The organism is Sunxiuqinia dokdonensis (assembly GCF_001270965.1).
GTDB classification, from domain to species: domain Bacteria; phylum Bacteroidota; class Bacteroidia; order Bacteroidales; family Prolixibacteraceae; genus Sunxiuqinia; species Sunxiuqinia dokdonensis.
Map to the genome: position 1 here is coordinate 1 of NZ_LGIA01000150.1, position 57,671 is coordinate 57,671.

The window sequence follows — 57,671 nt, forward strand, 5'->3', positions numbered from 1 at the left end:
TGGTGAATCCGAAATAGATGATCCATAGGCTTTTTGCGGTTTGACTGATTCTCGGGCTGATCTTGTCGGGTGTCGGTCCCGGAACTTCGGCTGCAAAAAGCTGCATGCCCCCAATACCAAAGATTGGTAAAATGGCCAGCGACAACACAATGATTCCCATACCTCCCAGCCATTGGGTCATGCTACGCCAAAACAGGATGCCGTTTGGAAGTGATTCAATATCATTTAAAATAGACGAGCCCGTGGTTGTAAAACCAGACATGGTTTCGAAAAAGGCGTTGGTCAGCGATGGGATGGAGTGACTGAGCAGGTAGGGTAAACTTCCGAAGAAGGAAAAAACCACCCAAACCAAGCTGACGATAACAAAACCTTCGTGTTTCCCAATTTTTTTGTCGGCTCCCTTTGTTGCCAGCAAAGTTAAGGAACCAACCCCCAGGCATATGAGTGCCGAATTGAGCAGTGCCATGAGTCCGGCATCCTGATAAATGGCTGATACGCCCATAGCAATCAGCATGGAGACACCTTCGACAACCAACAAAAAACCCAGAACTCGAAAGATTATTTTGAAGTTGAGCATGGCCTGCAAGATTACTTAAAGTATTTATCCAGTTTTTTGATGGCCGAAGGTAGCGCAAAAACAACCACTTTGTCGTTTGCCTGAATATGTGTTTCTCCCTTGGCGACGAAGCCTTTCGCATTGCGGATAAATCCACCGATTTTAGCATCCTCAGGAAATTCAAGATCCTTAATGGGACATTCCGTGATTCGGGAACCTTCTTTGGCAATAAACTCAAAAACTTCAGCGTCAGAAGCTGTCAGACATTTGGCCTGAGCGACTTTGGCGCCCAACGTATATTTGTAGATGTAGCTGGCAGCAATCAGCTTTTTATTGACCAGGCTGCCAATATCCATGTTTTCTGCAATTCCCATGAAATCGATATTTTCCACTTCGGCAACCGTCCGTTTTACACCCAGGCTTTTGGCCAGGTGACAGGAGAGTATGTTGGTTTCTGAATTTCCGGTAACGGCGATGAAGGCATCCATCCGTTCGATGCGTTCTTCTTTCAGCAGTTCCAGGTTTCGACCATCGCCCTGAATCACCAGAATGTTTTCAAACCGGTCGGCCACTTGCTGGCTGCGAAGCTTATCGCTCTCAATCACTTTAATGTTGTAGCTGTCGCCAAGGCGTTCAACCGTTTTCTGGGCAATTCGGCTACCTCCGAGAATCATGACATTACGAACGGCGAAAATTTCCTTCCCCGCCAGTTCAAACACCCGGTTCTGATTGGCGCGCGTGGTAATGAAAAAGACAATGTCGCCATCGTGTATACAGTCTTTCCCATTGGGGATTATGGTTTCGCTTTCGCGATTGATAGCTACTGCCCGGATATCGGAATTGATGTATGTTAATTCTTCGAGCGATTTATTGAGAATGGGTGCATTTTCGCGGATTTTTACCCCCATCAGGGTTAGTTTGCCTTGCGAAAATTCGATCATTTGCCGGGTTCCCACTTGTTTGATTGACGATGCAATCTCCTTGGCGGCGAGGCTTTCCGGATAAATCAATTCATCAACGCCCAGGTTGCGAAGCTTTTCCTTGTATTTGTCGGTTAAATATTCGCTATTGTTTATTCGGGCAACGGTTCGCTGCACGCCCATATCTTTGGCTTGCACACAAGCAAAAATATTTCGCTCTTCATAGGGTGTTACAGCAATGAACAAATCGGCTTTGGATAGTCCGGTTTCCTTTAAATCGCGAAACGAATTGGCCATGCCAGTCACCGTCAGCAAATCAACCTGACTGGATATATGATACAGTTTGTCGGCATCTTCGTCCATCAGAACAATGTCGTGGTTCTCCTTGCTCAGCATCTTGGCAAGGTGTGTTCCAACTTCGCCGGCACCTACAATAACAACCTTCATAATTCGTCACTCCTTTTTCAAAAATTCAGCCCGGTAAAGTAAAGTATAAAAACAACAACTTCCATGTATTTGTAGTTGTTTTTCGGCTGTTTAGCCTCGGGCTTATCGTTGTGTTCCCGGATATCTGATTATAAATCAGCAATAATTGTTTGTTGCGGCCGCAGGTTTGCGAGGTTTAAAATTGTGCCTTTTCTCATCACTGAATCAATCTTTGTTTCGGAAGCCGGATCGAAGCCTTCTGGTTGACTTTTATCGCTTTCGATCATTTCATTGTGCTGGGTTTTAGGATGATTCTTAGTTTCGTTGTATTGAAAAGTTTGATCTAAGAACAGGATGAATTGCTTGTCGATAATTAAGTCGTTGCTGGCAAATTGCTTGCATGAGTCCAGGTAGATGATGGTTGGCGAATCGAGTTTCAACTCGCGCACAGCATGGTTGATTGAAGCGGGAAGGGCTTGGTTCACTTCCGGACAGATGAGGTAGTTTTTCCTGCCATTGATGAGGTGGATGCTTTGTTCCCGGGCATAAATAATGTACTTTTTTTGGTTTAGCAAACTCAATTTTTGCGAGAGCCCAAACAATAAAAATCCGAGTAGAAGGACGCTTGTTCCAAACAGGAGTCCTTTGTTTTTGAATTTGATGAAGAAAATAAAAGTGGCCCCCATCGATATCAAAAGGAATAATTCTACGGATGTAAGACTGATGTTTTCGACTAGCGAGTAGGGGAGTAGAGCTATTTTTTGTAGCAGAAAAGTGGTTGAAAAAGTAACACCAGCCAGGAGTTTGGCAATTGGGACAGCCAACCAACCCACAGGAGACAAAATGAGCAGCAGGAAGGTGCCGGCCAGAATGAGGTAAGCGGCTGGAAACACCAGGAAGTTGCTGAGCCAAAAGTAGGTTGGAAATTGATTGAAATAAAAAATAGTGAGCGCAAATGTTCCTATTTGGGCGGCCACCGACACACAAAATAGTTGCCACATTTTATCGAGAAGTTTGTTTTTCGGTTGAATCCATTTTTTTAGTCGTGGAAAGAAAAAGACAATGCTGATGACGGCAGCGTAGGAAAGTTGAAAGCCCACTTCGGTGAGCAGCCGCGGATTGATGAGCAAAAGAAAGAAAGCCGATGCAGCGATTGAATTGTAAATGGCTGCCGGACGCTTTAAGCTATTTCCAAACAAAATGAAGCTAAACATGAGCGTTGCCCGTTGCACAGACGGTGAAAATCCGGTTAGCAGCGCGTAGAACCACAACAAGCTGCCAATGGTAAGGAAAAAGCCAATCCGCCCCGCTGACGACCGTTTCAGAAAGCCCAAAAGGATTGTCAGAAATAAGTAAATCATGCCAACATGCAAACCCGAAACGGCCAGCACATGCATGGCTCCTGTTGATGCAAAGTATGAACGTGTTTCCGGCGATAGTTCTTTCCGGTAGCCCAAAGTCAGGGCTGATATCACTTGCAGCGATTCTTCATTTTTGATGTGTTGGCGCAGCACCCGAATCAACGCAGCCCGGAATCGTTCGGCCCGAAACCAAATTGAAAGATGATTTTGGGTTGAAATGAAATGGTAGTTGCGGCTGGCCAGGTAGATGCTGAAATAAACCTGGCGGTTGGCCATGAACCGCTGGTAGTCGAAGGCAAACGGATCGCCTTGGGTTTGGATGCGCTGCAAGTTGCTGACTGCTGCAAGCTGATCGCCGGGCTGCCACGTGGCAATTGAGTCTGACTTTTCGAAATAAGCCAGTATTTTTTGATTGTGAAACGATGCAGAGTCGGCCCAATTGATGTGAATAAGTGCCTGGTACGAATTTGGTTTTTCAGTAGGGTATTCCAAAAGGGTAGCAACAAAGCGTTGTTGGCTGTCTTCCCCTTCAATTTTTTGTCTCGGTACGGAAAGACAGGCCACTAATACAAAACCAAGGCACAAAAAAACAGAGAGATAGAGGTCGAATGGGTAGCTTTTGGTTTTAAGTTTGATAGCCACAAGTACGCCGAAAGCCAGGAGTAGAATGAGAAACACCAGTCCGGCCCAAGGCAAAAAGTTCCCGGCCAATATTCCAATCAACCAGAAAGACAAAATTTTTGTAAAGGGGTTATTCGCGAAAAATGCCACTATCAGTAATTTTTCTGACAGTTTACGAATAGCGTGCTTTTGAGTTTGCGATTTTCGATTCTATTTCATGAACGATACAAAATAGGGGGGTAAAACCCCGCGAAACTCAGACGAGCTTACTTTTCCCGGGTAGAACAATACGGTACGAAGTGTTCACTTTTCCTTTTGAAATGGCATTCAACTTGCTTTTTAAAATTCGTTTTCGCAGCGGGCTGAGGTAATCAATCAGCAGGACGCCGTCCAGGTGATCGTACTCATGCTGGATGACACGGGCTGCAAAACCGCCATATTCTTCAATGTGTTCTTCCAGGTTTTCGTCGAGGTATTTTATTTTCACATGTTCCGGGCGGCTAATGTCCTCGCGGATTTCCGGTAAACTCAGACACCCTTCGTTCATCACCCAATGATCGCCTGTGCGTTCCAGAATTTCGGGATTGATAAACGCCTTCTTAAACCCATCAAGTTCGGGTTCATCTTCATCAGCTGCTGAACTGGCGTCAACAACAAAAATTCGTAGCGATTTTCCAATTTGAGGTGCGGCCAATCCAACACCTTCTGAATGGTACATGGTTTCAAACATGTTGTCAATCAGTTCTTTTAAACCTTCAAAGTCATTGTCGATCGGCTGAGCCACTTTCCGTAAAAGTGGGTCGCCGTATACGGTTACAGGGTAAATCATGGTCTATATTTTTGTTGTTCCATATAGGACTGCAGGATAATTGTTGCGCTCACTGCATCAACCGTTCCTTTGTCTTGTCTGTCTTTTTTTTTCAGGCCCGCGTCAATCATGGTTTGAAAAGCCATTTTTGAGGTAAACCTTTCGTCAACTTGTTCAATGGGCATATCCGGATAGAGCTTTTGAAACCGCCTCAAAAACGGATTGATATACAAAACGGCTTCGGAGGCTTCATTGTTCATTTGGAGTGGATACCCAATGATCACTTTTTCCACCACTTCTTTTTGAAAATAGGCTTTCAAAAAATCAAAGATGTCGTGACTGCGCACGGTCGTTAATTTGGTGGCAATAATTTGAAGGGGGTCCGTAACTGCCAGTCCAACCCGCTTTTTTCCATAATCTATGGCCAATATTCGCCCCATCACGCTAAATTTTTGTGCAAAATTAGTAATCTATTGTCATTAAAAAAGTAGATTTTCAAAAATGTTCCTTTCATGTTTGATGTGTAAGTTGTTGTTAGCTAGGTTCGTGTGTGTTTGGCATGCGCTTTGTTTAGGAGCAAACAACTGATTACCGGTAAATACAGGCACCAGCACATTCAATGTTAAACTTTAAAACTGGAAGCCATGAAAACAAGAAAAATGAGACTGATTGCATTGATGATTACACTTGCAGCAGTGATGACGGGAGTGCATGCGGAAGCACAACGCAGGGAAACAGGTACACAGCGAAATACCTTAAAAAAAGAAGTTCGGCAGGCCAAAAAAACCAAGCGCTTCAACGACAATGCCTATCAGCAAGTTGACCGGAACAAGCAGCTTAAAAGCAGTAGCCGCGAGTACCGCAGTTCAAACAGCGCTTCTGGTTTAAATCGTAATCGCGGACAGGTTCGTTCGGATCGTGATTATCAACCCAAGGGAAAAGCGCATTGGAGCAAATCGGCTAAATCAAGCAAATACAGCAAGAAGCAGTGGAACAGCTATTACAAGCATAACAGGAAATACGCCTATCATCATCCCCAATATGGACATGTTTACAAGCGATTTCATATCAACCCGGTAAGAATTCACCACCATGCGCACGGCGACTATTATTTCTACGGAGGTCACTATTATCGCCATCATCATGGGATTGGCTATGTTCGAATTGAGATTCCCCGGCACATGGTTTTCAGTCATTTGCCATTTCAATGCGAACTCGTTAGGGTGGGGCCACAGGTATATTATCGCTATGGCGACATGTATTTTGAGCGTTACGCCCACGGATATCGTTTAGCTCCGACGGTCAGCATTCAGTTTTCGGCTCATTTCTAAGCTTTAAATAATCAATCAATTTGGGAGTCCTTCGTCTTTGGCGGAGGACTTTTTTTAGGTGCAGGTATGCGGATGGAAATTACGCGTTTTTCCTAATTTCTTCAGAATAGACAATAGAAGCTCCCGCTGACTGCATTTCCTGCCAGGCTTTTTCTTCGTCGCCTGCTTTAGCCTTCACAGCTTCCACTGCATCGCGAAAAACGTACGTTTTGTAATTGGCATCTAATGCGTCCAATACGGTGTTTTTCACACAGTACTCGGTGGTTAGCCCGCAAATATAAAGTTCGTCCACTTTATTTTCCGCCAGATAGTTGTTGAGTTGCAAATTGGTCGCTTCGAAGGCCGAGTAGCCGTCATCGCTGTTTCGTGTTCCCTTCAATACCACAGTATTAATTTTCGATTGCTCCAGCCCTGCCGGGAATGCGGCTCCTTCGGAGTTGGCCAGGCAATGCAAAGGCCATTTTTCGAAATGAATGGAGTCTTCCGGGTGCCAGTCTTTGGAAGCAATCACCAGTTCAAACCGATCCAGGAGTTTGTTGACAACCGGAATGATTTGTTTTCCATCTGGTGCCGGAAGTGCACCGCCAGGTAAAAAGTCGTTTTGAAGATCAACGATTAGTAGTGCTTTCATAGTCTCGTGTCTTTTTATTTAGAAGGAATCTTTTTTCAGGTATTGCTTAGCCAAATCATTTCGTGTTTCCAACAATTCCTTGCTGATTCCTACCTTATAAACATGCGGGTTTAAAAATCGTTTATGTTCTTCGGGGAGTTGCTGAAGTCGTGATTTGGTAAAAGCTGCAATATCCCCTGGCGCTTGCTCTTTCTCGATGCAATTTCCGTCTCGCATCACCTGATGAATCAGGTTTTCTTTGTGGCAGCTGGTTACGTTTTTACGTTTTCCTGCTTCGGTTGGGTGAAAAATTTCGTTGTACCCAGTTTCATGACCCAACGAAATTCCATCAGCACAAAACCGATTCTCTCCGTCCACGAACCGATCGATTGTTTTGATTCCGGGCAAGGTCATTTTACTCAGGTTTTCGGATACTTTGATGGAGGGTTTGCCATCATAAAACGAGAGTTTATAAACACCGTCCAGTGCCGCGTCATCTTGGCCCGTGGCAATCGAGGTTCCAACGCCAAACACATCAATCGGTGCACCTTCCGACCGCAAACTCTGGATGATGGTTTCATCGAGCTGGTTCGAAGCCACAATTTTTACTTCCTGAAAACCAGCTTCGTCCAGCATGGCGCGGGCTTTTTTACTGAGGTAGGTGAGGTCGCCACTGTCAAGCCGGATGCCAACCAGTTGATGCCCTTTTTCCCGAAGTTCGCGGGCAATGGTTATGGCATTGGGAACTCCGCTTTTCAAGGTGTTGTAGGTGTCAACCAGCAAGGTGCACGAATCGGGGAAATGGTTGGCGTAGGCGCGAAATGCTTCCAGCTCATCGCTAAAACTCTGAATCCAGGAGTGGGCCATGGTTCCGCTGCTTTCAAGGCCAAAGTGACGAGCGCTAAAAACATTCGATGTTTTATCGAAACCTCCAATGATTGCGGCTCGGCTGGCATTGATTCCGCCCAGTCCTTGCGCCCTTCTCAAACCGAATTCCAGCAGGACTTCGTTGCCTGCAGCCTGACGAATGCGACAGGCTTTGGTTGCAATCAGCGACTCGAAATTCAGCATGTTTAGCACCAAAGTTTCCACAAGCTGGGTTTCCAATATGCTTCCTTCAACCCGCAAGGCTGGCTCGTTCGGAAAAATTAGTTCACCTTCTTTCACCGAATGAATGTTTCCCCGGAAGGAAAAGCTTTGCAAATACTCGACAAATCGGCTGTCGAAACCGACCGATTCTAAATAGTTGCAGTCATTTTTTGTATAGCTGAAATTTTCGATCATCTGAAGGACCGATGATAAACCGGCAAAAACGACAAAGCTACCTCCAAACGGGGCTTTTCGAAAGAAATAGTCGAAGCAGGCTTTTTTTTCGTGGCGCCCGCTTAAAAAATAGCCTTGGGCCATGGTCAATTCATAATGGTCGGTATAAAGTCCGGTGTTATTCACAAAAGGAAGCATACGCTATCGATTAGGTTTCTGTATGAGTGCAAGCAAGCCGTGTGCAAATTACAGCTAAATTTGCCTACAGCCAATGTTATCGCTTATAATTTTTGATTTTTGAGAAAATGCAGGGCGATCGCTTTTCGTGATCAAGTGTGGATGTTTTGCCTGGGCTGGGGCAACTTTTCAACCCTATTTGAACAGAAACTTTTTCAGCTTGTTCTTCTTAAAGTCGAACCTAAAAGGGGTATCTTAAGCACCCGGAAGGTTTGGTGCTGCCGGCTTCTATTTTTTTTCTAGTCCGGCATTTGTATTGTAATAATTAGATCGAGTATAAATCAATAAATTTTTATTAACGATGAAGATAAACAAAGCAAAAGCTTTTTGGCAAGGAAATTTGAAAGATGGAAATGGTCGGATGCAATTCGTCAACAGCGACACAGAATTTCCATTTAGTTTTAAATCCAGATTTGAAGATGGCGTAGGTGCGAATCCTGAAATGTTGATTGGGTCGGCTCATGCTGGCTGTTTTTCAATGGCTTTTTCAAATATTTTGGATGGTGAAGGCTATGAGCCTAAAGCAGTCAATACAGTGGCCCACATTAAATTGGATCAGGTTGACGGTGGTTTTAAAATCACGGAAAGTCACTTGGAAGTAGAAGCCGATGTGCCTGGGATTGATGAAGATTCGTTTCAGAAGTTGGCTGTGAAAGCCAAAGAAGGATGTCCGGTTTCGCAGGCGCTTGGAGCCATCAAAATTACGATGGATGCCAAACTAAAAAAATAAGTAGCTTCGGAAGCAGATCGCTTGTTCTGTTTCCTGTGCTTTTAATAGCAGACCTTTTTAACAAAAGAAGCCGTTTCAGGATTTCCTGAAACGGCTTTTATGTGTGTTGTCAGTCAATGAATTGACTATTTGCTGTGCTTGATATTGGCCAAAGCGGCAGCCACCCGTGCAATTGGCACGCGGTAAGGCGAACAACTCACGTAGTCTAAGTTTACACCGTCGCAGAATTCAACAGAGCTTGGTTCTCCACCATGCTCACCACAAATTCCAACTTTCAGTTTTTCTTTTACTGAACGGCCTTTTTCAACACCCATTTGCACCAATATGCCAACACCATTTTGGTCAAGTACCTGGAATGGATCTTGTTTCAGAATACCTTTCTCCAAATAATCTGGCAGGAATTTTCCAGCATCATCGCGAGAATATCCCAAGGTCATTTGGGTCAGGTCATTGGTTCCGAATGAGAAGAAGTCAGCTTCTGCCGCAATGTGGTCAGCGGTCAACGCTGCACGCGGAATTTCGATCATGGTACCGACCAGGTAATCAATGCGGTCGCCTTTTTCTTCAAATACCTTTTCGGCGGTTGAGCGGATGATGTCGGCCTGGTTTTTAAACTCGGCAACCGTTCCCACCAGCGGAACCATAATTTCAGGTCGGGCGTCCACGCCTTTTGCTTTCAGGTTCAGTGCAGCTTCAATGATGGCACGGGCCTGCATAGCAGTAATTTCAGGATAAGTAATTCCCAGACGGCATCCACGGTGTCCGAGCATCGGGTTGAATTCTTCCAAATCCGAAATTTTTGATTTGACGGCATCCAGAGAGATTCCCATTTCTTCGGCCAGTTCTTTCTGAGTGGCTTGCTGGTGAGGAACAAATTCGTGCAATGGCGGATCAAGTAGACGAACTGTTACGCCATAACCTTCCATGGCCTCGAAGATCCCTTCGAAATCTTCACGCTGGTAGGGCAGTAACTTGGCCAGTGCTTTTTCGCGTCCTTCTACAGTTGAGGAAAGAATCATTTCGCGCATGGCTTTAATTCTTGCTCCTTCAAAGAACATGTGCTCAGTGCGGCAAAGACCAATCCCTTGCGCTCCGAAATCGCGGGCTACTTTTGCATCGTTTGGAGTGTCGGCATTGGTACGTACGGTCATCCGGGCAAATTTGTCCGAAAGGTTCATGACTTTACCAAAATCGCCGCCCAAATCAGGGTTCATGGTTTTTACTTTACCATCGAAAACTTGTCCGGTGGTTCCGTTCAATGAAATCCAGTCACCTTCCTGGTAGTCTTTGCCGTCGATGGTCATCACGCGGGTTTTGTAGTTGATCTTAACCGCGCCAGCTCCTGATACACAGCACTTACCCATTCCGCGGGCAACAACAGCAGCGTGTGAAGTCATACCACCACGGGCAGTTAAAATACCACGGGCAATGTTCATTCCTTCCAAATCTTCTGGCGAAGTTTCGATCCGCACGAGAATGGAATTCTCATATTTTGAAGCTTCATCGGCAAAAAACACGATTTGTCCGGTGGCAGCTCCCGGTGATGCAGGAAGACCTTTGGCCAAAATTTTAGCGCTTTCAAGAGCGGTAGTGTCAAATACCGGGTGGAGCAATTCGTCCAGTTTGTTTGGCTCAATACGCATCAAGGCCGTTTTTTCATCAATCATGCCTTGTTCGAGCATATCGACAGCGATTTTTACCATGGCAGCACCGGTCCGTTTTCCACTACGGGTTTGCAACAACCAAAGTTTGCCATCCTGGATGGTAAATTCCAGGTCTTGCATGTCTTTGTAGTGGTTTTCCAGTTTTTCCTGAATCTCCATCAGTTCCTGATACAAACGTGGCATGGTTTCTTCCAGCGAAGGGAATTCTGCTTTCCGAACTTCTTCGCTAACCTCAGCCAATTCTGCCCAACGCTTACTTCCTTCCAAAGTGATTTGTTGTGGTGTACGTGTTCCTGCAACCACGTCTTCCCCTTGGGCATTGATCAGGTATTCGCCGTTGAAAATGTCCTCGCCAGTTGCCGCATCACGGGTGAAAGCGACACCAGTTGCTGATGTTTCTCCCATGTTTCCGTAAACCATGGCCTGAACGTTAACTGCTGTTCCCCATTCAGCCGGGAAGTTATTGAGTTTCCGGTAGTAAATGGCACGCTCGTTCATCCAGCTGTCGAATACGGCTGAAACAGCTCCCCAAAGTTGTTCCCATGGATCATCGGGGAAACTTCTTCCGGTTACTTTTAGCACTGCTTCTTTGAAACGGATAACTAATAATTTGAGGTCTTCTGTGGTGAATTGCGTATCCAGTTCAATGCCTTTTTCTTCTTTCAGGTCTTCCATGATGGCCTCAAACGGATCAATGTCTTCCTTACTTTCGGGTTTCATTCCCAGAACAACGTCGCCGTACATTTGTACAAATCGACGGTAAGAGTCCCAGGCAAATCGTTCGTTACCTGATTTTTTTGCGATTCCTTGAACGGCTAAATCATTTAACCCCAGGTTTAGCACCGTGTCCATCATTCCCGGCATTGAAACGCGGGCTCCGGAGCGAACAGAAACAAGACAAGGGTTGTCTTTGTCTCCAAACTTGGTATTGGTTAAATCTTCAATAAGGGCTACAGCTTCTTCTACCTCTTTTTTGATAGCTGATACTGCTGCATCGTGGCCCTGCTGCGTATAAATCGTACAAACTTCTGTCGTAATTGTGAATCCCGGTGGGACCGGAACTCCAATAAGATTCATTTCTGCCAGGTTAGCTCCTTTTCCTCCAATGAGGTTTTTCATACTGACGTTACCTTCGGCTTTGCCATTACCAAATGTATAAACATACTTTGCCATAAGCGATTTTTGTGGATTAATAAAAATTATAATATTTATTCAAAATTTATTCAATATTTTTCGTCAAGCGAAGTCGACATTTTTTAGTTCAGCAGCTCGCTCATTACGCTGATTTGCAGCTGATTTTGATCAATTTTCCAGATTTGACGACTTATGTCCGAACCGGGTGGTTGCAAATATATTAAAAACAAGAAGAATAAGGATGAGATTGACGTGTAATTAAGCGTTTTTTTCGAATCAAAATCTTAACATTTCTTAACGTTGCTTGAAAGTTCTTAACTATAATTCGCCGTACATTTGTATTGTAAGATTTAGCAAAAAGACAAGTAATTTTTTTCATAGAGATAGGTTTGGTTAAGTTAGAAAAAAGGATGGTCCCAGCCATCCTTTTTTATTGAAATAAACTGTCAAAATGAACTTGTATTTTTTCACCTTCCTGTAAAATCTTCCTTCCCAGTTGTTTTGATGCGACAAAATGTCTGTTTTTTCTTCGTCTATTTTAATTGGTTAGTTTCTTGTTCGCAGCCGTTTTAATTGTGATTAAAAGGAGGAACCTATGAATTTTAACAATTTTACGATTAAAGCACAGGAGGCCGTTCAGCATGCTTTTGAGCTTGCCCAGGCCAATAATCAGCAGGCTATTGAAACCGCACATGTGTTGAAAGGTTTGCTACATGCTGCAGAAAACGTCACGGGTTTTTTGCTGAAGAAACTCGGGGTGAATACCGGTATTTTTCAACAAGCACTTAGTAAAATCATCGAATCCTATCCGAAGGTGAGCGGCGGCGAGCCCTACTTAGCCGGAAATACAAACAAAGCCTTGCAGAAGTCACTTGATATTTCTCGAAAGATGGGGGATGATTTTGTGTCGGTTGAGCACATTTTGATGGCGCTGCTTGAAACCGGCGATACGGTTTCCACCCTGTTGAAAGACAATGGTGTTGGACGTAAGGAGCTAAGTGCTGCAGTGGCCGACTTGCGTAAGGGAGCTAAGGTTGACAGTCAGACCGCCGAAGACCAGTTCAATTCATTGAATCGGTTTGCAATCAATTTGAATGAAAAAGCACGAAGCGGAAAGCTCGATCCGGTGATTGGACGCGATGATGAGATTCGGCGGATTTTGCAAATTTTAACCCGACGCACAAAAAATAACCCGGTGCTGATTGGAGAGCCGGGAACCGGTAAAACAGCGATTGCAGAAGGCTTGGCGCACCGTATCGTGCGAGGCGATGTCCCCGAAAACTTAAAGTCGAAGCAGCTATTCTCGCTCGATATGGGGGCGCTGATTGCCGGTGCCAAATACAAGGGCGAGTTTGAAGAACGTTTGAAAGCAGTTGTCAATGAGGTGGTCAAGTCGGATGGTGAGGTGATTCTCTTTATCGACGAGATTCACACCTTGGTTGGCGCTGGTAAAAGTGAAGGTGCCATGGATGCCGCCAATATTTTGAAACCGGCGCTGGCTCGCGGCGAGTTACGGGCGATTGGAGCAACAACACTTGCTGAGTACCAAAAATATTTCGAGAAAGATAAGGCCCTGGAGCGCCGTTTCCAGATTGTGATGGTGAACGAGCCGGACACCTTGAGCGCGATTTCCATTCTTCGCGGATTGAAAGAACGCTACGAGGGACACCACAAAGTGCGCATAAAGGACAATGCCATTATTGCGGCGGTAGAGCTGTCGCAGCGCTATATTTCCGATCGCTTTTTGCCAGACAAGGCCATTGACCTGATGGACGAAGCCGCGGCGAAGTTGCGACTTGAGATGGACTCGGTTCCGGAAGAATTGGATGAAATTGAACGCCGGATTAAACAGTTGGAGATTGAGCGCGAGGCCATTAAGCGCGAGAAAGACGAAAGCAAGTTGGCCTTGCTGAAAGAAGAAATTGCCAATCTGAAGGAGGAGCAGTCGCGATACCGAGCCCAGTGGGAAATGGAAAAGTCGTTGATCGACAAAATTCAGCAGAACAAAACAAATATTGAAAATTTCAAATTTGAAGCAGAGCAGGCCGAGCGCTCGGGCGATTATGGCAAGGTGGCCGAAATTCGCTATGGGAAGATCAAAGAAGCCGAAGAAGCGATTGTCCACCTTCAGGATGAATTGCAAAAAATACAAGGCGATTCGCTGATTAAAGAAGAAGTGGATGCCGAAGATATTGCTGATGTGGTGGCTCGCTGGACGGGCATTCCGGTGTCGAAAATGCTGCAAAGCGAACGCGACAAGTTGCTGCACCTGGAAGAAGATTTGCACAAGCGCGTGGTTGGACAGCAGGAAGCGATTCATGCAGTGGCTGATGCCGTACGACGAAGTCGGGCTGGTTTGCAGGATGAAAAACGTCCGATTGGTTCGTTCATTTTTTTGGGAACCACCGGAGTTGGCAAAACGGAGCTGGCGAAAGCTTTGGCTGAGTACTTGTTTGACAATGAAAACATGATCACACGCATCGACATGTCGGAGTATCAGGAAAAGTTTTCCGTCACTCGTCTCATTGGCTCGCCTCCGGGATATGTGGGTTACGATGAAGGTGGCCAGCTGAGCGAGGCCGTCCGGCGCAAACCCTATTCGGTGGTCCTGTTTGACGAAATTGAAAAAGCACACCCCGATGTGTTTAACGTCTTACTGCAAGTGTTGGACGATGGTCGCCTGACCGACAACAAAGGCCGGGTGGTGAACTTCAAAAACACGATCATCATCATGACTTCAAACCTGGGATCGCAAATTATCCAGGAAGGTTTTGAGCGGATGAATGAGAAGAACAAAGCCGAGGTGTACGAAGAAACCCGGCAAGCCATTTTCAATTTGCTGCGAAAAACCATTCGTCCCGAGTTTTTGAACCGGATTGATGAAACCATCATGTTTACGCCTTTGTCCCGCGAAGATGTCAGGGAGATTGTCAAGATTCAATTCAACCGGATTGTGCGGCGCTTGGGTAACCAGGATTTGAAAATCGAAATTTCGGACGAAGCAGTGGCCTGGCTGGCGGCAGTTGGCTACGACCCGCAATACGGCGCCCGGCCGGTTAACCGCTTGCTGCAAAAGCATGTCTTGAATGAATTGTCGAAAAAGATACTGGCAGGCGAGGTGAGAATCGATCAGACCATTGCTATTGAATTGGAGGACGAGGAATTGAAATTCAGAAGCAGATAACAAATAGAAGAGGCTGTCCTGCAAGGGACGCCTCTTTTAAATTTACTTTAGCTTGTCCATTTCTTCTTGAAGTTCTCTTTCAGCATGGCTAATCACCAAATCAAATTCACTGACATAGTCTGGGTAGGAATCAATGTCTTCCAGTTTTTGCGTTTTCAGTTGCAGTTCTTTCAACTTCCAGCCCAAATCTTCCATGCCAAAAGTCATGACTGATGATTTGGCCTTGTGGGCCAGTTCACCCAACTCTTTGTATCGCTTGGCATTTAAATGCTCATGAAGCCCGTCTTTAAACTCCGGAAGCTGTTCGAAAAACATGGTGATAAATTCCTTCAGAATTTCATCTTCGCCTCCCGTTATTTCTTTTAAATAGGTCAGGCTTGTGTATTTTTTTTCCGACATGATTCTTGCATCAATTTTTAAGCATACAATAATAGCAAAAATTGATTTATAATGCGAACCTCAGGCAGGAGCCAAACGCAGATGCGTAGGTTTCATTAGCCCAAATCAACAAAATTACTCAAGCTGTGAGTCGTTTAATGACGCCGGCTTCTGCAAAATGTAGCTCTTAAGGCCGATAGCGTGAGCTATTTTGACTGTAGATGAATATGGGTGTTCGATAATTTGTGTAAAGCCTCTTTCAATTCAAGATCGGCAGCATATGTTACCGTTTCAAATTCTTCGACGTATTTCACGTACGAATCGTATCCACACTCTTTGTAGGTTTTAAAATGAAGGGTGCTGAGGTTTTTCGACAGGTTAAACATTCCAAAGGTGAGAACTGAAGATTTTGCCATTCGCGCAATGTTTCCCAACTCGCGCCATTGTTTGTTTTCTAAATATGTTCTGAGTTTTTGGCGAAAATCCGGAATCTGTTCGAAGTACATTTCAATGAATTCTTTCATAATTTCAACTTCTCCGCCAGTCGCTTTTTCCAGGTACCTTAAGTTGGTTAGTTTTTTGGTATTCATAATCGAAATTTTCGGTTTGATGTGAAATATACGATATATTGTATGAATTTCATATAATCATTGCTATACAGCAGATTTTTTCTGATATTCCTCATGAAAAAGCGAATACTTAAGGTCTATTTTTACAAATTCAAATAAAAACCGATGAAAAAAACAGCTTTTAATCAACTCCACAAAGAAGCCGCGGGCAAAATGGTTGAATTTGCCGGTTACGAAATGCCTGTCGAGTTTAGCGGAATCAAAGATGAACACCTGACTGTTCGAAATGGGGTTGGCGTGTTTGATGTGTCGCATATGGGCGAGTTTTGGGTGAAAGGACCGAATGCTGCCGCTTTGGTGCAGAAGCTGACATCAAACGATATTTCCAGGCTCCGGATGGGACAGGCACAATATACTTGCTTTCCGAATGGGAAAGGAGGCATTGTTGATGATTTGCTGGTTTATTATTACGAACCCAATAAATACATGCTGGTGGTCAATGCCTCGAACATTGACAAGGACTGGAATTGGATTGTGGCGAATAATAAGGAAGGTGCAGTCTTGGAAAATGCATCCGATTCAATGAGCCAGTTGGCTGTTCAAGGGCCAAAAGCCATTGAGGTGCTGCAGAAACTCACCAAGGTTAATCTTTCAGATATTCCATATTACACCTTCGTAACCGACGAATTTGCCGGTGTTGACGATGTGATTATTTCGGCAACTGGCTACACCGGTTCGGGCGGTTTCGAATTGTATTTTGCCAACCAGCATGCGGAGCAAATTTACAAGGCGTTATTTGAGACCGGTGAAGAATTTGGCATTAAACCCATTGGGCTGGGTGCCCGCGACACTTTGCGGCTCGAGATGGGATTTTGCCTGTATGGCAACGATATCGACGATACCACTTCGCCCATCGAAGCCGGATTGGGTTGGGTCACCAAGTTCAACGATGAAAATTCATTTATCGACAAGGAATTACTTTCGGTTCAGAAAACGGAAGGCGTTAGCCGGAAGTTGAGAGGCTTTGAAATGATTGATCGCGGCATTCCCCGGCATGGCTATGAACTGACGGACAATGACGGGCAGGTCATTGGCTATGTGACTTCGGGAACGCAGTCTCCCATGTTAAATAAGGGGATTGGCATGGGCTACGTGGCAAAAGAATATTCGGCTTTCGGAACAGAGATTTATGTGAAAGTGCGCAATAAACTATTAAAGGCAAAGGTAGTAAAAGTACCTTTTGTGAGTCTTCAATAAGGGGGTTGACTTACACGTTTACTAATCTTAAAACCCGCTGGTGCCAGCGGGTTTTTTTCGTTCCGCTCTCAGGTTTGAATACAGCGAGTTTCTGCTTTTGTGCAGACTTCCAGGTAGTCATTGCGACTAAAAACCCATCCATCCGATTTTGTATGCAGACCAGTTTTTTGCACCTTTTTTATTTGAGAGGATTGCTATGCATGCTTCAAATCCCAATCGATTTTTCGCTTAACAGGGCTGCCATTCCTGCTCAAATATCTAAACTTTGAAATCATATATCTAAAATTGATATCAGTGACTTTGTTGATGGTTTAATTTTACGATTGTTAAAGTTTTGAAATAACCTTAAACCTGACTTAAATTCATTATGAAAACCTATCCGGTAAAAAAAGTTCCTCCTATTTATCATGTTATTCCTGACGGTCACCACGATTTCAACGTTTGGAAAGATAGCCAGTGCAAATTTGTACACTTGCTTTTTAAGCTAGTTGTCACTCCGGAGTAAGTCTGTGGTCAAAAATCCATTCAAAAGATATTAAGTGTTTGATTTTGAAAATATTAAATTTAGTTAGAGATGAAAAGAGTAAATTTAGGTGGACACAGGTCCTTAAAAAGAAGGCCAGTTGGTTTGTTGTTCGTTTTTATGAGTCTGGTCACCCTTGCAGGATTTAGTCAAAATAAAAATGTGCCTGTGTTTACCCAAGCTGTTTATCAAGGCGACGATCAGGTATATAAAGACAATCCATTGAAGGCCGATGAGTTTTACAACCCCATTTTGCAAGGTTGTTATCCCGATCCGGCTATCACGCGAAAAGGCGATGATTATTTTTTGGTGAGCTCGTCGTTTGCCATGTTTCCGGGCGTACCAATCTTTCATTCTAACGATTTGGTAAACTGGAAACAAGTTGGGCATGTGCTCGAACGCACTTCACAGTTGAAAGTCCACGACACGGGTATCAGCGCCGGGGTTTATGCGCCAGCCATCAAATACAACCCCTTAAACGACACGTTCTACATGATTACCACGCAGTTTGCCGGTGATTTTGGGAATATTGTGGTGAAGACCAAAGATCCTTTTCAAGGGTGGAGCGATCCGATCAAATTGAAATTCAACGGCATCGATCCGTCGATGTTTTTTGATGAAGATGGAAAAGCTTATGTGGTGCATAACGATGCGCCCGACCAGGGAAAAGAGCTGTACAACGGACACCGGGTGATTAAAATTTGGGACTATGATTTGGAAAATGACCAGGTGATTGCCGGAACCGACAAAATTATTGTCGATGGCGGAGTTGACCTGTCCAAAAAACCCATCTGGATTGAAGCTCCTCATATTTACAAGAAGAATGGCAAATACTATTTGATGTGTGCCGAAGGAGGAACCGGAGGCTGGCATAGCGAGGTGATTTTTAGTAGCGACAATCCCCGGGGACCGTATAAACCCGCGCCTAGCAATCCGATTCTGACCCAGCGCCACTTCCCCAGAGACCGCGCCAATAAAGTTGATTGGGCTGGTCATGCCGATATTGTAGAAGGTCCCGATGGAAAATATTACGGCGTATTCCTGGCCATTCGGCCCAATGAAGACGACATGGTGAATACCGGCCGTGAAACCTTTATTCTGCCTGTCGATTGGTCGGGCGAATTTCCAGTGTTCGAAAACGGCTTGGTTCCTATGGAGCCTAAACTGAAAATGCCTGAGGGGGTGGAAAACAAAACCGGGCAAGCCGGTTTCTTTCCCAACGGCAACTTCACCTTCACCGAAAATTTCGATTCTGAAAAACTCGATTATCGCTGGATCGGCTTACGCGGGCCCCGCGAAGATTTTATGACGATAACAAAAAAAGGCTTGCAAATCAAACCTTTCCCGGTGAATATCAAAGAGGTGAAGCCGACTTCGACCTTGTTCCACCGTCAACAACATAAAATCTTTTCGTTTGAAACGACACTGGATTACAAACCAGCTTCGGAAAAGGATTTGGCCGGTATTGTGACGCTTCAAAACGAGCATTCGAACTATGTTTTTGGAATCACCAAAAAAGGGGACGAATACTATTTGTTGTTGGAACGTAATGAAAAGCCACGAAGAAGCCGGCAGGTGGAATCGAAAATTGTTGCCAGCACCGTGATCGACATCAAAAATCCGGTTCATTTAAAAGTTCAGGCCAATGGCAACGACTATGAATTTAGCTATTCAACCAACGGAACCGATTTTGTAAATTTGGGTGGTACCGTTTCCGGAGATATCCTTTCAACCAATGTGGCTGGCGGTTTTACCGGTTGTTTGCTGGGCTTGTACGCAACATCGGCCAACGATGCAATTCCTGAATAAGTTGTATGGCGTTGGATTCAGTATTTTTCATCATGGCGAATCCCCACAAATCCATTCATCCTGATAGCCATAGGTGGAGAACTGAATCAGATTTTATTGATTCAATTTTTTAGGAAGACGACCAAAAACTGAAAGCTATGAAAACCATTTTGAGTTTCGTTATCTTGTTTTTTCTTGCGCTTGGCTTAAATGCCGATAATGGTCACCAGCTTTGGCTTCGGTCAAAAAGCAGCGTGCCGGTACAGGTGATTTGCAAAAAAAGTTCGGAAACCCTCGCCATCGCCAAACAAGAGTTACAGCAGGCTTGGCAGGGTGAAGCCGGACAAACAGTTAGGCTGGAGCTGATTCGCGACAAACAGATTGCAGGTGACGGTTTCAGGCTTTCAGCCGAAGGCATTCAGGCCACTACCGAATCGGGAATTTTATACGGGGTGTACGAACTGTTGCGACGCCAGCAAACCGGGAAGAAAATCGGGGAAGAGCTGGTCAATCCCACTTGGGAACACCGGCTACTGAACCATTGGGACAATCTGGATGGAACAGTTGAGCGTGGTTATGCCGGCCTTTCCATTTTTTGGCGTGCAGGAAATGACTCGCTTGCCGTGACCGAAGAAGATCTGAAATTGTGGGAAGAATACGCACGCGCCAACGCGTCCATTGGTATCAACGGCTCTGTTTTGAATAACGTAAACGCTTCACCCAAAATATTGTCTGCGGCATATCTGAGCCGGGTCAAAGCCATTGCCGATGTGCTGCGTCCCTATGGCATCAAAGCTTACTTATCCATCAACTTTGCGTCGTCCATGGTTATTGGGGGGCTGTCAACTGCCGATCCGCTGAATGCGGAAGTGGTTGACTGGTGGAAAGCCAAGGCGAAGGAGATTTATACATTGATTCCCGATTTTGGTGGTTTTTTGGTGAAGGCCAACAGCGAAGGACAGCCGGGGCCGCAGGATTTTGGGCGCAATCATGTTGACGGTGCCAATCTGTTGGCCGACGCACTGAAACCGCATGGCGGATTGGTAATGTGGCGTGCATTTGTGTACAACCCATCCGACGAGGACCGCGCCAAACAAGCTTATAACGAGTTTATGCCTTTTGACGGGCAGTTTCGCGACAACGTCATTATTCAGGTGAAAAACGGGCCGATTGATTTTCAGCCTCGTGAACCTTTCAGCCCGCTGTTTGGTGCAATGAAACAAACGTCGGTTATGGCCGAACTTCAAGTGACACAAGAATATCTTGGGCATTCGGTTCACCTGGTTTTTCTGGCCCCCATGTGGGAGGAATTTCTGCACAGCGAAACCTGGCAGGAAGGCGAAGGAAGCACTGTTGCCCGAACGACTGACGGGAGTTTGTTTGAACAGAAACACACGGCCATCGCCGGCGTAGCCAACATTGGGCTGGATGATAACTGGTGTGGGCACGATTTTGCCCAGGCCAACTGGTATGCGTTTGGCCGGCAGGCGTGGGACAGCTCGCTATCGAGCGAACAAATTGCCGATGAATGGTTAAAGCTGACATTCAACCAGCCGGCGCCAGAAGAAATGGATGCGGAAACCGTTCTGCCCATGGAGTGGGATCTGAATTTTCTAAAGCCGGTGAAACAGATGATGCTTAACAGTCACGAAGCCGCCGTTGATTATATGATGCCATTGGGCTTGCATCATATTTTTGCGGCACACCATCATTATGGGCCGGGCCCTTGGTGGGCGCCCAAAGGTATGCGCAAAGACTGGACGCCACCTTATTATCATCAGGCCGATACTGAAGGAATTGGCTTTGACCGAACCGCGAGTGGAAGTGATGCGGTAAGCCAGTATCATGAACCGCTGAAGGCCCATTTTAGCAATCCCGAAACTTGTCCGGAAGCGCTTCTTTTATGGTTTCATCACCTTCCGTGGGATTATCAAATGAAAAACGGACGGACGCTATGGGATGAGCTTTGTTACCGCTACGATCATGGGGTTCAACAAGTGCGGCAGTTTCAGAAAATTTGGGACCAGGCGGAACGTTATGTTGATCCAGAGATTTTTGGCAGGGTTCAGCATAAACTGCGCGAGCAAAGCCTGAATGCGGTGGAGTGGAAAGACGCTTGCCTGCTCTATTTTCAGCAGTTTAGCCAGCGAGCGATTCCGTATGACCTGGAACGTCCATTGAATAATCTGGATGATTTAATTGAAAAAGACGAACGCACCATTCGTGCTTATGAGTAGGAGGCAGGTCTTATTCAGTAAAAAATAAGATACGACGGCTATAAAGAATGACAGCCTTTTTGTGGAGTAGTCCTTCCATCTAAGTAAAACGATCAAACCCAATAAAATGAAACATACCTATTCACCACTGCTAACACTAATTGTCTTAATTATGATCTCGGGTGCCGCAGCTTTTGGCCAGAACCCATTTATTCGCAACCAGTTTACAGCCGATCCGTCAGCACGGGTTTTTAACGGCAAAGTGTATGTTTTTCCCTCGCACGATATTCCTGCTCCCGAGGGTAAAAATCTTCGAAAAGACTGGTTCTGTATGGAAGATTACCATGTGTTTTCGTCGGAGAATTTGACGGATTGGACTGATCATGGCATGATCGTCAGCCAGTATGATGCTCCCTGGATCGACTCCACATCGTACAGCATGTGGGCGCCGGACTGTATTGAGCGCAACGGCAAGTATTATTTTTACTTTCCGTCCAACACCAATGAAGTGGACGAAAACGGGCGAAAAGGTTTTGGAATTGGTGTGGCGGTGGCCGACAAGCCCGAAGGGCCGTATGTCACCCAAAAGGAAAACATTAAAGGGATCAAAGGAATCGATCCGAACGTGCTGATTGACAAAGACGGACAAGCATACATTTATTGGTCACACGGTCATATTTTTGTCGCCAAATTGAAAGAAAACATGCTGGAGCTGGATTCGGAACCGATGATTATTCCCAATCTTCCCGAAAAAGGATTGAAAGAAGGGCCTTGGGTTTTCGAGCGAAACGGCCTGTATTATCTGACTTTTCCGCATGTTGAAAACAAAACGGAGCGGCTGGAATATGCGATTGGCGACAATCCGATGGGGCCATTTAAAATGACCGGCGTGATTATGGACGAGTCGCCAACCGGTTGTTGGACCAACCATCATTCTATTCTGGAATATAAAAATCAGTGGTACCTGTTTTATCATCACAATGATTACTCACCAACTTTTGATAAAAATCGTTCCGTTCGGGTCGACAGCTTGTTTTTTAATGCCGACGGCACCATTCATAAAGTTGTTCCGAGCCTGCGCGGTGTTGGACTGACAAAAGCGACAAACAACATTGAAATCGATCGTTATAGTGCCATCAGCAACGCCGGAGCAAGAATCGATTTTCTGGATGCCGCCAATCCTTTCAAGGGTTGGAAAACCATTTTCGAAAGCAAAGACGCTTGGATTCAGTACGATGCGGTTAGGTTTGGCGATAAGCCGCTGAATTCAATTCATATCAAGGCGCTGGCCAATCAAGGTGGCACGTTGCAAATTTGTCTGAATCATGCGGGCGGACCAATTGTAGCAGAAGTGAGTATTCCTGAAAGTCCTGAATGGAAAGTCATTCGATCGCCCATTTTAAGACAATTGTCCGGAGTTCACAACCTGGTGGTTGTCAATAAGGATGATCGCCCGGTTGAGGTCGACTGGATCCGGTTTGAAAACCAAACCGGCGCATATTACTCCGGCCAATATCCCAATCTTTTCCTGAAGGCCGGCTACAGCCAGCAGGAAGTCGATGCAAAACTGGCCAAAGCCTATCATGATCTTTTTGAAGGGCCCAACCGGGTGTATTTTGAGGTGGGCGACTCAATGGCTTACGTATCGGATTTGAAGAATCATGATGCCCGGTCCGAAGGACTTTCCTATGGCATGATGGTGGCTGTTCAGTTGGACAAGAAGGAGGTTTTTGACCGGATTTGGCGATGGACAAAACACTACACCCAGCAACAGGGAGGCCCGCGCGATAGCTATTTTGCCTGGAGCATCAACCCCGAGACAATGGTTAAAAACTCAGAAGGTTCGGCTTCGGATGGCGAGCTGTTTTTTGTGACTACACTTTTGTTTGCTTCGAACCGCTGGAGAAATGACACGGGCATTGATTATTATGCCGAAGCCCGTAGAATTCTGGATGCCATGTGGGCAAAAGATGGCACTGGCGGAATCCACCACGTGATCAACTTGGAACACAAACAAATCAGTTTTGTGCCCGAGGGCGGCGGATACGAGTGGACAGATCCGTCATATCATGTTCCGGCATTTTTGGAGTTTTGGGCCGACTTTGCCAACGATGGTCACGAGCAGTTTTACCGGGATTGTGCCGATACTTCGCGCGTGTTTTTACACCGAGCCTGCCACCCGGAAACCGGCTTAAATTACGATTACGCCAATTTTGACGGGACCGCGCATCCGACACGCTGGATGCCCGCCGGATTCCGTTACGATTCGTGGCGTGTTCCCTTGAATATTGCCATGGACTACGTGTGGTTTGGCAAAGACAAAGCATGGCAGGAAGATTATGCAGCGCGGTTTCAGGGATTTTTGCGTTCGCAAGGCATCAACGAATTTGTTGATCAATACAACCCCGATGGCACGACGCCCGAGTTTATTCTGCAAGCCGGAGGATTCCAAAAATTGCGGCATTCACTGGGACTGATTTCAACAGCTGCAACGGTTTCACTCATCGATGAGGTGGATCCGGACTATGATTTTGTGCATAAACTTTGGAACGAAAAACTGGAACCATACGAAGACGGCTACTTCGATCCGTATTTTGATGGACTCATGTACCTGTTTAGTTTGATGCAACTAAGCGGAAACTATCAGGCAATTCTTCCGGAATAGCCAGTCTTCAAGCTGTGGTCAGTCGATTTTTGCAGGCTAACTTGCTTTTTGTGAGCGGTTAAATCTTGCGTGTCTAAATTTAAAACTCATTTATCCATTATCGAACAGCAGTTTAGCTTGGAGGACTTATCATTGTTAGGTAGAATTTTGTATTGAACCTGATTTTAACCTGACTTATGAAAAAACGACTACCCGGACTGTTGTTCCTGTTCACCTTCCTGTCATGTATTACGAATGTTCAAGCCTGGGAAGGCATGCCAACGCCCAAATTACATGTTGAAGGCCGCTACCTGAAAGACCCGCACGGGAATACTGTTAACTTACATGGTTTTGCACAAACCTACAGTCCATGGTTCAATGAGCGGGGCACCAAATGGTCCAATTATGATGTGAATGGCTGTTTGGCCTACAACCAGGGATTAATTGATGATATCCTGGATGTGGGCTGGAAGATGAACTTTGTGCGCTTGCACATGGATCCGTATTGGAGCAATACCCCAGGCTGTACGCCCGATGGACACGAGCTTCCGAACTGTTTCAGTGAAACCAGGTTTAAAAAATACCTGGATGAAGTTTTTATCCCGATGGCGGAATATGCCATATCGAAAGGGTTGTATGTTATTATGCGCCCGCCGGGGGTTTCACCCGAAGTCATTGGAGTGGAAGATGATTACAACTATGCGCAGTACCTGATGACGGTTTGGGACATTGTGTCTAAGCATCCTAAAATACGGAACAGCGATGAAATCATGCTTGAGCTGGCCAATGAGCCGGTTCGGATTCGCCTGGCCGATGGAACTGAAGGTTCTAATGCCCAGGCGCACTTTGATGTGCTGAAGGAGATTTTCCAACCCATCGTCAATAAAATACGCGAAAATGGCTTTCACAATGTGCTCTGGATTCCGGGTTCGGGCTACCAATCGCAATACAAAGGTTTTGCGCTTAATCCCATAGAAGGCGAAAATATCGGCTATGCCGTACATGTCTATCCTGGCTGGTTTGGCAGTGCCGATGGCTATGAGGTGTTTAAGCAAGAGTGGGACCAGCAAGTTAAACCTGTCGCTGATTTTGCGCCCATAGTGATTACAGAAATGGATTGGGCTGATGAAAAATACGAGAGTTCGTGGGGAAAAGGCCACACCGGAACTGCCGGGGGCGACGGTTTTGGGGCCAATTTCAAAAAGATTATGGACGACACGGGCAATGTGAGCTGGCTTCTTTTTACAAGTCCTGATTTGCTCGCACAGTTTACAGGAGAACCACCGGCCGAGGGCGAACCTTATACTTTCCTGAACGATCCCGAAGCTTGTCCGTGGCCCGTCTATCATTGGTATCAGGAGTATGCGAATGAGGCCTATCCGCGGCCCGATTTCGAATACCGCTCACACAGCGACAATGGCGACGGAACCTACACCAATCCCTTGATTTTTGCCGACTTTCCCGATCCCGATGTCATTCGGGTGGGCGATGTGTATTACATGGTTTCTACCACCATGCACATCTTTCCCGGGGCCACGCTCCTGAAATCGTACGACCTGGTGAACTGGGAATACTGCAGCAACCCACTGGAAAAGATTGAATCGTCGGCTTGTTTCAACCTGGATGGTTGCGACCGGTATGGCCACGGACAGTGGGCAACCAGCCTGAAATACAACGATGGTAAGTATTATCTGCTCTTTACTACTTTGGAAGAAGGTAGCTACCTGCTGACAGCCACTGACACGGAAGGGCCTTGGGAATTACAAAAGCTGGCCGGCACCTTTTACGATCCGGGCCTGTTTTTCGACGAGGATGGTAAAACTTATGTCGCTTACGGTATCAACACGCTGAAAATTGCTGAGTTGGATGAGAATTTTTCCGTTGTACCCGGCTCCGATAAGGAAGTTTACACCTACACCGTCAAAGAAGGTTTGGAAGGCAGCCATTTGTACAAGATTAACGGCTACTACTACATTTATGCAACCTACGGTGGATGGCCGGCTTATCAGGTGGCTTTGCGTTCAACCAATATTTACGGGCCATACGAAGAAAAGCTATTGCTGGATGATGATAATATTCACCAAGGAGCCTTGGTGGAAACCCAAACCGGTGAATGGTGGACGGTTTTGTTTTACGACAAAGGTGCTTTTGGCCGCCTGCCCAATCTTCAGCCTGTAAGCTGGGTGGATAACTGGCCGGAGATTGGTGTTGACGGGAAAGGTGTTACGACCTATACCAAGCCCAATGTTGGCCGCGAGTACCCGGTGAAAGTTCTGCCAACCAACGACAATTTCAGGAACTTCAAACCGGGCATGCAATGGGGATGGAACCACAATCCTGATAATACAAAATGGTCGTTAACCGAGCGCCCGGATTACTTGCGGCTAAAAACCGTGAGCGTGGTCAGTGATTTAACCGAAGCCCGGAATACGCTGACCCAACGGATTTTTGGCTACCCTTCCGATTTGGACAATTCGTTTGGAACCATCAAAATGAATCTTGAAAACATGCAGGAGGGCGATGTGGCCGGGTTGGCTGTTTTTCAGGATCCGTATGCCTATATTGGGGTTAAAGTGATTGACGGACAGAAAACCTTGGTCATGATGAATGATGGCACAATGATTACCGGAGAAACAATTGAAGAACCGGACCTCTATCTGCGTGCTGTGGCCAATTACAACACCAGCAAGGCCGGTTTCTTTTTCAGCCTGGATAATGAAACCTTCACCAAATTCGGAACGGACCTGGATATGAAATTCGATCTTTCAGTATTTACCGGAAACAAGTTTTGCATCTTCAACTTTGCAACGGTTGAAATCGGCGGTTATGTTGATGTTGACTGGTTTTCAACCGAAGAGTTCTTTTCGGAAGACAAGTTTTATGATGATTCTTTTGAAGGATACAGCGAAGAATCGCTGACTTTAACAGATTTGATTGTTGAAGGCGGCGATGTGGAGTTGTTGACGGGCGGAACCACCAGTTTGTCGGTTAAAGCTGTTTATGCCGATGGACGCACTGAAGATGTTGCTATTGGCGCGACCTACGATAACCCCAATCCCGAAATCATTCAAATTGTAAACGGAAATATTATTGCTGATGCCGACGGTGAAGTCACTGTTATCGTTACGTACCAGGGCGGACTGGGGAACCCGGTTTCGCGCCAGTTTACGGTTACTTCGTCGACCTTCCCGCTAACGAACGGTTTGTTTAACCCTTCGATTTATGCCAGCGGTACTTTCGATGAAAACACCAAAACAATGATCACTGGACAATATGGCTTTGGCGGGTGGAAATACGATGCCGGAATTAATCTGTCAGATTACAAATACTTGGTCGTCAGACTGGCAAAAACAGCCACTTGTTCGCCTTCGTTCCGCTTGTTCGATAGCAATAGTTACTGGGATGGAGCTGCCGAGTATGATTTTGGAAACAGTACTGAAATGATTGTGCCTCTTTACAATATGCCCAAAAAAGATACCGGCATCAAACTGGATCCTTCGCATATTTATATTATAGGATTCTGGACGCTTGGTGGCTGTCCGGTTGAAATTGACGAAATATTTCTGACCAATACCATCGACGAAGGTACCATACCGACAGATGTCACAGAAATCCCGATTCGGAACAACGATGAAACAGAGCTGGTCGATGTTTATTCTGTTTGGGGCGTGAAAGTTCGGTCCGGGGTTTTCCGACGCGATGCAACCAAAGGCTTACCAGCTGGCGTTTATGTTGTAGGACACGAAAAAGTAGTTGAAACCGGGACCGGATATTAATGCAATCCGGCACGGATTCGAGCTGTTCGTTGTCATGTAAGTTGTTTAATTATAGGTAGATGGAAATAAATATTAGATCGGGGGAATGTTTATTTTTACTCGTGTTAGTTTTTTATCGTCTTGATCTTGAAAATGATCAAACACTGGATTTTTTTCTATCTTTCCGGGCATTTTTCGATGGGAGTTTTGCGTCCGTTTTCGTTTTTTGACTGATCAGGAAACTTGCAGAACGATGACAAAAAAGGGGAAGTGCTTAAAAAGTGGGCCAAATGGAAATGCTGATGATCGCTTTTCCTTTTTGTGTGGTTTATGAACTTGAAATGGAAACTGAAACTGTTTATGATTCTTAAATTCAGAATAGTTCTTATTGGAATTTTCACGCTGCTGAATATTTTGCCTTTTCATGTTTTGGGGGCGAATGATGTCCAGTTTTATAATCTGAATGACGAGTATGAAATTTCGATGCGGGAAACCAACCAGGTTTGCAGTGACGATGATGGTTTCATTTGGATCTCATCCAAAATGGGCGTCGTTCGCTACACCCGCGATGATATTCGAATTTATCACCTGCCTTTCGAAACCAAGGATATTATTACTGTTCGGATGGTTTATGAAAATGGCGTTTTGTATGCTTACACCAACAACGGACAGATTTTCAAATACAACGCCATTCAGGATGCTTTTGAGTTGGAGATTAACATTGCCCGGGAACTTCTGAATCCATACCTCATTGTCACCCAGCTCTTGGTTGACGGGCAAGGAAGGTTGTGGCTGTCATCGTCCTTCGGCATTTTCATGTATGAAAAAATTAACGGATTGCGGTCGCTGGCACCCAACGAAAGCATTCATTCTCTGGAGTGGTTCGATGATCACTCATTTTTTTATGCCATTGACGATGGCGTCAGACTTTACAATACGCTTAATTTCACTTCGAGTGATTACTTTGATTTTCCTAAAGGTGAGAGCTATTTCGTGTCGCGCTTCTTTTACGATCAAGGGCTAAACACCTTGTGGGTTGGAACCCGTGCCGATGGCCTTTTGTATTTAAAGAATGACGGAGGAAGCCTGAAGCTTTTCGGCATTCCGGAAATTCCGAATCAACCCATTTTGGCTATCGAAGCCATTTCCGATTCGACCATGCTTGTTGGAGTTGACGGGCAGGGAATTTGGGAAATCAATAAGCAGGGAACAAGAATTTTGGATGTGTTTAAGGAAGATTCCGACAACCCGAACTCCCTGAAAGGAAACGGCGTGTATGATATTTATCGCGATCAAAACGATCGTGTTTGGGTTTGCACCTACAGCGGGGGTGTGTCGTATTTCGACCAGGCCAATCCGATTGTGACCCGGATCAATCATGTAGTGAATAATCCCAATTCGTTGATTACTAATGATGTAAACAGCGTGTTGGAAGATTTGGACGGTAACTTGTGGTTTGCAACAAACAATGGCATTAGTCACTGGAATGTAAGAACAAATCGCTGGAGATCGTTCTACCACAACAAGCGCGAACAGGCGCAGGTTTTTTTATCGCTCTGCGAGGACGATCAGGGGAGAATTTGGGCCGGCTCCTATTCGTCAGGCGTTTATTTGCTCGATCGGCAAACCGGCGACCAATTGGCTCATTACAGTCCGGATGTGACGGACGGTGCATTTGGCTGTAACTTCATTTTCGATATACATAAAGATGCACGGGGAGACATTTGGATTGGCGGAGTAAACGGCGATTTAATGCGCTACCGGACACAGGAAAACAAGTTTCAGTCATTTCCCAATCTGACCGTTTACGTCATGATGGATTACGGGCTGGATAAGTTGTTGATTGGAACCACTTACGGTTTGTTAATCTTCGACAAAGCAAGCGGAGAAACCCAAACCCTGGTGGAGGGCTACCTGGTGTACGATATTTTGTTGAAAAATGATGTCTTGTGGCTTTGCACCAGTGGCGACGGAATTATTCGGTATGATTTAAAAGATGGGAAGATTCAGCAATACTCGGCAGATTCGGGTTTACCTTCCAATTTTACAAATGGCATCGTTTTTTCTGACGGTTACATTTGGATTGGGACAGAGCAGGGCTTGTGCCGCTTGGATGAAAAGGATAATACCTTGTTGACTTTTACAGCTTTATCCGATTTGAGCAACGTTTCGTTTAACCAAAATTCACACCACGCGCTTCGAAACGGGCGCTTAATTTGGGGAACCAATGCGGGTGCTTTGATTTTCGATCCTGAAGAAATTCAACCCAAACAGGACGAAGGAAGAATCTTTTTTCAGGAGTTGACGGTTTCCGGACGGTCGATTCGTGAATCACAGGACATTGAATTGGATCAGCCGCTCGATAGTTTACAGGAACTGTCGCTAAAGTACTATCAAAATACAATCAGTCTTGAGTTGATTCCGATTGGTGTGACTTCGCCCGGCTCCAGGTTTTCGTGGAAGATGGAAGGGCTGGATGAGGAATGGAGTAAACCGGTAAACAACCGGATCTTATCTTATTCAAACATTCCCAGCGGAAACTACACGCTTCGAATTCGGATGATCGACAGTTCTTTGAAGTCAACCATTTCGGAACGCGCCATCAAACTTCAAATGATTCCTCCGTTTTGGGAAACCGCATGGTTCAAGGTGCTGGTGCTGTTTTTTGTGGCCGGCTTAAGCATTTTCCTGTTTGCCTTCTACGTCGATCGATTGAAAAAACGGCATTCGGAAGAGAAAATCCGATTCTTTGCCAACACAGCTCACGATATCAGAACATCGCTGACATTGATTACGGGGCCAATTGAAGAACTGCACAAAGAGCCGGGATTATCGAATAAAGGCTTGCAATATTTGCATTGGGCCACCGAACAGGCCCAGCGTTTATCGAAGGTGGTCACCCAGTTGATGGATTTTCAAAAAGTGGACATTGGAAAGGAAAAGCTCGCTTTATCGATGGCAGATATTGTTCAAATCGTCGAAAATCGGGTGATGATGTTTGAATCATACGCCAGAAACAAGAATATCGAATTAAAATTTACAGCCAACTGCTCCAGCTTTATTACAGCCATTGACGAAACCATGATGGAGAAGGTGATTGATAACCTGATTTCCAATGCCATCAAATATTCCTTTACCAATCGCACGGTTCATGTTGGTTTGCTTTGTTCGCCGGGCAAGTGGATTTTTGAAGTGAAAGACCAGGGGATCGGTATTAGTAAACGGGCGCAAAAGCTGTTGTTTAATGAATATTATCGAGGCGAAAATGCCGTGAACTCGAAAATTGTAGGTTCCGGAATTGGCCTGCTTCTGGTGAAAAACTACGTGAATTTGCATGATGGAAAAGTCAGTTGTTTCAGCCAGTTGAATGTGGGGTCAACTTTTCAGATTGTGATGCCTGTCAAAAAGATTGAAGAAGATGCCGCAGTACAAAAGAAGCCTGATGAGAAACTGGTTCAACCGGCGATGCCGAATGTGAAAGTTCATTCTTCCATGCTTGGCGAACTCGATTCGCGCAGCCAGCATAAAATGAAAGTTCTGGTTGTTGAGGATCACGATTATTTACGCGAGTTTTTGAAATCGGCTTTGGAGTCACATTTCAATATATACCTGGCCGACGACGGCGCGCAGGCCTGGCAACTCATTCAGAAGGAAACCCCCGACTTGGTGGTTTCCGATATCATGATGCCCAATATGGATGGCTTCGAATTATGCAGCAAAATCAAATCGACCTACGAAACGTCTCATATTCCGGTCATCTTGCTCACGGCACTAACTGGCAAGGCCCAGCATTTGCGTGGCCTGGGGCTTGGGGCCGACGACTACTTGACCAAACCCTTCGATGTTACTTTGCTGCAGCAACGCATTAAAAGCATTATTCAAAATCGCGAAGTGATTCGCGGGAAAGCGTTGAAGATCATTAAAGTGAATGAAAATGAGTCGATTTTGGACAATGAGCTGAACGACAAATTTTTGAAGCGAATGGGGGAAGTTGTTCGCGAAAACATGGCCAACTCGCAGTTTTCGAAGAACGATTTTGCCGAAGCCATGAATGTGAGCCCATCGCTTCTGTACAAAAAAATCAAGTCGCTGACCGATCAGTCACCAACCGATTTTATCAAGTCGATACGCTTGGATCATGCGCTGGAACTGTTGCAGACCAAACAGTATTCCATCACCGAGGTGAGTGAGTTGTGCGGATTTGCCAGTGTAGGTTATTTTAGCACCGTCTTCCGAAAACACTACGGCAAGTCACCAACCCAGGTTGGCTAGCTTTAGTCTCATCCATACGATCAGTTCAGTTTCTTCAAAAACAGTCTGTACCTGTTGGCTATGGGGCGTAGTCCTTCATTTTTTGAATTCAATTCTTTTTTTTTTTGGAGCAGAATTGCTCACCGATTCATGTATTCGAATTGGTCCTTGTTTTTGTCCTCTTTTCCTGATTTTCGATGCCTGATGGCTGTTTCATTCCATCAGAATTTCAGCCGGGCAGCCGTTTAAATGCTCACACTTCTTTTGGTGAAAATTCTTATCCATTTTTAAAATAATGACTTTAAGTGGTTGGTAGTCAGTCTCTGTTCTGCTCCGTTCTGAAATGTATCTAAAATTGAAAATCAAATATCCAAAATCAAAAGTTTTTCGGGGCATCTCCACATACTTTTGGTTTCAACGATCGTGGAAATCTGATTCAAAATATTGGGATGGGCTTTTCACATCGATTAAACTAATTCTAACTGGTCGCCTAAATGAATATTCAAATGAGGAAGATATTCTCCATTGTGAGTCTTTGCGGAGTTGTGTTGTTGTCGGGTTTATCCATTTCCTTTATTTCCTGCACTTCGGGTGCCAAGGCCGAAATGCCAAACTTCGTTTCAGACAGTTTGGTCGCTCACTTCGACTATTTTGCCTACAAAGGCGATGACGATTTTTATAAAGAAAACCCGCTTCCGGGTGATGATTATTATTATAACCCAATTCTGCCGGGGTGGTATTCCGATCCCAGTGTTTGTACCAATGGCACGGATTACTTTCTGGTAACCTCTACCTTTTCCTATTTTCCTGGTGTGCCCATTTTTCACAGCACCGATATGCTCAACTGGAAGCAGGTGGGCCATGTGCTCGACCGGCCCGAGCAATTGCCACTTGACGGCCAGCGCACCAGTGAAGGTATTTTTGCGCCGGCAATCAGCTATAACCCGCACAACCAAACCTGGTACATGATCACCACCAATATTCGGCGTGGGAATTTCTATGTAAAAACCAAAGATCCGTTTGGCTCCTGGTCCGATCCCATTTGGTTGCCCGAGGTGGGCGGCATCGATCCTTCGTTCTTTTTCGACGAGGACGGCCAGGCGTACATTGTCAACAACGATGTCCCTGATGGCGGTTCAACTTACGAAGGACACCGTGCCATTCGCGTGATTCGCTTTGATGTTGAGGCCGATAAAACCATTGGCCCAAGCATGATGTTGGTCAATGGCGGTGTGAATTTGGCTGATAAACCCATTTGGATTGAGGGACCACACTTATACAAAATCAGCGGCAAATATTTTTTGATGTGCGCCGAAGGCGGAACCTCGGTTAACCATCGCGAGGTGATTTTTAAAGCTGATTCGCCCATGGGAGAATTTCAGCCGTGGAAGAAAAATCCGATACTAACCCAGTTGCATCTCGATCCGCAGCGTCCACGGCCGGTGACCAGCGCCGGACATGCCGATTTGATTCAAAAGACCAACGGTCAATGGTGGTCTGTTTTTTTGGCCTGCCGACCCATCGACAATGAATTTGAAAACCTGGGACGCGAAACGTTTCTGATGCCCGTGCGCTGGAGCAAGGATGGCTTTCCTTATATGACCATGGACGATGAGCTGGTGCCCCGGATTATTCAGATGGAGGGCGTGAAGCGCGCCGATTCACCGACCTTTGGAAACTTTGAGCAGCAGGATGATTTCGATACAACAAAATTGGGATTGGAGTGGATGAGCTTGCGTGGCACGGCCACCGACCTGTATTCGCTCGATGACAATCCGGGATTTTTGACCTTGACTTGTGCCGATGTGGCATCGAACGAATTAAAAACGCCCGCTTTTGTTGGCCGACGTTTGCAGCATCACCAGTTTGAGTGTGCCACCAAACTGTATTTTAATCCCCGGTCCGAGAGTGAAATGGCGGGCATGCTGATGTATAAAGACGAGCAGCACCAGTATTTGCTGACTGTAGGGGCCGAAGGCAATCAAAAACAAATCAGCCTGAAAAAGATCAAAGGAAACGAGGTGGAAACACTGGCTGTAAAAGCCCTGCCTGACGCCGGCGGCCCGATTCATCTGAAAGTGAAATCAACAGGAACACATTTTAGTTTCCACTACGCGGTCGATAGCGAAGACTGGAATTTATTAGACGAAAATATCGATGCATTCTTTTTGTCAACTGCTCAATCGTACGGGTTTACCGGAACTACGATTGGACTGTATGCCAGCAGTAAATCTTACGAATTCAGTAATTAACCATCTATATACAATGATCTATGAAAAGTAATTATTAACCAAAAACTATGAACTTATGATGAAAGAATTTTTCAGTGAGATTTTATTATTTCATTCCCTCCTTTTTAGAGTTTGTATGGATTCCGGGGGAGACGGGTTCATGATTGTCGCCAGAGTTGGCAGTTGAGATCCTTCAGGAATTTTTGAACTTTTTATCAATTTAATTTGAGAACGTAATGAAGCAAACATTTAATTTCTTATCTAAAAAGAGATCCTTATTGACAGACATAAGGGTAAACCTATTGAAAGGCTTTATGCTTTTGTGGGTTGTATTGATTTCTCTTTCCGGATTTGCTCAGGATACCAAACTTGTAGAAGGAAAGGTATTGGACGAGCAGGGTAATCCGGTAATTGGCGCTACCGTAACGATTAAAGGAGTTACCGGAGTGGGCACAGCCACTGATTTTGACGGTGAGTTTTCACTTCGTGTACCATCGGATAACCAAACTCTTGTGATTTCATTTATTGGAATGGAAAGACAAGAAGTTGACGTAACAACAAGAAGTAACGTGACTGTGACTTTGGCTGAAGAAAGCCAGCAACTGGGCGAAACCATTATTGTAGGTTATGGCCAGCAAAAAAAGGAAAGTGTTGTTGGAGCCATTACGCAAACCACCGGTGAGGTGCTGGAGCGTTCGGCTGGTATTTCCAATGTTGGTTCGGCGCTGACGGGTAATCTCCCCGGTGTCATCACCATATCGAGTTCCGGTATGCCCGGAGAAGAAGATCCGATGATTTTGATCCGTTCGGCCAGCTCGTGGAACAACAGTGAGCCGCTGATCCTGGTTGACGGTGTCGAACGTCCGATGAGCAGCGTGGATATCAGTTCGGTGCAGTCGGTTTCGGTGTTGAAAGACGCATCGGCAACGGCTGTTTACGGTGTGAAAGGTGCCAACGGCGTAATTTTGATCACCACCAAACGTGGTAAAGAAGGTTCGGCCCGAATTGATGTATCGGCCAATATGACGGTGAAAGTGCCTTCGAAACTGCCGAACAAATACGATTCATATGACGCGTTGATGGCCCGCAACATTGCCATTGAACATGAGTTGGGCGTGTATCCTGATTCGTGGGAATATATTCGGCCTCAGTCAATTATTGAGAGATACCGCTATCCGGCAAACCTGGAGGAATTTGAACGCTATCCCAACGTGGATTGGCAGGATGAGCTTTTCAAGGATTACGCCATGTCATACAATGCCAACATCAATGTTTCGGGAGGTACCAAGTTCGTGAAATATTTTGCTGCGGCTGATTTTGTGCACGAAGGTGACCTTTTCCGGATTTTTGATAACGGACGTAATTATGATTCCGGGTATGGATATAACCGTGTGAATGTGCGAAGCAACCTGGATTTTCAGTTGACAAAATCAACTTTGTTTAAGGTTAACCTGGCGGGATCAAGCGGTGCCAAACAAAGTCCGTGGGGACAAACCAATTCGTCGGATTGGGCTGTTGCCCAGCAATGGGCTGGTGCCTATAACATTGCGCCCGATGTGTTTCGTCCGCAATACGCCGACGGTTCCTGGGGATTCTATCCCAACATTTCGAATGTGACCAACTCGGCAGCCAACCTGGCACTTGCGGGGGTAATGACTTCAACCACCACGCGTATCAATACTGACTTTATTTTGGAACAAGAACTGGATTTTGTAACCAAAGGCTTGAATTTTAGGGGAACGATTTCCTGGGACAATGCTTTTGTGGAAACCAATCGGGGTATCAATGACCTTTACAACGATGCCCAGCAAAAATGGATTGATCCGGCAACCGGGGTGGCAACCTTCAAAAAAGAATTCGAAAACAACAACAGGTTCGATTTCATGCAGGGGGTTTTGTGGAATATTAATGGTGGAGAGGTTCAAAACGGATCCACGCAACGTAACCTGGACTACCAGCTACAGTTAAACTGGGGCCGCGAGTTTGGCGAGCATAACTTAACAGCCATGGGATTGTTTAGCCGCAAGGAAAGAGCGATTGGCAGTATGATCCCGACTTTCCGCGAAGACTGGGCATTCCGTACAACCTATAATTATGCCTCGAAGTATTTCCTGGAATATAATGGCGCCTATAACGGGTCTGAAAAATTTAGTAAAGACTATCGTTTCGCCTTTTTTAACTCAGGTGCTGCCGGCTGGATGATTTCTGAAGAATCATTCATGCAATCGCTCCGGTTTTTGGACATGTTGAAAATCAGGGCATCCTACGGTGAAATTGGTGACGACTACGGAGACCGCTTCCTTTATATGACCCAGTGGGCCTATGGCGGGGCATCTTCGCTCGATTTGAACCAGGGAACCAGCCCCTACACCTGGTATCGCGAGGCTGCTGTGGGGAACCCTGATGTACGCTGGGAAACCGTTACAAAGTTCAACCTTGGTGCCGACTATGCCATTCTGGATGGCTTGTTTGCCGGTAGTGTTGAATACTTCCGTGATGACCGCAAAGATATCCTGGTGAGAGGTGGAGACCGCGCGGTTCCTTCCTATTTTGGAGCTACGCCTCCAACAGCCAACTTGGGACGCGTACGCACTGAAGGTTATGAAATTGAGCTACGCATAAACAAGGTATTGTCGAACGGACTGCGCCTTTGGGCTGAAATGAGCATGACCCATGCACAAAACGAAATTCTTGAACGCGACGACCCGGCATTGTTTGATGCCTACCGCAAGCAAGCAGGTTACAGCATTGGTCAAACAAGAGCTTATGTTGATGGTGGTTTTGTTAATACCTATGATGAACTGTATGGCAGCCCACAGCACGATACCAATGACGGATACAAAGTCCCGGGCGATTATTATGTCATCGACTTCAATGCCGATGGTGTTGTCGACACGAAAGACCTCGTTCCTTACGGGTATTCCAATGCTCCGCAAAATACCTACAACTCTACCTTTGGTGTTGAGTGGAAGGGATGGAGCGGATTTGTCCAGTTTTATGGTGTGAGCAACGTAACCCGCGAAGTTACACTGACCAGTTTTGGTAGCCAGCTCAATACCGTGTACGATATGGGAACCTGGTGGTCAATAGATCATCCCAATGCAGATGTAACCGTACCCCGTTGGTTATCACGACCAAGCTACAATAACGGAACGCAATATTTGTTCGATGGTTCTTACATCCGCTTGAAGAACGCAGAGATAGCCTACACATTCGACAAAGGATGGGTAAACAGCATCGGCTTTGGTGCCTTGAAGGTATTCCTGAATGGAAACAACCTTTGGGTGAAATCGAAAATGCCCGATGACCGTGAATCGAATTTCGCCGGAGGCGGAGGACAGGGAGCATACCCCACGATGAAGCGATATAATTTTGGTGTCAGATTTACATTATAATATTGAAAACAATGAGACAGATATATAAGACTCTTTTATGGGGCAGCTTGCTGTCCGTAACCTTGGGGCTTTTTTCCTGTGAAGACTATTTGGAGAAAGCGCCTGAATCGATTATCTCTGAGGAAGTTGCCTTTCAAAACTTTACGAATTTTCAGGGATTTATAGAGGAAATCTACAATTGTATCCCCGACAAGGAGAAAAAGTATTGGACTTCTTCCTGGAACTGGGGCGATGATGAACTATTCAACCTCGAAGGAAGCTTTCACATGACCAACCAAGTTGACCTTGGGAACTTCTGGGCCTGGCAAAATAATGCAGCGACTTGGTTTGATGATGACAATCCTTCCCCAACTTCAACCGACAAGTTCAGACATGGTTTATACGCACATGCCTGGTACGCCATTCGCAAGGCCAACATGGGGCTGGCCAACCTGGATTTACTAACGTCTGCTACGCAGGAAGAAAAGAACCTGATTGAAGGTCAGTTGTATTTCTTCCGCGCTTGGTGGCACTTCGAAATGATGCAATATCTTGGCGGACTGCCCTATGTTGAGGAGGTTTTACCTTCGCACGAAAAACCAACCTTGCCGCGCCTGACTTACCAGGAATGTGCGGACAAAGCCGGAGCTGATTTTGCCAGAGCTGCCGAATTGTTGCCAATCAACTGGGATAACACATCGGTGGGTGCAAGTACCTTGGGAAAAAACCAATTGCGTATCAATAAAATTATGGCCTTAGGCTATTTGGGTAAAAACTACTTGTGGGCAGGAAGCCCTTTGATGGTGCATGGCGCTCAAACCGGAGGTACCCAAACCTACAATTACGACGAAGCTTACTGCCGGAAGGCTGCCGACGCTTTTGGCGAATTGCTGGACCTGGTTGAAAGTGGACAAACACAATACGCCTTGGTCGAGTTTGATTACGAAGATATCTACAATCACAAGAAAACCAGCACGGCGGCCAACAAGTACAGCGATATCTTTTATACAACTGGTCAAAACTGGTTAATGCCGGGGTCAACAGAAGCCATTTTCCGTGGTCCTTCAACCGATTCAAACGGAAGTAACTGGAACACAACCAAAACCTTTGGGCCAAAAGTGCAAGGGCTTGTTGAGCATGATAACATTATTCACCACCCAACAGCCAACTACGTGAATAACTATGGTATGGCCAATGGTTTGCCTTTGAATGATCCCGATTCCGGATTTGATCCTGAGTATCCGTTCCGCGATCGCGATCCGCGTTTCTATCACGATATCGTATTTGATGGCTTTAAGTACATCAATTCAACCATGCCAGCCAATATGGAGTACCTGCGTTACACTGGCCTGCATACCGGCGGAACCATGAGAAACGCTGCCGATGGAAGCCGTACCGGGTATTTTATTCAGAAGTTGGTGCCGCATACGGCAAACAAGTATGATGGTGCTTACAACTGGAGTTTCAACATGCATACCTATTTGCCCTACATGCGCTTGGGCGATATTTACACCATGTATGCCGAAGCTTGTGCCGCTTTTGGTGGCGCCAGCGGTAAATCAAGCAAGTTCTCAAAAACGGCTGAAGAGGCCATCAATACCCTTCGCGACCGCGTAGGTGCCGGACATGTTCACGCATCCTACACGTCCGATCGTACGAAATTTATTGATGAAGTGAGAAGAGAGCGTGCCGTGGAATTGTCTTTTGAAGGTTTCCGTTTTAACGACTTGCAACGCTGGTTGTTGCTCACCGAGTATCCTTACAATGTGAAAACCTCGCACGAGTTTGACCGTGTGGAAAGCGATGATTTCTATAAGGAAAATGATCCCCGCGATGCCAAGGTGGCCAACTTCAGAGAGGAAGTTATTTTAACACGTCAATTTGGAACAAAACACTATTGGTTCCCACTGAAGATTGATGATACCTCCATGTATCCGGAATTCGGTCAGAACCCAGGATGGTAATCCAAAGTGAGTTAAAGTATTGTATAACAATAAATGAATAAACAATGAAACATATACAAACAAGATTCATTTTATTTGCAATGTTTGTTCTCTTCCCCTTTCTGATGGAAGCACAAACATTGGCAGAAAATGAAACTGATTCGCTAAATACCGATAAAGACCAGCTGGTGCAGGTATCTTATCGTAAGGTAGCACAAAGTGACCTTCTGGGAGGTGTTTCGGTCGTCAATCTTGAAGAGTTGATGAAGAAGAACTATAACACGTATAGTTTGGACAATATGCAAGGCTATATTGGCGGTTGGAATGGAAACTCTTTGTGGGGTATGGGCGAATACCTGGTACTGGTTGATGGAATTCCACGCGATGCCAACAACGTGGTGCCAACTGAAATTGAGCAGATCACATTTTTGAAAGGCGCTTCTGCCGTGGTGCTTTATGGTAGCCGTGCTGCCAAAGGGGTGGTTTATATTTCCACAAAGCGCGGAACAACCGGACCGCTGCAAATTAATGTTCGGGCCAACACAGGCTATCATGTGTCAAAGAGCCATCCCAAATATTTAGGTTCAGCCGAGTATTTGACCCTGTATAACGAAGCGCTGATTAATGATGGAACTGATCCGGATCGAGTTTGGGCCGGACAGCTTGGTGGTACAACGCAGGAAGAGATTTATAAGTTTGCTTCGGGCAACAATCCTTACCGTTTTCCGAATGTCGATTTCTATTCATCCGATTATCTGAAGGAAGCTTACAACCGTACGGATGTAACGACTGAGATTTCAGGTGGAAACGAACGCGCCCATTTCTATACAAACATTGGTTATTACAATCAGAAAGATGTATTTGCGTTTGGCGAAGCGGAGAATAACAATACCAGCCGCCTGAATATTCGTGGAAACATCGACTTGAAGTTAAACGATGCCATCAGTGCATACATCAATGCCAATGCCACGTTTTATGATGCCAAAAGCGCCAATGCCAGCGGTGATAATTACTGGGCATCGGCTGCCAACCTGCGTCCGAACCGGGTAGCTCCCTTAATTCCATTGAGCTATATTGATCCGAATGCTTTAAGTTCGTGGAACCTGGTCAACAATAGTCGCAACATTATTGGCGGTGAATATTTTCTGGGTGGTACGCAAACGGAGTTGAATAATATATTTGCCGACTATTATGCAGGCGGCTACAGCAAATGGACCAGTCGTCAGTTCCAGTTTGATACGGGAATCGATTTCGATTTGGCCAGTGTACTGGAAGGACTGTCTTTTCATACCCAGTTTGCGGTTGATTATGCCACTTCATACAGCACTTCGTACAACAACAGCTATGCGGTTTTTGCGCCATCATGGTACAACTACAATGGTACCGATGTGATTGCCGGACTAACGAAGTATGGTAATGACGAAAGTTCGGGCGTGCAGAATATTGGTGGCAGTACCAGCCGGCAAACCATTGCTTTTTCTGGTTACTTCAACTACGAGACTTCCATCAACAAGGCACATCATTTCAACGCGATGTTGATTGCTGCTGGTTACCAGCAGACCATGTCGGAGGTGTATCACCGCACCAGCAATGCCAACCTGGCCCTGCAGCTGGGATACAACTATTTGGGTAAATATTATGCCGATTTCGGTTTAGCCGGAGTACATTCGGCCAAGTTGCCCGAAGGTAACCGAAGCGCCCTTTCTCCTTCACTTACCTTAGGATGGAAAATCAGCGAGGAAGACTTCCTGGCCAGCTCATCGGTAGTTGATGATTTGGTACTGAGCGTTTCAGCAAGTAGCCTGAATACCGATTTGGATATTGAAGAATATTACATGTACGAAGCAAACTTCAACCAGTCTGACGGTGCCTGGTGGGGTTGGTACGATGGTGCGGTAGAGCGTTCAACCAATTCACGGCGCGGCTCCAATCCAGAATTGTCCTTCATTAAGCGCAAAGAACTTTCGGCCAACCTGAAGGCTTCGTTGTGGAACAAAAAGGTGATTGCCAATGCGTCGGTTTTTGTCAATACCATGGAAGGTTTGATCATTGAGCCCATGACGCTGTATCCGAACTATTTCTTTACCTACTGGCCCGATGCTTCTTTCATTCCAAATGTGAACTACAACAACGATAAGCGTACCGGATTTGATTTCAGCGTGAACTACAACAAGCAAATCGGCGAAGTTGACTTCACCCTGGGTGTTGCCGGAACTTATTATACAACCGAAGCAACGCAGCGCGACCAAATTTATGATTACGATTACCAAAAATATGAGGGACGTCCTATTGATGGAATTTGGGGACTTCAAGCCGACGGATTTTTCCAAAGCGCGGAAGAAGTTGCGAACTCTCCGGAGCAGACCTTCGGTGGTACCGTAAAAGCAGGAGATATCAAATACATTGATCAGAATGACGACAATTTGATCGACGAAAAAGATATCGTGTATCTGGGCCGCGGCGGTTGGAGTGGTGCGCCATTGACGACGGGTGTGAACCTGACGGCAAAATGGAAAAACTTCACCTTGTTCGCCTTGGGTACCGGTAACTTCGGCGCCTATGCCATGAAAAACAGTTCGTACTATTGGGCTTTTGGCGATCGTAAATATTCCGAAATCGTACGCGATCGTTGGACCGAGGAAACCAAGGCAACAGCCACTTACCCAAGTTTGACAACCAAAAGCGGAAGCAACAACTTCCGGGACTCTGACTTCTGGATGTATAAAACGGATCGTTTCAATCTGGCTAAGGTGCAGCTCACCTACGATTTACCGAAGAGCGTGTTGACGAATTTCCTGTTTCACGAAATTTCGACTTATGTCAGCGGATCCAACTTGTTGACCATCTCTGAAGAACGCGATGTTCTGGAGTTGAATACAACGAGCGCTCCTCAAACACGATTCTATAATATCGGTATCAAAGCCGTATTTTAATGAAAGAAAAAATAAGAATTAAGTTATGAAAAATATATCAATACTTTTGGTTCTTGTACTTCTGTTTTCATCGTGCGACGATTTGTTCGAACCCGCGCTCGAGAATAACCGGGGGCTCGAAGCTATGTACAACGAACCTACTTATGCGCAGGGCATTTTAGCCAATGGTTATCTCCTGCTTCCCTACTCATCGGCACCCAATAGCGATGTGGCAACTGATGATGCGGTAACCAACGACAATGCCAATGACTATCTGGCCATGGCTACGGGCTCGTGGACTGCAAATAGTAACCCGATGTCGCAATGGCAAGCGCGTAGAAACGCCATTCAATACCTGAATTTGTTCCTGGCCAATGTCGATCAGGTGGTTTGGAGTAAAGACGAAGTGATCAATACCATGTATTACGATCGCTTAAAAGGCGAGGCCCTTGGTTTGCGTGCATTACAAATGTATCATTTGTTGCTGACGCATGGTGGATGGACACAAGATGGCAGGCTGCTGGGTGTACCGGTACTGACTGAGCCTGAAAATGCGGCTTCAGACTTTAACTTGCCGCGGAATACCTTCCAGGAGAGTGTCGATCAGATTATGGCTGATGCCGAAGACGCCATTGAGTTGTTACCACTTGACTATGGCGACATTGCCAATGCGCAGGTTCCGCAGAAATACCAGGCTTTGGGTGTAACCAATGCCGGCGACTACAACCGCGTGAATGGAAATCACATGCGGGGACGTATTACCGCCCGGATTGTAGAAGCCGTGCGTGCACAGGTTGCCTTGTTGTCGGCCAGCCCGGCATACAGCGCAGGAACCGAAGTTACCTGGGAAGACGCTGCAAACCATGCCGCTACTGTGCTCGACCGCATAGGTGGAGTGAGTGGCCTGGCCGAAAATGGCGGAACCTGGTATGTGAAAGAAGAAGTGGACAACCTGGCTTCAGGAGCAACGCCTGCCGAAATCATCTGGAGAGGTGATGTTGGGCAGAGCATTACCCTCGAAGCCGACAATTTTCCTCCTTCGCTGTTTGGCCTGGGCCGCGTTAATCCAACACAAAACCTGGTCGATGCATTTCCAATGGTAAATGGGTACCCGATTTCCGATCCGGCCAGCGGTTTTGATCCTGCGAATCCTTATGCAGATCGCGATCCACGCTTGTCAAAGTACATCGTTTTAAATGAAAGCGTGCAAGGACCGAACAACAGCGTCATTGTAACCGGAACTTACGGAACGAACAACGACGCCCTTAACCGCGAGAGTGGACGATCTACCCGCACCGGCTACTATTTGCGTAAGTTGCTGCGTAAGGATTGTAACCCGAACCCGGAGTTTAATACCGAGCAAAAACACTACAACGCACGCATCCGTTATACCGAGATTTTCCTGGCATACGCCGAAGCAGCCAACGAAGCCTGGGGACCCACAGGAACGGGTGGAAATGCTTACTCAGCATACGATGTGATTAAGGCCATTCGCGAAAGAGCGGGCATCGGAATCGATAATGACGATGAATACCTGGACATGGTGAACGGCGATAAAGACGCGATGAGACAATTGATCAGAAATGAGCGTCGTCTGGAACTTTGTTTCGAGAACCATCGCTTCTGGGATCTCCGTCGTTGGAAAGTAGCCAACCTGAATGAAACCGCGCGTGGTTTGCAAATTGAAAAGCCAGGTAGTACATTGATCTATACACCGATCAATGTCGAAGCCAGAGACTACAAAGATTATATGTATCATGGCCCAATTCCTTATGGCGAAGTTCAGAAATGGACCAACCTGGAACAAAATGCGGGCTGGTAATTGTTAATGATAAATATTGAAAAATATGAAACAGTTTAAGTTTTTATGGATATTAGCTGTCGGACTCGTGACATTAACGATGGTATCTTGCGAAAATCAGGATATTGAGTTTCCGGACTTCGACTACAGCACCGTGTATTTTGCATACCAGTATCCCGTGCGCACCGTTGTGTTGGGCGAGGATATCGTGGACAATACACTTGACAACGAGCATAAAGTAAAGATTTATGCCACCATGGGAGGTGTTTACGAAAATACACAGCGCATTGATATTGACATTGCGGTGAACAACGGCTTGACGAACAACTTGTTTTTCGGAGATAATACGCCGGTCCTGCCCATGCCTTCAAACTACTACACCTTGGCGGCCGACCAAATTACAATGGACGGCACCCTCCAGGATGGTGTTGAAGTGCAGCTGACCGACGCTTTTTTTGCCGATCCGCTGGCCTTGACCAATACTTATGTGATTCCTTTGCAAATGACAAACGTGTCCAACGCCGACTCCATCCTTTCCGGAGTTGCCAAGTTCGATGGCGCTGTCAGAGGCAATATTGCAGACTGGGATGTTCAGCCCAAGGATTATGTGCTCTACTGCGTGAAATTCATCAACCCCTGGCATGCCAACTATTTACGTCGCGGCGAGGATGTGATCGTTAAGGATGGGGTGACTTCAACGGTGGAGCGGCACGCCGATTATGTAGAGAACGACGAAGTGGTTCATTTGAGCACGGTGGCATTAAACGCGCTGCAGTTTCCGATGGATTACACCAGTAAAGAAGGTCACGACTTGAATCTGAAAGTGAAATTGAATTTTTCTGAAAATCAGGAAGTGTCGGTTGCACCGTTTGAGTCATCTTATCAACTGAACGACACGGTGCGGGTCTATAACATCACCGCAGCCGGTAGTGGCGAGTTCGTTAAAGATGGAGAAAAGAAAAGTTGGGGAAATGAAGACCGGGACGCCTTGTATCTGGACTATGATATCAGTTATGAAGTGGAAATCAAGTATCCGATAGCAGGTCTGCCCGACGATGTACAGCAGGTATCCTATAGCACCGTCGATACATTGGTTGTGCGTGACCGGGGTGTGGCCATGGAAACATTTTCGCCCTCGTATGTAGTTAACTAACCGCTTAAATTGAGATACTATGAAATATTTAAATAAATTTTGGCTGGGTGCTGTTGCTGTATCGCTGTTGGCATCTTGCGTTGAAGACAGCTTGCTTGACTACCCGGTCGAAAAGCCGGAAAGCCTTGCCAAGCTGGAATACCTGAATGATTACGATGTATTGAAATCGTATGTTGACCGCAGCGCCAATCCCGACTTTAAGTTGGGAGCGGGCGTGTCGGTCGATGGGTTTAACAACAAGGGAGTCGTTTATAGTCACATCGTCTCCAACTTCGACGAGGTGACAGCCGGCTGGGAAATGAAGCACGGCGGCATTGTGCAGAATGACGGAAGTCTAAACCTGGCAAGGGTTTCGAACTTCATCACGACCGCCCAGGAAGCCGGAATCACCATCTACGGACATACCCTGGCCTGGCATGCCAACCAGAATGCCGAATATCTGAACGGCATCATAGCTGATCAGGAAATTGAAACTGATCCGGGTGATGGCAACAACGCTTTGCATGCTACCACACCAAATGCGAATGCCAATATTTGGGACTGGCAGCTTGAATACGTGCTGCCTACGCCATTAACACAGGGCGTGGAATATACCATAACCATGCGTGCAAAAGCCTCAAGCCCATTTACGGTAGCCTTTTGGCGGACTGATGGTTCGTCAACCAATTACGGCCCGGATATGGCATTTGGAGAAAGCTGGGGCGATGTTTCCGTCACATTTACTCCGACTATGAATGCGACCAAATTGCAGTTTTGTTTCGGAACATTTGCCGGTGATCTTTATTTCGATGACATGGTGCTTACCGCGAGTGGTTCCGAAGAGAATTTAATTGAAAACGGAGCTTTCGATGAAGAAACGCTGAGCGGATGGCAAAAACCAAGTTGGCATGGGTACACCTTTTTGGTTGAACCTGTTGCCGCTGGACCGGCTAAATGGTGGACAAACCTGGTAACCAACAGCGATGTCGAAGGTGATGATGTTTCCAGCTTCTTCGCTACAGAGATCGCAGTTGGTCCAGATCCAGCTACAATTGGTGCTGAAGGTACAGGAGCCGATGGTGTGGGAAGAGCAATTGTTGTTCAATCGGGAGATAACCCCGTTAATGCATGGGATACCCAGTTCTTTGTAAAAGCACCCCAGCAACTGCTAGCAGGTCAGGCTTATCGGTTCAGCATGAAGGTTAAAGCGGATAAACCAGCCACGATCGAGTCTCAAGCGCACAATAATCCCGGGGGCTATTTACACTGGTCTATGGTCGGTAGCCCGTCAGTTACTACCGAATGGCAGGAATATACCAATTCCGGAATCATTTCAGCCGAGCAGGCAGGCGCGAATGGCATGAACACCATCGCTTTTAATCTTGCTGTTTTTTCAGAAGCCAATACGTATTATTTTGATGATATTGTATGGGAGATCGAGGAGTCGGGCAATAAAAGACCACTGACACCCGAAGAAAAGGCCGATACCCTTTCCTGGGCTTTGGAGAACTGGATCGCCGGAACGCTGGAAGTGACCAAAGAATACGTGAAAGCCTGGGATGTGGTGAACGAGCCCATGGATGATGGCAATCCGTATGAATTGAAAACAGGTGTTGGTAAAACAGATATGGCTGCTGATGAATTCTACTGGCAGGATTACCTGGGCAAAGACTATGCGGTGATGGCTTTCAACCTGGCCCGCCAATATGGTAGCCCGGATGATATCCACTTCATCAACGACTACAACCTGGAATACAACATCGATAAATGTAAAGGTTTGATTCAGTATGTTGAATACATCGAAGCTGCAGGAGCACAGGTCGATGGCATTGGTACGCAAATGCACATCAACGTCAATTCCGATAAGGACAAAATCGTTGAGATGTTCGAGCTGCTGGCTGCTACCGGCAAGCTGATCAAAGTGTCGGAACTGGATATGGGTGTTGGTGTTCCAACCTCAGAAGCGACGGATGAGCACTACATCGCCCAGGCCGAAATGTACCAGTTTGTGGTTGAGAAATACTTTGAAATTATTCCGGCCAATCAGCGTTACGGTATCACCATTTGGAGCCCCTTGGACAGCCCAACAGGTTCCGGCTGGAGAGCTGGCGAGCCGATCGGCTTGTGGACCGAAGGTTACTACCGCAAACGGGCTTATGCCGGTTTTGCTGATGGACTTTCAGGAAATTAACATGGCTTGATTTGAAATAGGTAATGAAAGGGGCAGTCTGTAGTGGATTGCCTCTTTCTTTTTTCCGCCATGCTGCCCCCGGTTTTACCGAAAATTATAAGCCGCATGGTTCCGACCTGGCGTTGTTTGGTATTTCTGGCTTTGGGACTGAAAGCCGCTTGCCAGTTCCAGTCATAGACCACCGGTTTGTACGATTTTAAAAGCCACGTGTGAGTCCGCCAAAAGTCACGTGTGACTTTTCTCAAAACCACGTGTGACTTTTTCATCACTTGCGCACCCAGTTTGACCGAATATCATAAGCCGCATAATTCCGACAGTCATTGTTTGGTGTTTCTGTTCCAACCCGAATCCTGAAACTGCGACCGAAGGGAGTCCTGATAGAATCGGGAAAACCCTGAAACCTCATGCCTGACAAGCCTTTCAGCCTGCCGAACCACGCCAGCTAACACACGGGAATGACCTGCTAAAAGACGGAAACCACTTGCTAAATGATGGGGATAGCCTGCTAAAGGACGGAAATCGCCTGCTAAAACCCGGAAATTGTTTGCTAAAACCCGGAAATCGTCTGCTAAAACACAGAAATCGCCTGCTAAAACCCGGAAACTGTTTGCTAAATCACGGAAATCGCCTGCTAAAACCCGGAAATTGTTTGCTAAAAGACAGAAATCACTTGCTAAAACCCGGAAATCGTCTGCTAAAGGACGGTCAAAGTTTGCAGAATTTACCGGATGCCTTCCTATTGGGGGCCCACAACATGCGACAAGAAGCCAGCTCCCGGCTAAGCGGGCCCACCCTCCGGCTAATGATCGGTTTAAGCCTCACTTCAACATGGGAATGGATCACACAAAAAGTAAAATCCGGCTGATAAGCCAACGCATAATACTATTTGGAAAATCAGCCTGCTTTTTTTGTGCTTGCTCATCAATCTCAAGTTTAAGTCTACCCAATGATAAATTGATCCGTCAAATTGGCTCTGCCGCAAGCCAACCCGCTAATATCCGACGAAAGTAGGTTTAACTCAATTAAATGAGGGAACAAGAGAACCAGATGGTGCCTATTCGGGAGCGGCCTATTTTTATCAAAAGTGGAATCAAACGAAAAGCTTAGTGCAGACGGGAAGTTCCGACGACAGGAGGAAATCACCCGCCGAACTTAGCTTTTCGGAAGATGGAGCTTGCAGATAAAAATCAGCCTTGACTTTTTTGTTTACTTTTTGTGTTAAGACAAAAAGTAAAATCCGGCTGATAAGCCAACGCATTAGATCATTTGGAAAGTCAGCCTGCTTTTTTGTCCTTGCTCATCAATCTCAAGTTTAAGTCTAACCAATGATGAATTGACCCCAATTGTATCTTAAATTGTAAATCAAATGTCTCAATTTTAAATGAATTTGGATGTTGCAACTTTACTTTTGATAGTGGGGAATAGTAACCGTGTTTCCCGTATCGTAGCCATTGGCTTTTCAGACCCAATAAAATTCGAACCTAAACGAAATGATTGACTCACAAAAATATTTGAAGTGGATAACCCTTGGAATCGTACTTTTCCTTGCCGCTTGCTCCAAAGATTCTGATGAACCGCTCGTTTTGCCAGCATCGCTGTCCTTTGTCGAAAACACCTTGCCAACCGATGAGTTGTCGGTGGACGAAGGTACCGTGACTTTTGACGTGGAATGGGCACACACCAAATGGACCGTTAAAGCGGGCGAGGCCGTCGCTGGACAAAAATTTATCACGAAACTGTCGCCCGCTTTGGCCGGTTCAACCGAAGAAGCGAAAACCCGAACAACGGTGTCGCTCACGTACTGGTCAAACACCACGCACACGGTTAACCGCCAAAAACTGATTCTCAGCTCAACAACTGAAAACATAAGTGATACCATCATCATCAGCCAAGCCGCCAAACCGGTGCAGCCCATCAACGTCACCTTCGACCCAAATACCACTTATCAAACCATATCGGGCTTTGGCGGGGCCAACATGATTTGGGGAACCGATTACCTCACTGAAACCGAGTTGGATTTGGCTTTTGGAACCGGCGACACCGACATGGGACTTTCCATTTACCGGGTGCGCTTGTCATCGAGTAAAAACGATTGGGAAGGCTTGGTCAACTCCATCAAAGGGGCCAACCAACGCGGCGCAACCGTACTGGCCAGTCCCTGGTCGCCACCTGCCGCTTGGAAAAGCAATAACTCCACCAGTGGCGGTGGCTACTTGCTGCCTGAGCACTATGCCGATTTCGCCAATTACATCAACGAGTTTATCCAGTTTATGGCCGATCGCGGCGCAACAGTCGATGTGGTTTCCATTCAGAATGAACCCGACTGGCAGGTAACTTATGAAGGTTGCGAATACACCTTCACCGAGATGTTCAACTTTGTGAAAAACCACGCCGGTACCATCCAGGGAGCCAAAGTGTTGGCGGCCGAGTCCCTGAACTCGAACCATGCTTATACCGATCTGATCATGAACGATGCGCTTGCCAATGAGAATTTGGATATCGTTGGCGGCCATCTGTATGGATCGGGTTTGGCCACCTATCCGTTGGCCGAACAAAAAGGGAAGGAAATTTGGATGACCGAACACCTGCTCAATCTCAATAGTGGGAACAACCCGGCAAACTGGACTGAAAATACCGATGTGACGACCATTTGGAACGAAACCATGGAGATGGTCAAGGAGATTCAAACTTGCATGAGTTATAACTGGAACGCCTACATTTGGTGGTACATCCGTCGCTATTATTCCTTTTTGGGTGATGGCGAGCGTGGAACCAACCGGGGACAGATTTTGAAAAGAGGCTACGCCATGTCCCAGTTTTCCAAGTTTATCCGGCCCGGATATGTCCGGATCAAGACCCAGATTGAAAATACCACGACCGGCCTGATGATTACCGCTTACCAAGGCGAAAATGAACTAGTTGCTGTCATTGTTAATCCAACCAGTTCGGAAGTTGCAGCGGTGAATCTGGTGGCTGCTTCAGCAGGAGCATCGGCGGTAGCTTATACAACTTCTGAATTTGAGAACCGTAAAATGACATCGCTCACCGCGGAGGATGACCGTTTCTTGTTGAATATACCAGCCAACAGTGTAACAACGGTTGTGATCAGTAATTAGAATTTATTCAGATGAATGTTATCACAATGAAAGATCGAAATAGCATCAGATTGGCTTCGCTCGTTTTTGTCGCTTTAATTGGCTGCATCCTTCTTTTTGATAGTTGCAGCCAGCCTGATTCAACGGTGGTAACACGCGAGCGGATTTCCATCAACGATGGCTGGAGTTTTTACAAATACGACGCTGAATCTGACGCCGACTCCCTGATTTATGACGTTCGTCCGGAGATTGACAATCCGAACGAGATCAAGGATGCCGATTCGAAACCCACCGAAGCGGTTGCTGCCGAGGCCAGGCAAATGGTATTGAAACCCTGGATTTTACCTTCGGCAAATGATTTTATCAACGATCCGAAGAAAAAACACATTCGCCCCGAAGGGCACCCGGGAAGCGATTTTCCTTTTGTGCAGGCTGAGTTTGACGACAGCGGCTGGCAAAATATAAACCTGCCGCACGACTGGGCCATTGAAGGGCCTTTTCAAACCGGATGGGACTCCGAGGTTGGTGGCGGAATGGGCCGCCTGCCTGTGAATGGCGTGGGCTGGTACCGAAAAAAATTAGAGGTGTCCGCAGATGATGCAGGGAAAGTAATCTACCTCGATGTTGATGGAGCCATGTCGTACGCCATGGTATGGCTAAACGGAAAACTAGTCGGTGGCTGGCCTTACGGCTATAATTCATGGCGGCTTGATTTAACGCCTTATCTGAATTTTGGCGGCGAAAATCAACTGGCCATCCGGGTTGACAATCCCAACCATTCGGCGCGCTGGTATCCCGGTGCCGGCTTGTATCGCAATGTATGGCTGGTGAAAACAAACCCGCTGCACGTAGCGCAATGGGGAACCTACATCACTTCAAGCGATGTGTCGGAGCAATCAGCTAACGTGAATATCGAAATCACCATCAAGAATAAAGCACAAATTGATGCCGAAGTAAAAGCAATAACGGAGATTTATGCTCTTGATGAAAATGATGAGCCAATCGGTGATGTTGTTGCTGGTTTCGAAGCACTGTTTTCATCGGTGGCTGCCAACGGGAAAGCAACAGTTAAGAGTTCGGTGATTATCGAGAATCCACGGCTGTGGGGGCCGATTCCAACGCAACAGCCTAACCGATATGTTGCCGTAACGACCATAAAGCAAGGTGGCAAACTGGTTGATGTTTACGAAACGAATTTTGGTATTCGCGTGGTGGAGTTCGATCCCAATCAGGGAGTTTTGGTCAATGGAAAACACATTCAGTTGAAAGGCGTGAACCAGCACCATGATTTAGGCGCTTTGGGTGCGGCATTCAATACCCGTGCTGCCGAACGCCAGTTGGAATTGCTTCGCGAAATGGGCTGCAATGCCATTCGCATGGCCCACAATCCGCCGCCTCCCGAATTGCTGGAGCTGACCGATAAAATGGGCTTCCTGGTAATCGATGAGATTTTTGATTCGTGGGAAACGAAAAAAACACCGCACGACTTTCATCTCATCTTCCCGGAATGGTCTGAACCGGATGCCCGTTCTTTTATCCGGCGAGACCGAAATCATCCATCCATCATTCTGTGGAGCTTTGGCAATGAAGTAGGCGAACAATACACAGGCGAAGCTGGGGCTGAAGTCGCCAAACGACTAAACGAAATTGTCAAGGAAGAAGATCCCACACGCCCAACGACATTGGCCATGAATTATGCCAAACCGCACATGGAACTTCCGGTGGTTCCCGATGTCATTGGACTGAATTACCAGGGAGAAGGGATTCGGCAGGATCCGGAATTTGAAGGAACCGACCGGATTCGCACCAAGCCGCAATACAACGCCTTTCGGGAGCAGTTTCCCGAGAAAGTAATTTACAGCAGCGAAACCGCTTCGGCATTCAGCAGCCGCGGATTTTACAACTTCCCGGTAACCGAGGCCATCAGTTCCATTGCCCGCGATGGCCGTGGTGGTGATTCAAAGGCGGCGCATGTTAGTTCGTACGAATTGTATGCGGTGGATTTTGGTTCGTCGGCCGATAAGGTGTTTGGCATGATTGACCGTCATCCGTTTGTAGCCGGCGAGTTTGTGTGGACTGGCTGGGACTACCTGGGCGAACCAACACCGTACTACCAGGCACGGAGTTCGTATAACGGAATCATAGACCTGGCCGGCTTTCCCAAAGACCGCTTTTATTTGTATCAAGCACATTGGCGCCCCGATTTTCCGATGGTACATATTTTACCGCACTGGAATTGGCCTGAGCGTATTGGCGAAATCACCCCAGTGCATGTGTTTACCTCGGGCGACGAAGCTGAGCTGTTTTTGAACGGTAAATCATTGGGTAGAAAGAAAAAAGCTGATTTTGAATACCGTCTACGCTGGGATGAGGTGGTTTATGAACCGGGTGAGTTGAAAGTAATTGCTTACAAAAACGACGAAGTTTGGGCTGAAAAAGTGGTTAAAACTACTGGCCAGGCAACACAATTGCTGGCCAGAGCCGATCGAGTAACGATTGCTGCCGACGGCAAGGACTTGTCGTTTGTCACCGTACAAGTCTCCGATGAAGAAGGGCAACTGGTGCCTCGCTCAAATAATCCGATTAAATTCCGTATTGACGGGCCGGGTGAAATTGTGGCCACCGATAACGGCGATCAAACGGATATGACTGCCTTTCCGTCGCATGAACGAAACGCATTTAATGGATTGGCTTTGTTGATCGTACGAGCCAAGGGCGGTAAGCCGGGCAAGATTATCGTGACAGCGGAGTCAACCGGTCTGAAAGAAGCAAGCGTGGAGATTCGAAGTAAATAAACCTAAGAATAAGTTCTGAAATCGTTGTAAACACGAAACCTGATACAAAATCAAAAATAAATGAAAGCTGGTTTGAAAATAAATCTACTGATATTCCTGATAGCGACATTGTTTGTTGTCAATTCAATGGCTCAGGGAATTCCGCTGGTCTATGCGGTTGAAAATACGGGAGCTGATTTTCCGGCTCCGGTGTTGCCCGACACCAGCCAGCTGCCGGCTATCGAGCCGCTGACTGATCCTTTTGCCTGGTCTGACGGAAGTGGACGGTCAACCGACTTTGCCGATTGGAGCCGCCGCCGTGCAGAGATCGGCGCTGAAATTCAGCATTATGAAATCGGCCCAAAACCCGCTCGCCCGAATCATCTGACGGCCAGCTTTTCGGCTCAGGATAGCTTGCTTACCGTGATTATTATTGAGAATAAGGACACACTCATCCTCTCTTCGAAAGTAATTCTCCCAAAGGGCGAAGGCCCTTTCCCTGCGGTGATTGGTGTTGGCCGGCCGTCGGGCAGTCTTCCGCCGGATATTTTTTCCAGCCGCGAGATTGTCCAGATCGCTTTTAACTTCAGCCAGGTGATGGCTCACCAGCAAAAGCGGGGCAGCGAGCCAATCAACAAACTGTATCCCGATCTTTCGAACATGGGTGCCTACAGTGCCTGGTCGTGGGGCGTCAGCCGTTTGATTGATGGATTGGAACTGGTGCAGGATGAGCTTCCGGTTGACTTGAAGCATCTGGCTATTACAGGCTGTTCATTTGCCGGAAAGATGGCGCTGTATGCTGCTGCATTTGACGAGCGCATTGTGCTGACCATTGCCCAGGAATCGGGTGGGGGCGGTGCGGCTGCCTGGCGGGTTTCGGAAACCTTGGGCAATGTCGAAACGCTTGGACGAACCAGCCATGTGTGGTTTATGGAAAGCATGTTTCAGTTTAGCAAGGCCGTATCAAAACTTCCCTTCGATCATCACGAACTGATGGCCATGGTGGCACCACGCGCCTTGCTGGTTCTTGGAAACCCCGATTATGAATGGTTGGCCGATGAGTCGGGCTATGTTTCGTGCCAGGCAGCCAAAAGGGTTTGGGAAACCTTTGGAATAGCTGACCGCTTTGGCTTCTCCATTGTCGGAAATCATGGGCACTGCCAGCTTCCGGATGTCCAGTATCCCGAAGTGGAAGCTTTTGTGGACAAGTTCCTGTTGGGTGACACAAACGCTGATACCGATGTTGAAGTTCACCCGTTTGATGAGGTGGATTATTCGAGATGGACCGCCTGGTGGGGAACCGGCAAACCGATTTTGAAGGAATTAGATTCGGATGAATAGTCAATTTTGTTGACGAGTCACAAAACTAAAATATGAAGACTGTGAATTACACATATGTACGAAAAATGATCATAAGCAGTGTGTTGGCACTGGCCTTTGTGTGCTTGTCAATTGCCACGATGGCCCAATATGGGCACACTTATGTTTCATTGGATGATGAGGTCGGTGGTTTCGCTATTTCGGGAGATCATCAGACAGCGCCCATTCTGATCGATGCGGACGATTACCCGGGAATAGCCGCTGTGGCCGGCTGGTTTGCCAACGATATAAAAATGGTTACAGGGCAGTCGCCAGAGATTCTTCAGTCCGAAATGCCCGGCACCGGTCAGGTGGTTTTGGTCGGAACAATCGGCAAAAACAAGTGGATCGACCAATTGGCAGCTGAAGGAAAACTGGATGTGTCGGACCTGAAAGGCCAGTGGGAGAAAAGCCTGACCCAGGTTGTTGAACATCCGTTTTCCGGAGTTGAAAAAGCACTGGTTTTGGCCGGAAGCGATAAGCGTGGAACCATTTATGCCATGTTGAATCTATCACGCGAAATGGGTGTTTCGCCCTGGTATTGGTGGGCCGATGTTCCGGTTGATCAGCACGAAGCCGTGTATGTCAGACCGGGCCGGTTTGTCACCGAAAGCCCGAAAGTGAAATACCGTGGCATTTTTCTGAATGACGAAGAACCTGCTCTTGGAGGCTGGGTTCGCGAAACCTTTGGCGGATTTAATCACAACTTCTATGAAAAGGTGTTTGAACTGATTCTTCGGCAACGAGGAAACTTTCTGTGGCCGGCCATGTGGGGCAAAGCTTTTTACGACGATGATCCGGAGAATGGGCGCCTGGCCGATGAACTGGGCATTGTGGTGAGTACTTCGCATCATGAACCTTTGGGCAAAGCCCATGTAGAATGGGACCGCTACGGATCGGGAGCCTGGGACTACAGCAAAAACCCCAAGGTGCTGACCGATTTCTGGACCCAGGGCATGGAGCGCATGAAAGACTATGAAACGGTGGTCACCGTTGGGATGCGTGGCGATGGCGACGAGGCCATGAGCGAGGGAACCAACATTGCCTTGTTAGAGAAGATTGTTCGCGACCAGCGCAAAATTATCAGCAAAGTAACCGGAAAAAAGGCGGAAGAAACGCCGCAGGTTTGGGCTTTGTACAAGGAAGTGCAAGACTACTACGATAAAGGTATGCGGGTGCCCGACGATGTGACTTTGCTGCTTTGCGACGATAACTGGGGCAATGTGCGCAAGTTGCCCGATTTAAATGCGCAGTCTCACCCCGGGGGATTCGGAATGTACTACCATTTCGACTATGTGGGTGGTCCGCGAAACTATAAATGGATCAACGTCAGTCAAATTCAGCGGGTTTGGGAACAAATGAACCTGACCTACAGCCATGGTGTTGACCGGATTTGGGTGGTGAACGTGGGCGATTTGAAACCGATGGAATATCCCATCAGCTTTTTTCTGGATATGGCCTGGGAACCCACCCGGTTCAATGCGCAGAATCTGTTGCAACATACAGAAGATTGGTGTGCCGAACAGTTTGGAGAAAAATATGCCAAGGAGGCAGCGCGCATCATTAATCTTTATACAAAATACAACCACCGGGTAACGCCCGAATTGCTGAACGCTAAAACCTACAGCCTGGAAAATTATAATGAGTTTGAGCGGGTACGCAACGACTATCGCGATCTGACCTTAGATGCTTTGCGCCTGTACAATTTCATTCCAAATAAATACAAAGATGCCTTCGACCAGTTGGTCCTTTTCCCGGCCAATGCCTGCTCAAACCTGTATGAAATGTATTATGCCGTGGCCAAAAACCATCAGCTGGCAGCTGAAAATAACCCAAAAGCAAACCATTGGGCTGATGTGGTGAAGGCGTGTTACGACCGTGATTCATTGCTCACTGTTCATTACAACCAGCAAATTGCTGATGGCAAGTGGAACCACACAATGGATCAGATCCGCATCGGTTATACTTACTGGCAGGAACCCCGGCAGCGAAAAATGCCCCAAGTAAAAAGAGTGGATGTGCCGGTTGTGCCCAATGAAGAACTGGTGTTCAAAGAAGCGGAAGGTTATGTGTCCATCGAAGCCGAAAACTTCCAGCTTTCACAAGGAACCGAAAAAATACGCTGGGAAGTGATTCCCGGTTTGGGCAAAACTGCTTCCGGTGTAACCACCTTTCCGCAAAACGAATATCCGCTAGAAAATGACCCGGTTTATCTGGAATATGCCATTAATTTTGAATCAACCGGAGAGTTTGACGTGCAGGTGCTGGTTTCAACCACACTGAATTTCAACGCCAACAAAGGCTTACGGTACGCCATTTCGTTTGATGGCGGCGAAGAACAAATTATCAATATCAACGGCGCGTATCGGGGCGAGTTGGGCGAATGGCAGGCTACCCGCATTAACCAAACATCAACCAAACATCCGATTGAAAAAGCCGGTTTGCACCGTTTGCGTATTCGTGTGCTGGAGCCCGGCATCGTGCTGCAAAAAATACTGATTGACACCGGAGGTTTGAAGCCCAGCTATTTGGGAGCACCTCAGAGTAAACGAATAAAACAATAAACAATGAATCAAAACAAGTTAGCTTTTAGCCTAATCGTACTCCTTCTGGTTGCCCTGATTCCATTTCAG

31 protein-coding genes (1 of these 31 running past the window's edge) are annotated in these 57,671 nt (G+C 46.4%); 21 read left to right on the top strand and 10 right to left on the bottom strand.

The genetic code is table 11. The features are described from left to right. The 5 genes from NC99_RS10155 to ruvX form a co-directional block, all read right to left on the bottom strand. A partial coding sequence (locus NC99_RS10155; protein WP_316930795.1) for a potassium transporter TrkG occupies window positions 1-577 on the bottom strand: 577 nt, incomplete at its 3' end. Window positions 578-588: 11 nt separating this feature from the next. Continuing rightward, window positions 589-1,923, bottom strand: a complete 1,335-nt coding sequence (gene trkA / locus NC99_RS10160) for a Trk system potassium transporter TrkA (protein WP_053183264.1) — start codon at window positions 1,921-1,923, stop codon at window positions 589-591. 128 nt (window positions 1,924-2,051) lie between these two features. Next, window positions 2,052-3,986, bottom strand: coding sequence for a ComEC/Rec2 family competence protein (locus NC99_RS10165; protein WP_157624761.1), 1,935 nt, complete (start codon window positions 3,984-3,986; stop codon window positions 2,052-2,054). A 154-nt stretch (window positions 3,987-4,140) separates the two neighbouring features. Beyond that, window positions 4,141-4,713: a peptide deformylase gene (gene def, locus NC99_RS10170; protein WP_053183268.1), complete on the bottom strand. Its 573-nt coding sequence runs from the start codon at window positions 4,711-4,713 to the stop codon at window positions 4,141-4,143. After that, window positions 4,710-5,132: a Holliday junction resolvase RuvX gene (gene ruvX, locus NC99_RS10175; RefSeq protein WP_053183270.1), complete on the bottom strand. Its 423-nt coding sequence runs from the start codon at window positions 5,130-5,132 to the stop codon at window positions 4,710-4,712. The genes def and ruvX overlap by 4 nt, the downstream gene beginning before the upstream one ends. Window positions 5,133-5,336: 204 nt before the next feature. Here ruvX and NC99_RS10180 point away from each other — a divergent pair, with 204 nt between their 5' ends. Continuing rightward, entirely contained in the window at window positions 5,337-6,023 is a 687-nt protein-coding gene (locus NC99_RS10180; RefSeq protein WP_053183272.1) for a hypothetical protein, read from the top strand. Window positions 6,024-6,102: 79 nt separating this feature from the next. On the opposite strand, the gene NC99_RS10185 is transcribed toward NC99_RS10180, so the two are convergent. Together NC99_RS10185 and NC99_RS10190 are read right to left on the bottom strand one after the other, a co-directional pair. Next, window positions 6,103-6,654 (bottom strand): isochorismatase family protein, encoded by a 552-nt coding sequence (locus NC99_RS10185; RefSeq protein WP_053183274.1) that lies wholly within the window; start codon window positions 6,652-6,654, stop codon window positions 6,103-6,105. Window positions 6,655-6,672: 18 nt separating this feature from the next. Beyond that, a complete protein-coding gene (locus NC99_RS10190; RefSeq protein WP_053183276.1) occupies window positions 6,673-8,094 on the bottom strand; it encodes a nicotinate phosphoribosyltransferase in 1,422 nt (473 codons plus the stop codon). Window positions 8,095-8,434: 340 nt separating this feature from the next. On the opposite strand from NC99_RS10190, the gene NC99_RS10195 reads away from it, so the two are divergent. Next, the gene (locus NC99_RS10195) at window positions 8,435-8,863 is read left to right on the top strand and encodes an OsmC family protein (RefSeq protein ID WP_053183279.1); all 429 of its coding nucleotides are present in this window, start codon (window positions 8,435-8,437) and stop codon (window positions 8,861-8,863) included. Window positions 8,864-8,988: 125 nt separating this feature from the next. Here NC99_RS10195 and ppdK read toward each other — a convergent pair whose 3' ends face one another. After that, complete coding sequence (gene ppdK / locus NC99_RS10200) at window positions 8,989-11,700, bottom strand: pyruvate, phosphate dikinase (protein WP_053183282.1); 2,712 nt, start codon at window positions 11,698-11,700, stop codon at window positions 8,989-8,991. 556 nt (window positions 11,701-12,256) lie between these two features. Here ppdK and clpB point away from each other — a divergent pair. Further along, window positions 12,257-14,845, top strand: a complete 2,589-nt coding sequence (gene clpB, locus NC99_RS10205) for an ATP-dependent chaperone ClpB (protein ID WP_053183284.1) — start codon at window positions 12,257-12,259, stop codon at window positions 14,843-14,845. 42 nt (window positions 14,846-14,887) lie between these two features. Here the strand turns inward: clpB and NC99_RS10210 are convergent, their stop codons facing one another. Beyond that, complete coding sequence (locus tag NC99_RS10210; RefSeq protein WP_053183287.1) at window positions 14,888-15,244, bottom strand: Hpt domain-containing protein; 357 nt, start codon at window positions 15,242-15,244, stop codon at window positions 14,888-14,890. 185 nt (window positions 15,245-15,429) lie between these two features. After that, window positions 15,430-15,813, bottom strand: a complete 384-nt coding sequence (locus tag NC99_RS10215) for a hypothetical protein (RefSeq protein WP_053183288.1) — start codon at window positions 15,811-15,813, stop codon at window positions 15,430-15,432. Window positions 15,814-15,957: 144 nt separating this feature from the next. On the opposite strand from NC99_RS10215, the gene gcvT reads away from it, so the two are divergent. The 18 genes from gcvT to NC99_RS10315 all read left to right on the top strand — a co-directional run. Next, window positions 15,958-17,049 (top strand): glycine cleavage system aminomethyltransferase GcvT, encoded by a 1,092-nt coding sequence (gene gcvT / locus NC99_RS10220; protein WP_053183291.1) that lies wholly within the window; start codon window positions 15,958-15,960, stop codon window positions 17,047-17,049. 574 nt (window positions 17,050-17,623) lie between these two features. Next, a complete protein-coding gene (locus NC99_RS10225; protein ID WP_053183294.1) occupies window positions 17,624-19,381 on the top strand; it encodes a glycoside hydrolase family 43 protein in 1,758 nt (585 codons plus the stop codon). Window positions 19,382-19,518: 137 nt separating this feature from the next. Next, entirely contained in the window at window positions 19,519-21,597 is a 2,079-nt protein-coding gene (locus NC99_RS10230) for an alpha-glucuronidase (protein ID WP_053183297.1), read from the top strand. Window positions 21,598-21,703: 106 nt separating this feature from the next. Beyond that, the gene (locus tag NC99_RS22455) at window positions 21,704-24,241 is read left to right on the top strand and encodes a glycosyl hydrolase family 8 (protein WP_053183299.1); all 2,538 of its coding nucleotides are present in this window, start codon (window positions 21,704-21,706) and stop codon (window positions 24,239-24,241) included. Between the two features lie 176 nt (window positions 24,242-24,417). Beyond that, a complete protein-coding gene (locus tag NC99_RS10240; RefSeq protein ID WP_053183302.1) occupies window positions 24,418-27,996 on the top strand; it encodes a family 43 glycosylhydrolase in 3,579 nt (1,192 codons plus the stop codon). Window positions 27,997-28,335: 339 nt separating this feature from the next. Beyond that, window positions 28,336-32,247: a hybrid sensor histidine kinase/response regulator transcription factor gene (locus tag NC99_RS10245; protein ID WP_082326420.1), complete on the top strand. Its 3,912-nt coding sequence runs from the start codon at window positions 28,336-28,338 to the stop codon at window positions 32,245-32,247. Window positions 32,248-32,732: 485 nt separating this feature from the next. After that, window positions 32,733-34,478 carry a glycoside hydrolase family 43 protein gene (locus tag NC99_RS10255; protein ID WP_053183379.1) on the top strand — a complete coding sequence of 582 codons (1,746 nt, stop codon included), beginning with the start codon at window positions 32,733-32,735 and terminating at the stop codon, window positions 34,476-34,478. A gap of 257 nt (window positions 34,479-34,735) precedes the next feature. Next, the gene (locus NC99_RS10260) at window positions 34,736-37,852 is read left to right on the top strand and encodes a SusC/RagA family TonB-linked outer membrane protein (protein ID WP_239684434.1); all 3,117 of its coding nucleotides are present in this window, start codon (window positions 34,736-34,738) and stop codon (window positions 37,850-37,852) included. An 11-nt stretch (window positions 37,853-37,863) separates the two neighbouring features. Continuing rightward, the gene (locus NC99_RS10265) at window positions 37,864-39,795 is read left to right on the top strand and encodes a RagB/SusD family nutrient uptake outer membrane protein (RefSeq protein WP_053183311.1); all 1,932 of its coding nucleotides are present in this window, start codon (window positions 37,864-37,866) and stop codon (window positions 39,793-39,795) included. 44 nt (window positions 39,796-39,839) lie between these two features. Then, window positions 39,840-42,707: a SusC/RagA family TonB-linked outer membrane protein gene (locus NC99_RS10270; protein ID WP_053183314.1), complete on the top strand. Its 2,868-nt coding sequence runs from the start codon at window positions 39,840-39,842 to the stop codon at window positions 42,705-42,707. A gap of 25 nt (window positions 42,708-42,732) precedes the next feature. After that, window positions 42,733-44,508 carry a RagB/SusD family nutrient uptake outer membrane protein gene (locus NC99_RS10275; RefSeq protein ID WP_053183317.1) on the top strand — a complete coding sequence of 592 codons (1,776 nt, stop codon included), beginning with the start codon at window positions 42,733-42,735 and terminating at the stop codon, window positions 44,506-44,508. Between the two features lie 25 nt (window positions 44,509-44,533). Beyond that, window positions 44,534-45,640 carry a DUF5627 domain-containing protein gene (locus NC99_RS10280; RefSeq protein ID WP_053183320.1) on the top strand — a complete coding sequence of 369 codons (1,107 nt, stop codon included), beginning with the start codon at window positions 44,534-44,536 and terminating at the stop codon, window positions 45,638-45,640. 19 nt (window positions 45,641-45,659) lie between these two features. Beyond that, window positions 45,660-47,810, top strand: a complete 2,151-nt coding sequence (locus NC99_RS10285; protein WP_053183323.1) for an endo-1,4-beta-xylanase — start codon at window positions 45,660-45,662, stop codon at window positions 47,808-47,810. A gap of 1,490 nt (window positions 47,811-49,300) precedes the next feature. Then, window positions 49,301-50,926, top strand: coding sequence for a glycoside hydrolase (locus tag NC99_RS10295; RefSeq protein WP_157624763.1), 1,626 nt, complete (start codon window positions 49,301-49,303; stop codon window positions 50,924-50,926). 26 nt (window positions 50,927-50,952) lie between these two features. Then, window positions 50,953-53,700: a beta-galactosidase GalB gene (gene galB, locus NC99_RS10300; protein ID WP_082326421.1), complete on the top strand. Its 2,748-nt coding sequence runs from the start codon at window positions 50,953-50,955 to the stop codon at window positions 53,698-53,700. Between the two features lie 60 nt (window positions 53,701-53,760). Next, window positions 53,761-55,020, top strand: a complete 1,260-nt coding sequence (locus NC99_RS10305) for an alpha/beta hydrolase family protein (protein ID WP_053183329.1) — start codon at window positions 53,761-53,763, stop codon at window positions 55,018-55,020. A 41-nt stretch (window positions 55,021-55,061) separates the two neighbouring features. Continuing rightward, window positions 55,062-57,602, top strand: a complete 2,541-nt coding sequence (locus NC99_RS10310; protein ID WP_204374962.1) for a glycosyl hydrolase 115 family protein — start codon at window positions 55,062-55,064, stop codon at window positions 57,600-57,602. Window positions 57,603-57,605: 3 nt separating this feature from the next. Beyond that, on the top strand, window positions 57,606-57,671 hold the start of the coding sequence (locus tag NC99_RS10315) for a sialate O-acetylesterase (protein ID WP_053183336.1). The gene runs 1,857 nt beyond the window's last position; 66 of the gene's 1,923 nt are visible here — the first part of the coding sequence; it begins with the start codon at window positions 57,606-57,608; its stop codon lies beyond the right edge, outside the window.

What these genes read in the sequence shown, in the direction of transcription:
- NC99_RS10210 (WP_053183287.1), bottom strand. Translation starts at nt 15,244, where the DNA reads ATGTCGGAAAAAAAATACACAAGCCTGACCTATTTAAAAGAAATAACG.
- NC99_RS10195 (WP_053183279.1), top strand. Translation starts at nt 8,435, where the DNA reads ATGAAGATAAACAAAGCAAAAGCTTTTTGGCAAGGAAATTTGAAAGAT.
- def (WP_053183268.1), bottom strand. Translation starts at nt 4,713, where the DNA reads ATGATTTACCCTGTAACCGTATACGGCGACCCACTTTTACGGAAAGTG.
- NC99_RS10185 (WP_053183274.1), bottom strand. Translation starts at nt 6,654, where the DNA reads ATGAAAGCACTACTAATCGTTGATCTTCAAAACGACTTTTTACCTGGC.
- NC99_RS22455 (WP_053183299.1), top strand. Translation starts at nt 21,704, where the DNA reads ATGAAACATACCTATTCACCACTGCTAACACTAATTGTCTTAATTATG.
- NC99_RS10275 (WP_053183317.1), top strand. Translation starts at nt 42,733, where the DNA reads ATGAAAAATATATCAATACTTTTGGTTCTTGTACTTCTGTTTTCATCG.
- NC99_RS10190 (WP_053183276.1), bottom strand. Translation starts at nt 8,094, where the DNA reads ATGCTTCCTTTTGTGAATAACACCGGACTTTATACCGACCATTATGAA.
- NC99_RS10245 (WP_082326420.1), top strand. Translation starts at nt 28,336, where the DNA reads ATGATTCTTAAATTCAGAATAGTTCTTATTGGAATTTTCACGCTGCTG.
- NC99_RS10280 (WP_053183320.1), top strand. Translation starts at nt 44,534, where the DNA reads ATGAAACAGTTTAAGTTTTTATGGATATTAGCTGTCGGACTCGTGACA.
- NC99_RS10240 (WP_053183302.1), top strand. Translation starts at nt 24,418, where the DNA reads ATGAAAAAACGACTACCCGGACTGTTGTTCCTGTTCACCTTCCTGTCA.
- NC99_RS10265 (WP_053183311.1), top strand. Translation starts at nt 37,864, where the DNA reads ATGAGACAGATATATAAGACTCTTTTATGGGGCAGCTTGCTGTCCGTA.
- galB (WP_082326421.1), top strand. Translation starts at nt 50,953, where the DNA reads ATGAAAGATCGAAATAGCATCAGATTGGCTTCGCTCGTTTTTGTCGCT.
- NC99_RS10255 (WP_053183379.1), top strand. Translation starts at nt 32,733, where the DNA reads ATGAGGAAGATATTCTCCATTGTGAGTCTTTGCGGAGTTGTGTTGTTG.
- trkA (WP_053183264.1), bottom strand. Translation starts at nt 1,923, where the DNA reads ATGAAGGTTGTTATTGTAGGTGCCGGCGAAGTTGGAACACACCTTGCC.
- ppdK (WP_053183282.1), bottom strand. Translation starts at nt 11,700, where the DNA reads ATGGCAAAGTATGTTTATACATTTGGTAATGGCAAAGCCGAAGGTAAC.
- NC99_RS10180 (WP_053183272.1), top strand. Translation starts at nt 5,337, where the DNA reads ATGAAAACAAGAAAAATGAGACTGATTGCATTGATGATTACACTTGCA.
- NC99_RS10285 (WP_053183323.1), top strand. Translation starts at nt 45,660, where the DNA reads ATGAAATATTTAAATAAATTTTGGCTGGGTGCTGTTGCTGTATCGCTG.
- clpB (WP_053183284.1), top strand. Translation starts at nt 12,257, where the DNA reads ATGAATTTTAACAATTTTACGATTAAAGCACAGGAGGCCGTTCAGCAT.
- gcvT (WP_053183291.1), top strand. Translation starts at nt 15,958, where the DNA reads ATGAAAAAAACAGCTTTTAATCAACTCCACAAAGAAGCCGCGGGCAAA.
- NC99_RS10305 (WP_053183329.1), top strand. Translation starts at nt 53,761, where the DNA reads ATGAAAGCTGGTTTGAAAATAAATCTACTGATATTCCTGATAGCGACA.
- ruvX (WP_053183270.1), bottom strand. Translation starts at nt 5,132, where the DNA reads ATGGGGCGAATATTGGCCATAGATTATGGAAAAAAGCGGGTTGGACTG.
- NC99_RS10230 (WP_053183297.1), top strand. Translation starts at nt 19,519, where the DNA reads ATGAAAACCATTTTGAGTTTCGTTATCTTGTTTTTTCTTGCGCTTGGC.
- NC99_RS10225 (WP_053183294.1), top strand. Translation starts at nt 17,624, where the DNA reads ATGAAAAGAGTAAATTTAGGTGGACACAGGTCCTTAAAAAGAAGGCCA.
- NC99_RS10215 (WP_053183288.1), bottom strand. Translation starts at nt 15,813, where the DNA reads ATGAATACCAAAAAACTAACCAACTTAAGGTACCTGGAAAAAGCGACT.
- NC99_RS10270 (WP_053183314.1), top strand. Translation starts at nt 39,840, where the DNA reads ATGAAACATATACAAACAAGATTCATTTTATTTGCAATGTTTGTTCTC.
- NC99_RS10295 (WP_157624763.1), top strand. Translation starts at nt 49,301, where the DNA reads ATGATTGACTCACAAAAATATTTGAAGTGGATAACCCTTGGAATCGTA.